Genomic DNA, 57,671 nt, shown 5'->3' with positions numbered 1-57,671 from the left:
CGTCTTGCTCGATGAAAAGGTGATCGTGCCGGCCTGCACCACCGCCCGTGGCGAGTATGGTTTCGATGGCGATGTGGCGTTCTCCATGCCCACCCTGCTGGGTCGAGGCGGCGCCGAGCGACGCTTCGCTGTCTCGCTCAACGATTGGGAAGAGGCCGCATTGGAGCGCTCGGTGGCGGCGATTCGCACCGCCATCACCGCCGCCCAGGCCACCTAGGACTTGCCCCACGAGGGGCGTGTCCTCCCCCCCCCCCCATCCAGACACACGACAAGGGGCGCTGCGTGATCGCAGCGCCCCTTGATTGTGTGCTCATCGCTGCCCGCTAGGCGGGCTGAGGCGAGAGGAGCGAAGCTTTAAGCCTGAGGCTTATTTATCTTCCACGTCGAGGAAGATGGTGCCGTGGGTAATGGTGCCATAATCGGCAACGACGTTGATAGCGCCCTGCTTCTTGTGGTTGGTCACCAGCACCGGGGTGATCGGCGAGTAGCCGGCGGCCTCGATAGCGGCGCGGTCAAACTTCAGCAGCGGAGTGCCAGCCTCGACCACATCGCCCTTGTTTACGAGAACCTCAAAGCCCTCGCCCTTCATATTCACGGTGTCCAGGCCCACGTGGATGAGCATCTGCAGCCCATTGTCCAGCTTCAGGCCCACGGCGTGACCGGTGGGGAAGGTCATAACGACCTTGCCGTCGCCCGGGGCGTATACGGTGTCGCCGGACGGATCGATGGACGCACCCTTGCCTACAGCCCCCATGGCGAAAGCCTCATCGGGAGTGTCGGCCAGCGGCACCAGCGTGCCGTCCAAGGGAGCCTCGACCTTCTTCTCGGTCTTGACTGCGGTGGCAGTGCCAGCAGCAGCTGCACCAGCGGCAGGAGCGGCGGCAGCCGGAGCGGTCTCCGCTGCACCAGCGGTCGGAGCGGAGGCCTCGGCGGACTCATCGGCCTCGTCCTCGGCGATGCGGGCGCGCACCTCATCCTTTTCTTCCTTAGACCGGTAGTCGAAGAAGACCACGAGGAAGAAGGAGGTGAAGAAGGCGACAGCCAAACCGATGGCGTAACCCAAGGTGGGGGTCATGGCCGGGATGGTCAGCAGCGAGGTGAACACGAAGGCCTGAGCCTTAATGCCGAACAGGCCCATCACGATACCGCCGGCGAAACAGCCAGGAAGTAGTCGCAGGTAGGTCTTCTTGAAGCGCAGCACGATGCCGTACAGGCTGGGCTCGGAGATACCACCAAGCAGGCCGGCGGCAAGACCACCGGTGGCAACCTGACGCATCTGGCGGTTGCGCTCACGCACAGAGACCACCAGCACACCAGCGACGAGGCCGAAGCAGGCGAAGTTCCATGCGCCCATGGGGCCCTGGATGACGTCGAAGCCGAAGGTGGCAATGTTCTGCAGCATGACGGCGTTGAGCGGCCAGTGCAGCCCCAGCGGCACTAGGAAGGGGTACAGCAGCGGGATGATGATAGCGAGGATGAACGGCGAGAACTCGTAGGTGTTCATGAACAGTCGAGCGATGCCGTCACCGATGAAGATACCGAAGGGGCCCACCACGAAGGCGGTCAGCGGAATCATGACCAACAGGGAGACGAAGGGCACAAACACCATTTGCACGGCTTCGGGAATGACCTTCTTCAGGCCCTTCTCCACCCAGAACAGGCCGATAGCGGCCAGCAACGGCGGGAAGACTTGTCCACCGTAGTTGTTGAGCACCAAGGTCAGGCCGGCGACATCGATCTTGTAGATATCGATGCCCTCGGTCGCACCTTGCTCCACGACGGTGTGGATATTGTCCTTCAGTCCGATGAACTCGGGAGTGAGCAAGGCGGCTGGAATTGCGGCGCCCACCCATTCGTTTGCGCCGAGCTTCTTCGCTGCGGAGGCACCCACCATGATCGGCAGGAAGTAGAATACCGAGCGCCACATAGCGTGCATGAGCACATAGACGCCGGACTGCTCCGTCAGCGGTTCATCGAATGCCTGGATGCCTGCGGTGTCGAGCAGCACCAAGATGGTGATGATCAGCGAGGCGCCAAGCAGGGCCCACAGGATGGGCCGGAAGGTATCGGAGAGGAATTCAAAGGCGAAGTCCACCCAGCCGAACTTGCCGCGAACACCGGAGTACTCCTTCTTCGCGGACTTCTTGGAGGCGCCGCCTTCGCCGCCGGCGATGTGTTCCATGCCGGGCAGCTTGACGATGTCGTTGTAGTAGTTAGCTACGCCGCCACCCATGATCACTTGCAGACCATTGGATCCCTGCGGCACAACGCCCATCACTTCGGGAATATTGTCGAGAGCGTCTTGATCCGCCAATGAGCGGTCGCCTAGTTGCATACGCAGGCGAGTAGCACAGTGCGTAAACGAATCAATGTTTTCAGGTCCGCCGAGATTGGCCAGTATGGCCTCAGCGGCTGACGCATTCTTAGTCGCCATTGCGTCTACCTTTCGTAGAGAGTTTGTGAGAAAAGACTTAGGCCCACCCTACTTGGTAATCCGAAAAAGACTCGCGCCGCAGTTCGTCGCACCAGGAGCATCAGTGGGCATATATGAGCCACCGATAGAAATTGTGGGTTTCTGTCCGTTTTGCCACTATCGTGTGTGGCATCACGATAATTATAGGACACAAATCCACTCACACCTAGCGCCAGTACTATGCCGTAGATCACATTTACTTAGTACACCCTAATGACAATGAGAATAATAAACACGCAGTTAAAACGCCCTAGTGCTGGTTTTCACGGCTCCCACCGCCCCGTACTGCGCCGTCTCTCATGCCACAGCAATGCCCTGTGTACGGGTGTTTTATTAATGTCCGAATCAACATTTTTATCCACATCGACCCCACACGAAGTCACACTCCTTGGGTGTGCTACGGGGCTGTAGAAAAAGTGCACACTCTCCTGCGTAGTGACACAAAAAAGTGCCCTACCCCTGGGGGTAGGGCACTTCTTCTCAGTGACGCGTGCAGCGGTCACCGAGTGGAGGCTTAGTTGCCTTCCAGCTTCTCCTTCAGGGCAGCGAGCTGCTCGTCGGAAGCGAGGGAACCACCGGTGGTGGCTGCGGCCTCGGCTACGCCAGCGTCAGCGCTGGAGTAGTTGGAAGCTGCACCCTGCTGCTCGCCGGCCTCGGCAGCAGCCTCGGCTGCGGCGCGGTGACGCTCGATCTGCTGGGTGTGCAGCTGGAAGCGACGCTCGGACTCTGCGTAGCGAGCCTCCCATTCTTGGCGCTGCTCGTCGAAGCCCTCGAGCCACTCGTTGGTCTCCGGGTCGAAGCCCTCCGGGAAGATGTAGTTGCCGTTCTCGTCGTAGGAGTCGGCCATACCGTACTTGGAGGGATCGAACTCCTCGGAGTAGTCGTCGTCAGCCTGCTTCAGGGACAGGGAGATGCGGCGACGCTCGAGGTCGATGTCGATGACCTTGACCATGAGGTCTTCGCCAACGTTGACAACCTGATCCGGCACCTCGACGTGGCGCTGAGCCAGCTCGGAGATGTGGACGAGGCCCTCGATGCCCTCTTCGACGCGCACGAATGCACCGAAGGGAACCAGCTTGGTGACCTTGCCGGGCACGATCTGGCCCACAGCGTGGGTGCGGGCGAAGACGCGCCACGGATCTTCCTGGGTGGCCTTCAGGGACAGGGACACGCGCTCGCGGTCGAGATCGACGTCGAGAACCTCAACGGTGACCTCGTCGCCCACGGTGACAACCTCAGACGGGTGGTCGATGTGCTTCCAGGACAGCTCGGAAACGTGAACCAGGCCGTCGACACCGCCGAGATCGACGAAGGCGCCGAAGTTGACGATGGAGGAGACGACACCCTTGCGCACCTGACCCTTTTGGAGCTGGTGCAGGAACTCGGAGCGAAGCTCGGACTGGGACTGCTCGAGCCATGCGCGGCGGGACAGGACCACGTTGTTGCGGTTCTTGTCCAGCTCGATGATCTTGGCCTCGATCTCCTGGCCGATGTACGGCTCGAGATCGCGGACGCGACGCATCTCAACGAGGGATGCGGGCAGGAAGCCGCGCAGCCCGATGTCAAGGATCAGGCCACCCTTGACAACCTCGATAACGGTACCGGTGACGGGCTCGTCGTTGGCCTGGAGCTGCTCGATGGCGCTCCATGCACGCTCGTACTGAGCGCGCTTCTTGGACAGGATCAGACGGCCTTCCTTGTCCTCCTTGGTGAGAACAAGTGCGTCGATCTCGTCTCCGACCTCGACAACCTCTTCCGGATCGACATCGTGCTTGATAGACAGCTCACGAGAGGGGATAACGCCCTCGGTCTTGTATCCGATGTCGAGCAGAACCTCGTCGCGATCGACCTTGACCACGGTTCCCTCAACGATGTCACCATCGTTGAAGTACTTGATGGTGGCGTCGACGGCTGCGAGGAAGTCCTCAGCGGAGCCGATATCGTTGACGGCTACCTGAGGGGTGTTGTTGGTGGGCATATGTTAGTTGCTCCGAAAAATGTTGAAATAGGAATCTCGAATGGACAGGAAACGTATCTCTTGACGAGTAGATCGTGCGCCCTATTCGACGCTCTGACCAGCTTGTTCAATCTCACGCGCCCCATTTTCAGCCGTCCTATTACACCTGAAAACCGTGGACGCGTTGCGACACGCCTCCAACACTCTACTGCACGTTTTCGCTTCCGGCAAATAGAGTAACCTGCATGAACTCTCGTTTCACACCCGCCACATTTTCCGCAGCGAACCGCTCGTGGTGGGACCACGACGCCGCCAATTATCACGCCCAACATCCCGAGTATCTTTCCTCTTTCTACTGGTGCCCAGAGATGCTGCACGAAGAGCAGGCGCAGCTGTTGGGCGATGTCTCCGACACCACGGTGTTAGAGCTCGGCTGCGGCTCCGCCCCCTGCAGCCGCTGGCTCGCCCAGCGCTTCCCCACCGCCCGCATCATCGGCGTAGATATCTCCGAGCAGATGTTGCAGCACGCAGCTAGTAACGACGTCCCCCTCCACCTGCTCCACGCCGATGCCTTAGCCCTACCCCTGCGCCCTGGCAGCGTGGACACCGTCTTTTCTGTCTTCGGCGCGCTGCCTTTCATCGAGGATCTCTCCGCCGCCTTCGCCGAGGTCTCCCGTGTGCTGCGCCCCGGCGGGCGTTTCGTATTTTCCGTCAATCACCCCATGCGCTGGATTTTCGCCGACGATCCCAGCGCCGAGGGCCTTACGGTGGCGTATTCCTATTTTGACGACGACTATACGGAGGCGGATGATCAGGGCGTGCTTTCTTATGCTGAAGGCCACCACACGGTCTCCGACTACGCTAATGGTCTGGTAGCCGCCGGCCTCAGTATCCGTCACATGATCGAACCGGAGTGGCCAGAGGATCTCGAGACCACCTGGGGGCAATGGTCGCCGCTGCGGGGACGCATCTTCCCAGGCACGCTCATTATTTCCGCGCGCAAAGACTAAGAACGCACTCCCGACCGGCCACCTCCTAGAGAAAGGACCCTCGCGGCGTCATGGGCGGCATCCTCACCAGCTACGGCATCATTCTCGGCCTGATTGCCGTGGGTTTCCTCGTGGGTTCTACACGAGTCATTGCCTCTGAGGAGCAGCGCACAGTACTCGACCGGCTCGCCTTCTATGCCGCGCTGCCTGCCCTTTTGTTCACGGTGTTCGCCCGCTCCGAGCCGCAGCAGATGCTCTCTCCCGTGGTGGTGGCGACCTCGGCGGCGGCGGTGATTACCGCGGGTGCATTCGTCGCTATCGCCTGGGCAGGTGGTTGCCGGCATCGGGCGGATCTGACGATCGGGGCGGCGTCGTCAAGCTATATGAACTCCAATAACATCGGCCTGCCGGTGAGTCTCTACGTGCTCGGTAGCGCGGCCTATGCGGCGCCGGTGGTGTTATTTCAGGTGCTGATCTACGCCCCGATCATTTTGGCGCTGATCGATCGCTCCTCCTCATTATTGGTCGCGGTGCGCCACGCGCTGCTTAGCCCTGTGGTGCTGGGCGCAGCCGCGGGGCTGGTGGTGGCGTGGAGCCATCAGACAGTGCCCGATGTGCTCTTTCGCCCCGTCGAGGTGCTGGGCGGGGCGGCCATTCCGCTGATGCTCATGAGTTTCGGCGCCTCGCTCACCACCGCCACCCCACTGCGGGATCCGCAGGCGCGGACGCTGACCTTCTGGGCGGTGGGGCTGAAACAGCTGGGCATGCCGCTGGCCGCGCTCGGTGTGGGCATGCTGCTGGGGCTGGATCGCCAGCAGCTCTTTGCGGCCATGATTCTCGCGGCACTACCGACCGCTCAGAATGTGTATAACTACGCATCGAACTATGGCCGCGATACCCGCGTGCCGCGCGATACCGGGCTGATCACCACCTTCACCGCATTACCGGCGATGATGGTGATAGCCGCATTCTTCGGTTAAACGCTGCTGCGTAGTAGCAGCGTCTAGTGCGCAGCGGCATCCCAGTTCACGCCGGCCCCTACGGAGATCTCCAGCGGTACAGACAAGCGCACAGCCTTGTCCATCTCTTCTTGCAGGATCTCCACGACGGTGTCTTTTTCCCCTGGGGCGACCTCCACCACGAGTTCATCGTGCACCTGCAAAAGCAGCCGCGAGCGGAGCTTTTTATCCTGCATCACTTGGTACACGCGCAGCATGGCGATCTTGATGATGTCGGCGGCTGTGCCCTGGATGGGCGCATTCAGCGCGGCGCGCTCGGCGTTCTCGCGGGCGACACGATTGGTGGAGCTCAGCTCCGGCAGGTAGCGGCGCCGGCCGAAGAGGGTGGCCGTGTAGCTATCATTGCGGGCCTGTGCGACGACGTCGTCGAGATAACGCTTCACCCCGCCGAAGCGCTCGAAGTAGGTGGACATGATCTCTTTGGCCTCCCCAGGCGAGATGTCCAGCTGCTGGGAGAGCCCATAGGCGGAAAGCCCATAGACCAGGCCATAGGACATGGCCTTGACGCGGCGGCGGATTTCTGGGGTGACCTCATCGACGGGGACACCGAACACGCGGGAGCCGACGAAGTTGTGCAGGTCCTCGCCGCGGCGATAGGCCTCGATGAGCCCAGGATCCTCCGATAGATGCGCCATCACGCGCATCTCGATTTGGGAATAGTCGGCGGTGATGAGGCATTCGTGGTCTTGGTCGACTACGAAGGCGGAACGGATATGGCGGCCCACCACGGTGCGCACGGGGATATTCTGCAGGTTCGGCTCGGTAGAGGACAAACGCCCCGTCGAGGTCACCGTTTGGTTGAAGGTGGTGTGGATGCGCCCATCCGGCTGCACGGACTTGATCAGCCCGTCCAGGGTGGTCTTCATCTTCTGATATTCGCGATGGGCCAAGAGATGATCGAGGAAAGGATGCGGATGGGTGTGGGCGAGGTTCTCGATTTCCTTGGCTGCAGTGGAATAGCCCGTCTTGGTTTTCTTCGTCTTGGGCATCTCGAGGGTCTCAAACAGCACCACCTGCAGCTGCTTCGGGCTGGAGAGATTCAGGCTCTCGTCGCCGGCGATCTCGCGGGCGGCCTGCACTTCCGCGGCAACGTGCTCGATGAAGGAATCGCGCTGCCGCTCTAAACTGTCGATATCCACGGCGATACCGGTGTGCTCTACCTCGCCGAGCACGCTCACCAGGGGGAGCTCGAGATCCCGATAGAGCTCGAAGCTGTCGATCTGTTGCAGCTGCGTAGTAAGTTCCTCGGCCAGCTCGATAATCGCCACGCCCTCCGCTGCCAGCAGCTCGGATTGCGCATCGTCGAGCAGGCTCATCTGGCCGCTGTCCTCGGTCTGCTCGAGCTGCCGCTGCAGATGGCGCTGGTAGATATCGTTGAGCGCATAGGTGCGCTGGCCAGGCCGCAGCAGGTAGGCGGCGATAGCCACATCGTGGGCGATGCCGCCCAGGATCAGGCCGCGCCCACGCACCATGTGATAGACGGCCTTGGCGTCGTGCAGCAGCTTGGGGCTGTCCGATTCGAGCCACGCGGCGAGCGCCTGCTCGTCCTCCGGATCCAGCTCGGCCACCTCAGCGATGACCGCGCTGCCCGTCGCATCCACCAGCGCAATACTCTGCAGATCCCCGCGGCCGGCGGCTGCCGTGCCGCGCGCCGCCAGAGCGAGCGGTTGCTGCCGACGCTCCTGCAGCCACTGCGCCAGCGAGCTGGGCTTATCGACGCTCACCTCTAGGCGCTGCTCCTCTTCTACTACAGCCGCATCGCCATCGCTGGGCAGCGCGCTCAGCACCCGCTCGCGCAGATTCGAGCCGAATTCCAGCTCATCGAAGCGCTCGGCCACATCGGCGGCGTCGGCCGGGCGCAGTTTCAGATGCTCGGGGGTGATATCGAGAGAGAGGTCGGTGACCATCCCGGTGAGTTCACGGTTGAGCTGCACCTGGTCTAAGCGGGCGCGCAGGTTATCCCCGCGCTTTCCGCCGATATCATCAGCGTGTTCCACCACGCCCTTGAGGCTGCCGTATTTCACGATCCACTGGGCGGCGGTCTTTTCTCCCACCAGCGGAATATTGGGCAGATTATCGGAAGGATCGCCACGCAGGGCCGCGAAGTCGGGATATTGGGTGGGGGTGAGACCGTATTTCTCTTCCACCGCCGCAGGCGTGAAGCGCTTGAGGTCGCTCACGCCCTTCATGGGATAGAGCACCGTGGTCTGCTCGTTCACCAATTGCAGATAGTCGCGGTCGCCGGTGACGAGCAGAATCTCGTAGCCCTCGGGCTCGGCCGCCTTGGTGAGGGTGCCCACGATGTCATCGGCCTCGTAGTTCTCCATCTCCACGGTGACGATATTGCAGGCCTCGAGCACCTGCTTGATAAGCCCCACTTGCCCCTTGAACTCCTCCGGGGTGGCCTCACGCTGGGCCTTGTACTCGGGAAAGAGCTCGGTACGGAAGGTGGTGCGGCCCACATCAAAGGCCACGCCCACGTGGGTGGGCTGCTCCTCTTTCAGCAGAGAGGAGAACATGGACATAAATCCGTACACCGCGTTCGTGTGCTGGCCGCCGGAGGTGGAGAAATTCTCCGTTGGAAGGGCATAGAAAGCGCGAAAGGCCATGGAGTGGCCGTCGATAAGCATCAGGCGTGGCGTCGGATCAGTCATAGTGTCTCAGTGTAGACAGCTCGCGGGATGCCGATGTAGCGCGGTCATGACTAGCCGCGGCGGCCAGAGAAAAAACCAGCGGAGGCCCCTGAGTGGGTTGCTGCCTCCGCTGGTCACTGTGCCCCAGGTGAGACTCGAACTCACACTGGACGGGTTTTGAATCCGTTGCCTCTGCCAATTGGGCTACTGGGGCGCGAGACATCATTATAGAGCACCCCATGAAGGAAGGATAAATCACCTGCCTAGGGCTTAACTATGGCCGTTCCCACACCTTCGCGGCGGCCACGAGTGTCGTTTCGTTGCGCCCATTGCTGCTGTCGTATAGTCGCTACAGCACAGCACCGCGGCGGCAATGGGCCCGTGCCCCAGCCCCGCAGCCAAGACGAGAAAAGAGAGTCGCTGCACACACCATGAGAATCAATCCTGTCGAAATCCTCAACAATGCCTTCCGCGGTGCACTCATTGCGCTGGCGGAGCTGGTCCCCGGGGTCTCTGGCGGCACGATCGCCCTCGTCGTCGGCGTCTACGAGCGCGCCATCTCCGCCGGTGATGGAATCTTGGCCGCCTGCAAGGCGCTTCTGAGCGACCGCAAAGAGGCCGCGAACCGCTTTAAAAACCTCGACTGGGCGCTGCTCATCCCGCTGGTCGGGGCCATGGCGATCACCATTTTGCTCATGGCTGGGGTGATGGCCAGCTTCGTGGAGAACCAGCCGGAAATCGCCCGTGGCCTCTTCCTCGGCATGGTTGCCGCCTCCATCGTGGTGCCGCTGCGCATGGTGGACGCCGCTGCTCTGCGCCGTAAGCGCATCCCGGCGATCATCGCTTTTACTCTTGCCGCGATCGTCACCTTCATCGCCACCGGTGCCTCCTCGGCGCCGCAGAGCAACCCAGCGCTTCCGGTGTACTTCTTTGCCGCCATGGTCGCAGTGTGCGCCCTCGTGCTGCCGGGTGTCTCCGGCTCCTTCCTGCTGCTCGCGCTCGGGCTCTACCAGCCTGTTCTCAACGCGGTGCATGAGCGCGACCTCACGGTCATGGGCGTGTTCTTCCTCGGCGCCGTCACCGGTATCGCCCTGTTTATCAAGCTGCTCAACTACCTGCTCACCACCCACCGCACCCTCACCCTCATCACCATGAGCGGACTCTTGCTGGGCTCCCTGCGGGCCCTGTGGCCGTGGCAGAATGACGCCGCCGAGGCCATGGCACCGGACGGCAATATGCTCATCGTTTTTGCCTTCACCCTCCTCGGGGTAGTGATCGTTCTCGGCTTGGTATGGATGGAAACATTCACCGCACGCAAGGCTCCCGCCGCCATCTAGACTGCGATCACCGCGCCGCGACGTCGTGAAGCTGCTGCTCACTACGCAGCACACGGCCTCAGGCGCGGTTTTTTCCTGTCTCCACAAGTATGCGCTAGGGTGAATATCATGCATAAGTTTTCAGCGCAGCTTCTTCGTCGCCTCACCGCCGGCATCCTCGCGGTGAGTGTGGCCTGCAGCGCGAGTGCGTGCGTGGTCAATGAAGAAAATGGGCACCCGGAAGGCTGGCAGGACATTCAACCCGAGCCCAATCCGGATGTGGTTGCTCTCGTTCCCCCAGAGATCGCCGAGGCCGGCGTGATCACCATGGCCACCAATCCGCCCTTCGCCCCCGCGGAGTTCAAGGACTCCCACGGCACCATCATTGGTTTCGATATTGACCTCGCGCGTGCCGCGGCCGCCACGATGGGGCTAAAGCTTGACGTTCGCCAGCAGGACTTCAACATGATTTTGCCCGCAATCTCCTCGGGCACTATCGACTTCGGAGCCTCGGGAATGACCGATAACGAGGAACGCCGCCGCAAATACGACTTCGTGGACTATCTCACCGCCGGCATTCAATGGGCCGCGCCGCCGGATAGCGGGGTGGATCCCGATAACGCCTGCGGACTCACGGTGGCAGTGCAGCGCGGCACCGTATCGGAATCGGATGATGTTCCCGCCCGCTCCGAGGCCTGCGTCGCAGCCGGCAAGGAACCGATCACGATACTGGCCTATGATGACTCCGACTCGGCGGCGCTCGCTGCGGTGCTGGGCCGCGCCGATGCCTACTCGGCGGACTCCCCCATCAGCGCCTGGGCGGTGGAACGCTCCGAAGGAAAGATCGAATTGATCGGAGACATCACCGACGCCGCACACTATGGCTGGCCCGTAGACAAGGGCTCTCCCCTCGCCCCGGCCCTCGCCGCCGCCTTGCAATCGCTCATCGATTCCGGCGACTACGAGGCCATCATGACCCAGTGGGGCATCTCCTCCGGGCTGGCCGATAGCGCCGCCATCAATGGCGAGGACATCTAATCCCGTGGGCCGCCGCCTGCCACCTCTTGAACTCTTCGAGCACGCTAGACATTAGGACTATCTCATGACTCATCCCTCCACCGGCGCGAGCTCTGCTGCCGCCGACGCCGCCCCCATCGTGGCCAAGCCGCTGCGCCACCCCGGGCGGTGGGTGTTCGCCGCCATCTTGTTGCTGCTGACCGTGTGGTTCTTTATCTCTGCGGCGCGCAACGAGGCCTATGGCTGGGACACCTACGCCCAGTACATTCTCGATCGCCGCATCGCTATCGCCGCCCTGCATACCCTCGCCATCACCGTGCTCGCGATGATCATTGGCGTGGTGCTTGGCGCCCTCTTAGCGGTCCTGCGCATGTCGCCCAACCCGATTATGCGTGGTGTCTCCTCGATCTATTTGTGGATCTTCCGCGGCACTCCCGTCTACGTGCAGCTGGTGTTCTGGGGGTTGCTGAGCTCGATCTACTCCTCGATCGGGGTGGCGGGCTTTGAGCTCAGTTTGGAAGAAGCCCTGCGTAACACATTTTTCCTCGCCGTGATTGGGCTGGGGCTCAACGAGTCCGCCTATATGGCCGAGATCGTGCGCGCTGGTATTCAATCCGTTCCCGAGGGCCAAACCGAGGCCTCGAAGGCGCTGGGCATGAGCTGGTGGCAAACAATGCGCCGCACCGTGCTCCCCCAGGCGATGCGCATCATCATTCCCCCGACGGGCAATGAGCTGATCTCCATGCTCAAAACCACCTCGCTGGTGGTGGCCATTCCCTACGCCGGGGAGCTCTATGGCCGCGCCACCGACATCGCCAACGCGATCTTCGAACCCGTCCCACTGCTGCTGGTAGCCGCCACCTGGTATCTGCTGGTCACCTCCGTGCTCATGGTGATCCAGCACTATGTGGAACAGCACTTTGATAAGGGCTCCAGCCGCGAACTCACTGCCCGCCAACTGGCAGCGCTGGCCGACGCCGAGGGCGTTCCGCCGAACAATGTCACCATCAGTCACTCGACCACCCCGAAAAGGAAGTAATTACTCATGACACTCATGGTTGACGCCCAGAAGGTTGTGAAGAACTTCGGGCAGCTGAAGGTTCTCAAAGGCATCGACATGCAGGTGGAGAAAGGCAGTGTCACCTGCCTGATCGGCCCCTCTGGTTCCGGTAAGTCCACCATGCTGCGCTGCCTCAACCACTTGGAGCGCATCACCGCGGGGCGGCTCTACGTCGATGGCGAGCTCATCGGCTACAAGCAGCGCGGCAACACGCTCTATGAAATCTCGGAGAAGGAAGCCGCCCAGCAGCGCGCCGATATCGGCATGGTCTTCCAGAACTTCAACCTCTTCCCCCACCGCACCGCCCTGGAAAACATCATGGAGGCACCCATGGTGGTCAAGGGCGTCTCGGCCGCCGCAGCGAAGAAGCGCGCCCAGCAGCTACTCGAGGAAGTCGGTCTCGGGCACAAAGCCGAGGCCTATCCCCTGCAGCTTTCCGGTGGTCAGCAGCAGCGCGTGGCCATCGCCCGCGCCGTGGCCATGGATCCGAAGCTCATGCTCTTCGACGAACCCACCTCCGCCCTCGACCCCGAGCTGGTGGGCGAGGTCCTCGGCGTGATGCGCCGCCTCGCCGAACAAGGCATGACCATGGTCGTAGTCACCCACGAGATCAACTTCGCCCGCGAAGTCGCCGATCAAGTGGTGTTCATGGCCGATGGTGTGGTGGTGGAATCCGGCACGCCCGAGCAGGTGATTGATCACCCCACCCAAGAACGCACCAAGGAGTTCCTCTCCTCCATCCTCTAGTCCTGCTACTACGCAGTAGCGTCGGCACGCGACGCGCAGCCCCTATGCGAGGCTGAGCACCCCGCGAATCAGTGCAGACAGTCCACCGGCCGTGGCCAGAATGAGTGCCAGCCGGTGGGCTTTATCGCGCGGAATCAGTGTGGCACAGCGCACCCCGAGATAAATACCGAGCAGCATTGCCACTACTCCCACCGGCCAGATCTGTACCGGGGTGCCCGACACGCTGCCGGCTCCGAGCACGAGCTTCATAATGAGCGAGACCAGGCCGGAGACAATAAAGATCGGCTGCAAGGTGGCAGCATAGCTGCGCTGCTCCCAGCGGCTGGCTGCGGCATAGACGGTGATGGCCGGCCCCGCAACACCCGCGATGGTGTTCATAAAACCGCCCACCACCCCGGAGATCGCGGCGGGCAGCGCGCCGGAAAACTGCGGCACCCAGCGTTTGCCATAGGTCACTACGCACAACGCCACCAACAGCAGCGCCCCGACCAGAATCATCAGCCACGCCGCGGAGACGGCCCGAATCAGTAGCGCCGCAGGTATAGAGCCGAGCACCAAAACCGAGCTGATGATGCTAAACATGCGCCAATCCACCCACTGGCGTACCGTGCCGGTGGTGATCGCCGCGTTGACCACGGCCAGCACATTGAGCACCATGATGCCTTCGATCGGCCCGAGCAATACGCTCAGCACCGGCGCGGCAATCAGCCCCAGCCCCATGCCGGACACGCGCTGCAGCAAAGAGCCGAGCACCACAATGAAGAAAACTATGAACGCACTGAGCATTCATTTAACGTAGCGGAGCCGAGCCGTGCGCTCTGCCATGAGGTGCGTGATGCAGGCGCTTATCGACGTCGCCCCGCCGCCACAAGCGCCACAGCCGCCACAGGGACCTACTCTTGGGCGAGTTTCTCCGCCATGGCTGCCGCCACCGGTTGCGGCAGCATGCTGGACACATCGCCGCCATAGCGGGCCACTTCCTTGCACAGCGTGGAGGAGATGTGGCCATAGTGCTGCTCGGTGAGCAGGAAGAAGGTGTCGATGCCGCTGAGCCGTTTATTCATCTGCGCCATGGGCAGCTCGTATTCATAGTCGAGGGAGCTACGCAGCCCCTTGACGATGACGTCGATGCCTTCTTTCTGGGTGTAATCCACCAGCAGTCCCGTCCAGGTGTCCACTCGAACATTGGGCAGATGCGTAGTAGCTTCGTGCACCAACTGGGCGCGCTCCTCGACGCTAAACATGCCCTGCTTGTGTGGGTTGTGGGTGATGAGCACGACCACCTCATCGAAGGTGGCGGCGCTGCGGGTGATGATATCGAGGTGCCCCAAGGTGACTGGGTCGAAGGAGCCGGGGCACACACTGCGGGTGGGGGTGGGCATGGAGGCGTGGTCTTTCTAGGTGGTGCTGGTTACAGCAGGATCTGCCGCATCGGCGCTGGCATCCTCGCTGGCATTGACGGCGCTGGCGTCAAAGACGGCCATGTCCATCCGAGCGATGCCATAGGTGCGCTTTTTCAGTTTCTGCCCGGTCGGGGTGAAACAGGCCGGCCACGCGGTCTCGGGAGAGTCAATATGGCGCTCCACCACCACGGCGGCGCCATCGCGCAGCGTCGGAATGAGGGCGCGCACCATCTCGGCCACGGCCTCATCGGCGAGATCATAGGGCGGGTCGGCGAGCACCATGTCGAAGTAGTCGCGCGGGGCCGAGGCCAGATAGCTGGAGGCGGCGCGCTCCTCGATGTGAATATCGGCGTGCGGGATCAATTCCGCGTTGCGCCGAATCACAGCGGCCGCCGGCGGGTGATTCTCCACGAAGACGGCGCCGCGGGCGCCGCGGGAGACGGCCTCGAGGCCAAGGGCACCGGACCCGGCGAAGAGATCCAGCACCATTTTGTTCTCAAACCCGAAGCGCACCTGGAGGGAGGAGAACAATCCTTCCTTGGCGCGGTCGCTGGTGGGGCGTGTGCCCTTGGCGGGCACCGCGAGCTTTCGGCCGCGAGCCCAGCCGGAGATGATACGAGGGGAACCCATGTTGTCGTTAAGCCTCCTTGGTGGCGGGGTCAGATGCGGTGGAGGTGGCGTCGAGAAGCTCGAGTAATTCATCGCCACCGAGACAATCACCGAAATTCTCGATAGCGAGTGCGCCCACTACCCCAGGGCCTGGGGCGTGCACCGCCGTTTCGAGCTTCACGGCCTCGATGATGGCGAGCTCATCACCGGTGCGGACCTGCTGGCCCAGCTCCACCGTGAAACGCACGATGCCAGCAAAGGGGGCGAAAATCTTCATGCCCCACAGCTTAACAACGCTAGGACTTCTCGATGAATTCTTGCGTATCCTCTTCGACCTCACTCGCGAGCTCGCGGGCCCAGTCGGGATCGGTGCGCACATAGTCCATGGCATCAGCATAGGCCTGCTCGATAATGTCCCCATCGTCGATCAAGCTCAAAAGCTTGACTCTCCGGTGTCCGCCGGACTGGTCGGTGCCGAGTACATCGCCTTCTTGGCGGGTGCGTAGATCCAGCTCTGCGAGCGCAAAACCATCAGTGGTCTCTGCGACGCGACGCAGACGTTCAGCGGAGGGACTCTCGGCAGGCTGCGCGGTATGGAACAGGCACAGCGCAGCGTGAGCGCCACGGCCGACGCGACCGCGCAGCTGGTGCAGCTGGGAAACACCGAATCTATCGGCTTCACGCACATACATCACCGTGGCATTGGGCACGTCGATACCCACCTCGATAACTGTGGTGGAGACCAGCACATCGATACCGCCGGCGGCGAAGTCGCGCATCACATGATCCTTGGTGGCCGACTCCATCTTTCCGTGCAGCATGCCCACCTCGAGTTCGGGGAAGATCTGCGTCGCGAGCTGCTCGTGCATCTCATAGACCCCGCCCTCGCCGTCGATGCGCGGACACACCACGAAGCATTGCCGGCCTTGCTGCGCCTCCTCGCGGATGCGCTCCCACGCCCGTTTCACCCAGGCGGGCTTGGACTCGGGCACCACCGAGGAGGTGATCGGGCGGCGACCGCCTGGGAGTTCCCGCAGCATGGAGATCGCGAGATCGCCGAAGCTCGTCATGGCGATGGTGCGTGGGATAGGCGTGGCCGTCATCACCAGCATGTGCGCCTGCAGGCCATCGCCGCGGGCCAGCCGCAGCTTATCGCGTTGCTCCACACCGAAACGATGCTGCTCATCAACCACCACGAGCCCAAGATCGAAGAACTCCACGCCTTCTTGAAGAAGCGCATGCGTGCCGACCACAATATCGGCCTCGCCCGAGACGATATCGAGCAGCGCTTGGCGCTTGCTGGCCGTCGGCGCCGACCCAGTAAGGCAGGTGATGTGGACCCCGCCTACCCCGCCCATGCCGGCCGCATCCAGCAGCGCCTGCAAAGAGCGGGTGTGCTGCACCGCCAGTACCTCCGTGGGGGCGAGCAAGACCGCCTGGCGGCCGGCATCGACCACCTGCAGCATGCCGAGCAGGGCCAGCACTGTTTTACCGGAGCCCACCTCGCCGAGCAGCAACCTACTCATCGGCTGGGTGCGGCCGAGATCCTCGCTGATCTCGCGGTGAACCGCACGCTGGCCGGAGGTGAGACTAAAGGGGAGGCGAGCCACAAGCTGGGCGGCGCGCGACCCAGCGGCATCGGCGGCGCCGGCGCTATCTGCGGCAGGACAACTCGGGGCTACTTTCTCCGCATTGTCCACGGTGCGTAGTGCCATCACCAGCGCTAGGGTGAGCGCCTCGTTGTATTTCAGCCGCTGGATGAACGGCAGCGGCCCCCGGCTATCGGGTTGGTGAATTCCGCGCAGGGCCGCATCGAGGCTGGGCAGCCCGTGGGGGGCAGGCTCGCCGAGGGGATCGGGGATGTGCTCAAGTGCGCCCAGCACGCGATCGACAGCGGCCATGAACCGCCACGAGGTGACGCCTTTGCGCATGGGATAGACCGGTAGGTAGTCCATGGTGGCGAAAAGCTGCTGAATGGCCTCGCCATCGCCATAGGATTTCAAGTCATTCATGTTGCTCACCGGCACCTCGCCGGAGTCCGGGTCCGGCAGCGTGTGGAAGCTGGGATGGCTCAGCTGCGGCCGGCCGCGGTAATACTTCACTTTGCCGGTGAATATCGCGCGGGTGCCCACCTCGAGTGTGCGGTCGAGCCAGTGGGAGTTAAAGAAGCTGATACCGATGAGTGTGCGTCCATCGGAGACAGTGATGCGGGTCAGCCGCTTCGGCTTTTTCCCCTGCTCGGATGCTAGGTAGCGGGAATTGGCCTGCACCACGGTGCCGACGCAGGTCACCACATCGCCTTCTTCCACCGATTCCGCCAGCACATCCGAGCCATAGCGCGACCATGCGCGCGGATAATGCTCCAGCAGATCGGTGACGGTATAAAGCCCCAGTTTCTCCCGAATGACGCGGGCTTCTTTCGCCGGCAGCAGCGTAGATAAGCGCCGCTCGTCCTTCCAGCCCAGCACGGTCTATTCCACCCCGATCTCCGCTGCGTAGTTCATCCCCCGCGCCGGATAGACGCTGAGCTCAATATCGCGCTCCGCCAGTACCTCCTCCTGCAGCAGCGCACTCAGCTGCTCTACCCCACTGGCATCACTGAGCAGCACGGTCACGAGTTCGGACTCCGGCCGCAGCAGCCGCTCGCAGGCTGCAGCCACCGCCTCATCCAGGGTGCTGGCGCAGGCGAGTTCCTCGCTTGTCGACGCCGCCCCCGAGCCACTATGCGCCACGTACTGGTTCTGCTCTGCACTGATATAGCTGGTACGCATCGCGGAGGCGGCCTCGGACATCGCATAGCAGTCCACCACGAGCGGTTGGCGGGGATCGTGCACGGCGATAGCCGCCAGCCCCGCCACCAGCTGGCTGGTGGACACCAATTGGATAAACACCCCGCTGGCGTGGGCGGCTAGTTCGGTAGAGACCAATTCCCGCTTGGAGAGCATCCCATTGGGCAGCACCGAGACTTCTTTCGCGCCGACTGTAGAGATGGCCTCGCCGATCTTTTTCACCGTGTCCTCCCCCGCGCTCGCTGGCGCCACCACGGTGGCCCCAGACGCCTCGTAGAGCTCCGCGAGTTCCCCGTGCGGGCACAGGGCGATGATGATGCGCCGCTGCTGATTCACGCGAGCAGATTCTGGCTCCGGCTCGGGCAGGGCCTCGAGATGCAGCTGGGAGACCTCGCCGGCATAGCTATAGGCGGTCTCGATGACGGTGCCGGGCTGCTCGGAGTGAATGTGTATCCGGCCCTGATAGTCCCCAGCGCGGGCGAGCACCAAGCTATCGCCGAGCGGCTGCAGGGCGGTGTAGAGCTCGTCAATGTCCTCGCCCTTGTAGTAGAACATCACCTCGAGGTAGGTACTACTACGCATCTGCGTAGCAGTGCCGCGGTGCGGGGTGATGGCGGAGAGATCCCGCACCGGCACCGTGGGGTCGATCTGTTGGGCGAGCGTCTCGAGTAGCACCACGAGCCCGGCTCCCCCAGCGTCGACAACCCCCGCCTCGCGGAGGACATCGAGCTGCGAGGGGGTGGCATCGAGGGCTCGCTGGGCGGCGGCGGTGGCAGCCAGCACGACCTCTGCCAGATCATTCGAGCCGGTGGCGTCGGCGGCCACGGCGGCCGCCCGCAGCACGGTCAGTACTGTTCCTTCTACCGGCTCGTTGATGGCCTCATTGACCATGGCCAGCGCCGTGTTGAGGGAGGTGCGCACCATGGTGCCGTCAATGCCGCCCCCGGCGGCGGCCAATGCCACCGCTCGGAGCACTTGGCTGAGTACCATTCCGGAGTTTCCCCGCGCCCCGCGCACGGAACCCTGGGCGAGGGCAGTGGCGACGTCGTTGACGTCGAGTGGCTGCGGGGCGGCGTCGATAAGCGTCTCGAGATGCGCCAGTGCAGCTTCCATCGTGTGCGCCATATTGGAGCCGGTGTCCGAGTCCGGCACGGGGAACACGTTCAGCGCATTGATTTCCGCCCGGCGCGCCGCGAGCTGCGTGGCGGCGGCGCGTGCCCACGAGTGGAGTTCTTTGGGACCGAGCGTGGTGGGGGCTGCTGAAGTCATAGTGACACTACAGTCTAGTGTTTCGGCTGGGATGCGTGGGTGGGGTGTGTATCGAGTCGCCAGTCTATGGGCGTGGCGCCGAGGGTGCTGAGGATTTCATTGGTGCGGGAGAACGGGCGGGAGCCGAAGAAGCCACGGGAGGCGGACAGGGGCGAGGGGTGCGGCGAGCAGATGCAGGGAGTGTCGCCGAGGAAGCGTTGGGTGTTTTGGGCGTCGCGTCCCCACAAGATGGCCACCAGCGGGGTGTCGCGTTCGGCGAGGGCGGTGATGGCGCATTCGGTGACGTCTTCCCAGCCGTGGCCGCGGTGGGAGCCGGCGCGCCCCGGGCTGACGGTGAGTACGCGGTTAAAGAGTGCGACTCCTTGCTCGCACCAGGCGCTCAAATCGCCGTGTTCTGGCGGGGTGATGCCGAGATCGGAGTGGAGTTCGGTGTAGATGTTGTTCAGGCTGCGCGGCAGGGGGCGCACATCGGGTTGGACGGAAAAGGACAATCCCATGGCATGACCGGGGGTGGGATAAGGGTCTTGGCCGACGATGAGCACCTTGATCTCGTCGAAGGGATAGTTGAAGGCGCGCAGCACGTCGCTGCCGGCGGGCAGATAGCCGCGCCCAGCGGCGTTTTCGGCGCGGAGAAACTCTCCCAGCCGGTGGATGGTCTCGGCGACGGGGGCGAGTACGGGCGCCCAACTGTCGTGTACGGGCAAGTCGGTGGTGGTCATGGCGGTGCCTTTAACGTCGTGGTGGATGCGGTGTGGATGGGCCGGGATGGCTTAGGGGCTGTGCCGGTCTGCGGGTCTGCTGGAAAAGGTACTCCAGCCATCGGCAAAGCGGGCAGGCTCGCCATCGACGGTGACGGGATAGGGAGCGCGGCCGCGCACGACTTCGCCGATCACGCGGAATCCACTCGGGGCTTCGCCGGCGGTGGTGGCGATGATGGCGTGGTCTTCTCCCCCGCCGAGTACCCATTCCCAGGGGTCGCGGTCGAGGAGTTTTGCGGCGCGGCGCATGGTGGCGCTCGGCGCGATGGCGGCGCCGAAGAGGTTGATGCCGACGCCCGAGTGATAGGCGATGGCGTGGCAGTCGGTGTAGAGGCTATCGGAGGTATCGGTCATCGCGGTGGCCCCGGTGGCGCGGGCGATCACCCCGCGTTTGGGCTGCAGTTCTGGGGCGCAGTGGGAGCGCACTAGGTGGCGAAACTCATCCGGGATCCCAGCGGGGCCGAGCTCGGAGAGGAGGGCGAGCCCGGCGGCGGATTCCCCGAGGGCTCCCGAGGCCACTACTTTCTGCCCGACGCGCGCCTTGGATAGCGTGGTGGCGGGCAGATTGCCGCCGAGCTGCCCAGTGGCGGTGATGGAGATAATCAGTTCCTCGGATTCCACGAGATCGCCGCCGACGAGTTCGGCGTTGTGCTTGGCGGCTTCCTCGGCGATGCCGTGGGCGAGTTCTTCCACGAAGCTCACCGGGGTGACGGCGGGGGCGCCGAGTGCCAGCAGTGCGGCGACGGGACGCGCCCCCATGGCTTCGATATCGGCGAAGTTCGCCACGATCGCTTTGCGGCCAATATCGTGGGCGCTGGACCAGTCGAGCCGAAAATGCCGGTTGCCCACCAGCATGTCGGTGGTGACTACGGTGCGGGTATTGGGTACGGGGTGGCCGAGCACTGCGGCGTCATCGCCATTGCGGGCCGAGGGCGCGGCGCGCAGGATCGCCGCGATCGCGCCTTTTTCTCCTAGGTCGGCGAGTGTTGGCCCGCCGTAGCGGGTGGGAAAGGTCACGGGCATCGTGTTATGCCACCGTCCTCGTTGTGTGGGTGTTCATCCGTGGCGCCGCCGCTGCACGCTGCGCGACTCGTCGGTGTCCCGCCCCGCGGGCGTAAGGGCGCCGCATTTGATGCTATCCGATGCTCAGCCGCGACGGGCTGCGGGTAGAGTTTGTGGCTATGAGCAGCTCCCGTACCGAGACTCCCGCCTCTGATATTCCTCGGCGTCCCATCATTATCGCGCTAATGCTTTCGATTCTTCTCACCATTGCGGTGCTCGTCGGCACTAAGTGGCTTTTCGGCGATGGCCGCGATCCCGTAGCGCTGTCTGAATTGCCCTCTGATCAGGCCGATTCAGCGGAGTGCTCGGCGGTTATCGACGCTCTCCCGGAGTCACTCAACGGCCTGAAAAAGGCGCGCCTCGTGGAACCGGTACCGGCCGGGGCCTTCGCGTGGTCGGGCACCGATAATCAGCGCATCACCTTGCGCTGCGGTGTGCAGCCCCCAGCCCAGTACACCACCCTAGCCCGCACCGAGGATATTGCCGGCCGCGAGTGGTTGCGAGTCAAAGACGCCACCACCGGCTCGACCATGCAAACCTGGTATCTCGTGGGTGCTACCCCCACGGTGGCGGTGACCGCCGATGCTCAATCCTTGGGGGATGCCCCCAACCCGGTGGCGGATCTCGACGCCGCCCTAGCACCGATTCAGGGCGAGCGCTTGTCCCCTGCTGCCGCCCCCTTGGCGCAGCTGGACTCCCCCGATGCCGACAATCCGCGCTGTGCGGCCTATGAGCAGGCGCTGCCGAGCGTGCTGGAGACTTCCTCGGGCACCTACCGTCTGGTTAAGGGCTCGGAGCTGATCGCCGCCGGCTATCCACAGGATCCGCAGAACACGGTGGCGTGGATGCCGGACGACGATGGCCTAGAGCCGATTGTCACCCGCTGCGGCCTGGCGGAGCCGGCCGGCTATGAGCCCGGCGAGCAGCTGCAGCAGATCAATGACATCCCGTGGTTCAATGACACCCAGTTGGCCAATGGAACGACCCAAGGCGTGTGGTACGCCCTGGGCCGTGATGTAGCTATTGCGGTGGCCATGCCCCAAGCTGTGGGTCAGACCGTGTTTGTGGATATCGGAGACGTCATCACCGACACCACCGCCACGGTCGCCCGCTAGGCCGGCACCTGTTTTAGGAATCGATACGGACGTTGAGGCTGGGCTGGATATCGGATTCCGGTACCAGCCCATACTCCTCTAGCCCCTTGCGTACGAGCTCGGCGCCGTCGATATTGAGCGGCCCGGAGGTCCACAGCGCATAGGGCAGATTAATGAAGCGTTCCTGCTGCACCGCCTCGAGATCCTTGGTGGCGGGGTTCTTCTTCAGCTGCTCTACCTTTTGCTCGAAGCTCTGGCCGGGATAGTCGACGAAGACAAACACATCGGGCTGGGCGTCGGCGAGGGTTTCCCAGCCAACCTCCACCCAGGTGTCATCGAGATCGTCTGTTGCGTAGTCCGCACCGGCAGCGGCCACCATTTCTGCGGGAGCGCCCTTCGCGCCGGAGGTAAACACCGCATCGGTGCCGGAGTCGTAGAGGAAGACCACCGGCTTGTTCTCTGCCTGCGGGGCGTTATTCAGCGCCTCGATACGCGCATCCATATCGGCGATCACGTCTTCCGCCTTATCCTCACGGCCGGTGATCGCACCGACGTTGCGCAGATCGCTGCGCACCGCATCCCACGGGTTTTCCACGCCGCGGGCCGTCGATCCTTCCTGGCGGCAGGCCTCGGTGAGGATATAGGTGGAGATATCGTGCGTGGCCAGGGAGTCGGGGGTGATGTTTTTATCCTCCCCCAGCCCATAGCCCCAGCCGCCGTAAAACACCTGCGGGGAGGCGGCCACGATTTGTTCCAGGGAGGGATACTCCTCGCTGATCTCCTTTAAGTTATTGACCTTCTCGCCATACTTTTCGACAAGCACGTCGCGGTCTCGGTTCAGGCTGGACACCGCCACCAGCTCATCTTGGGCATCGAGAGCCAGGTTGAGCGCGATGAGGTTGCCGTCATTGGCCAGGCCGGCGGCCTTTTTCGGAAAGCTCACCTCCTCGCCGCAGTTGGTGACGGTGACCGTCTCGCCGGAGTGGTCGGTGGCATCGTTGGGTGCTGCGGGGTTCTCGGCGCTGCCGCCGCCGGAGCAGGCGCTCAGAAGAACAGTGGCGCTGCTCAGGGCGGCGACAAGCGCGACGCGATAAGGCTGTGACATGTGTTTGTACGCATCCTATGGGTTGGAGGAATCAGGACGGGTGTGTACCCCATCGACAACGAGGTGCGGGTGGCGCAGCCCCTGCCGCACAATCACCGAATCCACGCCAAATACCGTGCGCACCCGCGCCGCGTTAAGCACCTCGGTGGGGCTGCCGCAGGCAAGAACCTCGCCGTTGTGCAACACCAGGCAGATATCGAAATGCGTGAGCGCCAGGTCGAGGTTGTGGATCGTGGAGATGATTGTTGCGCGAGTCGCGCGCATGAGTTCCAAGACGCTGAGCTGGTGCTCCACGTCGAGGTGATTGGTGGGTTCATCGAGCAGGATCAAACCGGTGTCTTGGGCGAGGGCGCGAGCGATAAACACGCGCTTGCGCTGCCCTCCCGAGAGCTGATTGCAGGTGCGTTCGGCCAGATCGGTCACGCCCACCCGCTGCATCGCTTTCTCGGTGGCCTCGCGGTCTACAGCCGACGGCGGCCGCCACACCGATTGGTGCGGCAGACGCCCCAGCGCCACCGTTTGGCGCACGGTGAGCCCCTCCGGCACGGTCTCTTCCTGGCCGACATAGGCCAGCATCTGGCCCCTGTGCTTCGCGCTCAACGACGCCAGCGGCGTGTCATCGATGCGCACCTGGCCGCGGGAAGGGAGAAAACCCGCGATGCTGCGCAGCAATGTCGTTTTGCCGGCGCCATTAGGGCCAACAATGGCGACCATGGCGCCAGGCTCCACGCTGAGGGTGACGTTGCTGAGAATAGGGGTGGCGTCGATAAGACAATCCAGCTGCTCGAGATGGAGACTACGCATCAGAGTTCTAGGCCTCCTTAGCGAAGCTATACGAGCTCGACCTGCCCATGATGAACAGGAACAAGGGCGCACCAATAATGCCGGTGACTACTCCGAGGGGAATTTCCTGCGCGCCTGCGACAACGCGCGAAGCCATATCCACCCAGAGCAAAAACAGCCCGCCACCGAGCATGGCGATGGGCACCAACCTGCGATGCGTTGGACCCACTAGCATGCGTGCCAAGTGCGGCACCACGAGACCGACAAAACCGATCCCGCCGGACACCGCGACGAGCACGCCCACGAGCACCGCTTGGAGAAGGAACAGAGATGCTCGGAGCTTATCGACGTCCACTCCTACGCTTGCGGCCACATCCTCCCCCGATGCCAAGGCATCGAGACGAGGACCGAGGACGAAGAGAATGACAGCGGCCAGAAACGTCGCCACCACCGGGATGCCTAGTTTGATCCACTGCGCCCCTGCGACAGAGCCCAGCATCCAAAACATCACCGATTGCGCGGCGCGCGGATCGGGACCGATGAACACGAGAAAACTGGCGAGGGCTGAAAAGGCGCTCGCGAGCACGACACCGGTGAGAATCAGCCGCAAGGGGGTGATGCCGCCCTGCGCATAGGTGATCCCATACACCGCCATAGTGGCCACGAGCGCACCAATCAGCGCCCCGCCAGAAAGTGCCCACACCCCTAATGAGGAGAAAATGCCTAGAGTAATAACGGCTGTCGCGCCGACGCTAGCGCCGGAGGACACGCCCAACAGATAGGGATCAGCCAGAGGGTTACGCACCAGAGTCTGCATGGCCACACCGGCCAGCGCGAGCCCAGCGCCGACGATGAGAGCAAGCAGGCCTCGCGGCGTCCGCAGCTGCCACACAATGGTCTCCACCGACTGCTCCGGCACCGTGGCCGAAGACAGGCCCAGCTTCGACTGCATCACAGCAGCCACATCACCGAGCGGGATGGTGACCGATCCCACCGCCACCGAAGCGACGGCTGAGACCGCAATGAGCAGCATCAGCACGGCCACTAGGGCCGTGTAGCTGCGTCGAAAAATCGACACGCCAGCAACAATCCTTCACTGCTAGGCGACCTAAGGAATACGAGATACTCGCTTCCCCACGCGAGGCCGAAAACCTAGCCATCAAGTGGTTCACACACTTTCTTTCAGCTGCCTTTAACGTTGGCCGAGGGCAGGCATTCGGACTTGTCCACATATCCTCGCCGTAAGAGCGAAGCGCGGCTTACCGTTGCGCGTCAGTTCTGGAGTTGCACCAGATTCCCCTGCGGGCTCGACCCAGCAGCGACTTGTATCTTACACCGCGGATGAGTGGCTGCGAATAAGCGTCGATAAGCGCCGCAGCTAGCGGCGAGAAAGCGCCTGCTGAATCACAATATCCAGCAGCTCAGCGTAGGGCACGCCAGAGGCTTCGAAAACCTTGGGATACATCGAGATCGGCGTAAAACCGGGCATGGTGTTGATCTCGTTGAGCACCGGGCCGGAGTCGGTGACGAAGAAATCGACGCGCGCCAAGCCCGTGCAATTCAGGGCGTGGAAGGTTTCCACAGCCAGCGACTGGATCAGCTCCGTGGTCTCCTCCCCGAGCGGCGCCGGGATCGCGGCAGAGACCACATTGTCGAGGTATTTGGTGTCGAAGTCGTAGAAGCCCTCATCGCCGTCCTCGGTGCCGATGAGCTGCGCCGGAACCGAAGCCACCACCTCGCCCGAGGGGTACTGCAGCACGCCGCACTCCACCTCTGCGCCGCGGATCTCGGCCTCCACGATCACCTTTTCGTCATAGTCCACCGCCGCCTGATAGGCCGCGGGGAACTCCTCCCAAGACTCCACCTTGGAGATACCGATCGAGGAACCGCCGCGAGCCGGCTTGACGAACACCGGCAGCCCCAGTAGCTCCTTTTCTGCCACGCTGAGCTCGCCGCGCTGCCGCAGCACCACCTCGCGCCCCACGGGCAGCCCCGAGGCGCTCATGAGTTTCTTCGTGTATTCCTTATCCATCCCGGCCGCCGAGGCCAGCACCCCAGCGCCCACATAGGGCACCCCAGAGAGCTCAAAGAGACCCTGGATGGTGCCATCTTCACCAAACTTGCCGTGCAGTACCGGCACGATCACATCCACGCGATCATAGAGCTGCCCGGCGCGCTCGCCGCTGCTATAGCGGAACTCGCCGCGCCGGTTGGGATCCACCGAGAGCTGAACCTCCTCGGTGTGTTCCACCACGGGTAACTCGCGACCGGCGGCGCGGAGCTTTTTAGGATCGGATTGCCCCACCACCCAGGTGCCTTCGAGGGTGATGCCCACCGGCACGACGCGATAGGTTTCGGCGTTGAGGTGGCTCATCACCGCCGAGGCCGAGATACAGGAAATCGAGTGCTCGGAGCTGCGGCCGCCATAGACGACGGCAACAGAGGTACGGGTGTCAGTGGCATCGCTGGCAAAAGAGGTAGGAGCAGTCATCTCGGTCTTTCATATCTCGGCTGTAGTGACGGGCTGTGGGTACGGGCTGTGTTGCGGGGCTGTCCGCCTGCTGCGGCGCAGGCACGCAGCACTGCATCGCACACCGGTGAACGGGGTGGGTGCCGAACCGCTGCGATTGTACTACTCGGACTTCTTCGAACGTCCCATCAGCGCACCCACCATGGTGTCCACATCCATTCCCTCGTGGCACACCATGTAGACGGCGTGAGTGATGGGCATGTCCACCCCATGCCGCTCGGCGAGGCGGAACACCGACTCCGAGGAGGTCACGCCCTCGGCAACCTGCCCCGAGGTGGCGTGGGTGGCCTGCTCAAGCGAATCGCCTCGGCCGAGGCGGGCGCCGAAGCTGCGGTTGCGAGACAACGGCGAGCTACAGGTGGCGACCAAATCGCCCAATCCTGCCAGCCCGGCAAAGGTGCGACTATCGGCCCCAACCGCCACGCCCAGTCGGGCGATCTCGGCGAGGCCGCGCGTGATCAAGCTCGCGGTGGTGTTCTCCCCTAGCCCTTTGCCATTGGCCATGCCGCAGGCCAAGGCAATGACGTTCTTGCACGCCCCGCCGAGCTCGGTGCCGATCACATCGGTATTGGTATAGGGCCGGAAGTAGGGCGCCGAGCAGGCCGCCTGGGCGTATTTGGCGTTGTCCTCGTTGGTGCAGGCGATCACGGTGGCAGCGGGCTGTTCCATGGCCACCTCGCGGGCCAGGTTTGGCCCCGAGAGCACGGCGATGCGCTCCGGCTCGATGCGTCCAGCCTCGGCGATCACCTCGCTCATCCGCATCAAGCTGCCGTGTTCCACCCCCTTGGCGAGGCTGATGACGATCGCCTCCCGCGGGATGAGCTCGACCCACTGCTCCACATTGGCGCGCAGTGTTTGGGAGGGAACGCCCAAGACCACGATATCGGCGCCGGCGAGGGCGCGGGCGGCATCGGCTGTGGCGGTCACGGACTGGGGCACGCTGAGCCCAGGCAGGTAGTCGAGGTTCTCACGCATGATCTGTATGGATTTCGCCACCGATTCCCGGCGCGCCCAGAGGCGCACGGTGGCTCCGGCATCGGCGAATACCTTGGCTAGGGTGGTGCCCCAGCTTCCTGCGCCCATCACTGTCACGTTGACCATGAACCCTGTTGTGTCCTTCCCGAGGTATCTGCTCGTTGCGGTGGTAGCTGCACCGTGCCGAAGCGGGCGCGCAGTGGCGTCGCCGCAGACAGTGCTGCATCTGCGTGCGAGTCTACCGAGCATTGCCGTGCAGCCGTGCACAGTACACTGGGGCGGTATGTCTAGTCCTGTCTTGCGCGCCGAGTTTGCCAAGAACTTCCCCGATCTCTGCCTTGAGTGGCAGGCAGCTGAATATCCCGATGCCTCGCTGCTGCAACTCAACGAACCCCTCGCGGCGGAACTGGGATTGGATCCGCAGTGGCTGCGCACGGATGCGGGGCTGGATTTTCTGTGCGGGCGGGCCAGCGGCTGCTATACCCAACCGGTGGCCCAGGGCTATGCGGGCCACCAGTTTGGCCAGTTCAATCCGCAGTTGGGCGATGGTCGCGCACTGCTGCTCGGCGAGCTTGACACGCCCAGTGGGCTGGTGGATCTTCACCTCAAGGGCTCTGGGCCCACCCCGTTTTCGCGGGGCGCGGATGGCTATGGGGCGCGCGGGCCGATGCTGCGAGAGTATCTGATCTCCGAGGCGATGCACGCTCTCGGCATCCCAACCACACGGGTGCTCGCGGTGATTGATACCGGCCGCAGCGTGCTGCGTAGTGGCCCTGAGCGCGGGGCGATGATTGTGCGGGCAGCCAGCTCCCATATTCGCGTGGGCACCTTCCAGATGGCGACGGTACTCGGCGCCGAGGATGTCTTAGCCCAGCTGGTCGAGTATTGCCTCCAGCGGCACTATCCCGAACATGCCGGCGGCGGGGCGCTGGCTTTGCTGGAGCAGGTGATGAACACCCAGATGCACACCGTGGCGCAGTGGATGGGCGTGGGTTTTATCCACGGGGTGATGAACACCGATAACACCACGATCAGCGGCGAGACCGTCGACTACGGCCCCTGTGCTTTCCTCGACGCCCACGCCACGGACGCGTGTTTCTCCAGCATCGACACCACCGGTCGCTACCGCTACGGCCAGCAGCCGGCGATCCTCGGCTGGAACATGGCCCGCTTCGGCGAGGTGCTGCTGCCGCTTATCGACGCCGACCCGCAGGCCGCCATCGCCCGAGCCCAAGAAGTCCTCAGCAGCCAAGGCAGCCGCTTCGAGGCCATCGCCACCGAGATGTGGGCCGCCAAACTCGGCATCAATGGCCGGCCGCAGGCGCCGCAGGTGGTCGCTCTCGCCCTGGATTATCTGCGCCGCGAACAGCCGGATCACACCACGTTTTTCGCCACCCTCGATGAGGACTACGCAGCAGAGCAGACGGATCCTCTGTGGCAGGCGTGGCGGGACTCTCAGCCGGATCCGCAGCGGCGTAATCCGGTGGTCATTCCCCGCAACCACGAGGTGGAACGCGCCCTCAGCGCGGCCGCCCAAGATCACTGGGAGCTGTGGGAGGCGCTGCTGAACGCGCTGCGCCACCCCTTCGATGCAGATGCCGCTTACCCGGAGCTGCTCGGGCCGGCACCTGCGGAGTGGACGGAGAACTTCACCACCTACTGCGGTACCTAATAGAGCCGTCCTACAATTGCAGCTATGGCTTCTCACGCGCAGGAAACTGATAAAGACCGCAAGAACAACGTGCTCGTCACGGGTCGACTGCAAAAAATTCCTTCCAATCCCTGCAAGGACATCACCCGCCCGACCCTCGCCGCGGGCGCGGTGCTGTGGCGCGGCGATCGTTCCCGCCCCGAGGAGATCGAGGTGGCGGTGATTCACCGCCCGCGCTATGACGACTGGTCTTTGGCGAAGGGCAAGCTGGACCCGGGCGAGTCCCTGCCGGTGACTGCCGCCCGTGAGATCGAGGAAGAAACCGGCTACGAGGTGCGCCTGGACAAGCTCATCGGCAAGGTCAGCTATCCGGTACACAAGCGCACCAAGGTGGTCTATTACTGGCTGGCCGAGGTCATCGGCGGCGAGTTCAGCGCCAACGATGAGGTGGACACGCTGCGCTGGCTGTCCATTGACGACGCCGCCTCGCTGCTGTCCTACCAGCTGGATGTAGATGTCTTGCGCAAGGCCGAGAAACGGCTTCGCCTTGCCCCGGATACCCGCGTCATTCTGCTGCGCCACGCCAAGGCCTATCAGCGGAAGAATTGGCAGGGCGATGACTCTATCCGGCCTTTGGATAAGAAAGGGCGTCGACAAGCGGAAATGCTGGTGCCTTTGCTCAGCGCTTTCCGCCCAGAGCAGCTGTATTCCGCCGAGCCTGATCGCTGCCAGGACACTATTGCCCCGCTGGCCGATGAGCTGGGCATGGATGTCACCGTCAATGAGCTCTTCGGCGACAATGCCTGGCTCTCGCAGATGACGAACTGCCACAGCGCCATCTCGGAGCTTTCCCGCAGCGGCACGATCTCTGTGGTCTGCTCCCAGGGCATCTGGATCCCCGATGTGGTGGCTTGGGCCGCGGCCCGTGGCCAGCTGCCGATCGATGAGATTAAGGCGAAGAAGGGCTCGATGTGGATGCTGGACTTCCGAGACGGGCAATTGGTGGGCGCGGACTATCTCGCCAGCGCCCTGCCGGTGAAATAACTGCCGCTTCGCCCGCATACACGACAAGGCCCCGCCGAGGTGGTATCCACCTGGCGGGGTCCTATGCTGCGTCGGGGCGATGGCCCGCAACGGGGCGGGCTTAGAAGACCCGCGGCATGAAGGGCTTGCGCTGGGCTTCGAAACGCTCGATGGCTTCCTCATCGCGCAGGGTGAGGCTGATATCGTCGAGCCCCTCGATCAGCCGCCAGCGGGTGTAGTCATCCACCTCGAAAGGCAGGATGTGCTCACCGGCGGTGACGGTGCGGTCTACGAGATTGACCGTCAGCTTCAGGCCTGGGGTCTGCTCCATCAGCTTCCACAACAGCTCGATATCGCTGTGCTCCATCTGGGCGGCCAGCAGCCCAGCCTTACCGGCGTTGCCGCGGAAAATATCGGCGAAACGCGGGGAAAACACCACTCGGAAGCCATAGTCCATCAGCGCCCACACGGCGTGCTCACGCGAGGATCCGGTACCGAAGTCCTCGCCGGCGACCAGTACCGAGCCTGCTGCGTAGTCCTCTTGATTGAGCACGAACTCGGGGTCGCGTCGCCACGCGGCGAACAGCCCGTCCTCGAAGCCGGTGCGGCTAACCCGCTTGAGGTAGACGGCGGGGATGATCTGATCGGTGTCCACGTTCGACCGCTTCAGCGGCACGCCGACACCAGTGTGAGTGTGAAACTTCTCCATTGTTGTTCTCTTCTCCTAATGCGACGGTGCTTAGAGGTCAGCGGGCGATGCCAGGGTGCCGGCCACCGCGGAGGCGGCGGCCACTGCGGGTGAGACCAAGTGGGTGCGGCCGCCCTTGCCTTGGCGTCCCTCGAAGTTGCGGTTCGAGGTAGAGGCGCAGCGCTGGCCGGGCGAGAGCTGATCGGGGTTCATACCCAAACACATCGAGCAGCCGGGCTGGCGCCACTCGGCGCCGGCGGCGGTGATGATCTTGTCCAGGCCCTCGGCCTCGGCCTGTTCCCGCACCCGCTGGGAGCCGGGCACCGTGAGCATACGAACATTATCGGCCACGCGGCGGCCCTTGAGCACCTGAGCGACCGCCCGCAAATCCTCGATGCGGCCATTGGTGCAGGAGCCCACGAAGACCGTATCGATTGTCACCTCACGCAGCGGCTGGCCGGGAATCAAGCCCATATAGTCGATGGCCTTCTCCGCGGCCGAGCGCTCGTTTTCGTCGCTGATCTCCTCTGGGTTCGGCACACACTCTGCCAGCGGCAAACCCTGGCCCGGGTTGGTGCCCCACGTGACGAAGGGGGTGAGGGCGTCGCCGTCGATGGTGACGACCTTGTCATAGCTCGCGCCCTCATCGGTGCGCAGGCTGGACCAGTATTCGACGGCCTGATCCCACAGCTCGCCCTCGGGCGCGTACTGCCGGCCCTTGATGTAGTCGAAGGTGGTCTGGTCGGGGGCGATCATGCCGGCACGGGCGCCCGCCTCAATCGACATATTGCAGATGGTCATGCGCTCTTCCATCGACAGCTTCTCGATGGCCTCGCCGCAATATTCAATAATGTGACCCTGGCCACCGCCGGTGCCGATCTGCGCGATGATCGCGAGAATCAGGTCCTTGGCGGTCACGCCCTCGCCGAGAGTGCCAGTGACATTAACGGCCATGGTCTTAAAAGGCTTCAGCGGCAGCGTCTGGGTGGCCATCACATGCTCCACCTCAGAGGTGCCGATGCCGAAGGCGATCGCACCGAACGCACCGTGGGTGGAGGTGTGCGAATCGCCGCACACCACCGTCATACCGGGCTGGGTGAGACCGAGCTGCGGCCCCACCACGTGCACGATGCCCTGTTCTTTATCCGCCATAGGGTGCAGCCGCACCCCGAACTCCTCGGCATTGGTGCGTAGTGTCTCCACCTGAGTGCGCGAGATTTCGTCCTTGATCTCCAGGATGGAACCGGTAGTGATGCCCTCCGTCGGAACGTTGTGGTCCTCGGTGGCCAGGGTGAGCTCGGGGCGGCGCAAGGATCGCCCCGCCAGCCGCAAACCATCGAACGCCTGCGGGGAGGTGACCTCGTGAAGAAGCTGCAGATCGATGTAGATGAGATCGGGTTTTCCTTCTTCACCGTGGGTCACGATGTGGTCGTGCCACACCTTTTCCGCCAGCGTTTTGGGGCTGGTCATATGATCACCGTTACCTTTCACTATGGTGCCTGCCGCAGCAGAACTGTCGTGTCTGCGTGTGCCGCGGCGCGACTGAATGCACGGACGAGGGTTGTCCTCGGCATGTTCTGGCTGCGCATCTCATGCTCAACGTGGGGCTGGCACGCTGGGTCTGGGCGGTGGTCAGGACACCCCGCCCAGCTCCAACCAGAAACTAGCCTCTCACGATATGGGATGATAATATCGTGTCATGGGAAAGTTTAACTCACTTGATGGGCAACAGTCCAGCGGAATCAAAGTACTGGACCGCACAGTACTTATCCTGAACACCGTCGCGAATTCGCCCCAATCCCTCAGCGAGCTGTGCGAACGCACCCAGCTTCCCCGCGCCACGGCACACCGGCTTGCCACGGCCCTAGAAATGCACGATCTCCTGAGCCGCACCTCCGATGGCAAATGGTCCATCGGGTCCGCATTGCGCGCGCTCGGCGCCTCGAGCTCCGACAAGCTTATCGACGCCGCCGCGCCCATCATGGCCAACCTGATGGAGACTACGCAGGAGTCCGTGCAACTATATCGCCTCAACGGAACGATGCGTACCTGCGTGGCCGCCCAGGAACCCTCCTCGGGACTACAAAACACCGTGCCCGTGGGCTTTCGCATGCCACTGACCGCGGGCTCGGCCGCGCGCGTCTTCGTGGCCTATGCTCCACCGCATCTGCGCGACACCATTCTGCGCGATGCCCACTTCACCACCACCGACCTCGAGCAGGTGCGCGCCCAAGGCTACGCAGACTCCGTCTCCGAGCGCGAGGTCGGACTTGCCAGCGTCTCCGCGCCCATCTTCGACGGCAATGGCGAACTCCTTGCCGTCCTATCGGTCTCCGGCCCCGCCGAGCGGCTTGGCCCCAACCCTGGGGCACGGCACGGGCAGGCTCTACTCGAGGCCTCCCGCCAGCTCAGCGGCACCGCCTAAACGCCGGCGAACGGCACAGCCGACATAAGAAAACACCTCCTCCCTTCTATCTTTCGGAAAAGACAGGTCAGGGAGGAGGTGTGCGCTTTGTACCCCGTACGGGATTTGAACCCGTGTTACCGGCGTGAGAGGCCGGCGTCCTAGGCCGCTAGACGAACGGGGCCTTGGATCGCTTCGAACTGCTCGTTCGTTGCTTGCATAAAGTTACACGACGGGTACAAAGAAATAGAAATCGCCCCCTTCAGCTGCGAAAATAAGCACTGGGGGCGGCGTCGATAAGGCGTGGGGTGCACGCGCACGCGCGGGGCGTCTTCGGCGGTAAGTAAAGACGCCCCGCGCGGACATTAGTGTGAAAACCGATCCATGAACGCTCGGAGCCTGCGCGACTGCGAGTTCACGATAACGACAGGGTGCGGAAGTGTCGTGACCCCAGTGTGGTGCTCTCACCGTGGGCCCGTCCGCTATCTCTGCATCAGAGTCAGGTGTCGAGGTGATCTATGCGCAATCCGTAGACCATCGAGGAGGTCTCGGTGAACAGAGTCACGATAAACATTCACCTTCGCTTAGCTCTACCCTCGCACATCTCTAGCGCGGAGAGGGATTAGATTATGGCAATGCTCGCTACGAAGGGGACGTGCGACGCTGTTACTAGAAAAGACGCTGCTTCAGCCATCCACTCTCCTTTGCTGACATTAAATTCCTCTGAACAGGTATGCGATATATCGCCGAGAATCTCACCCGATGCGCGCCGTAGCGGTGGCGACCCGCTGCGACTCCGACAACCCCGTCCTAGGCGCTGGTGGTTATCCTAAAAACCCGTGTGAACTTCTCACCCCTCACTCTAGACCTCCGGCCGCGGCGGGGGAAGAGATTCGAGATTTTTCCCCATCGACCTTCTGCTTTTACCCCATGGCGCCACCCCCGCGCTGGGGCAGGCAAATGGGCGCGCCGGCACCCGTTTTAAGGAGCACCTCAATTTTCCCACGCGCTGAGCTGGGGTAGCGTGAGGATCATGAGTGGTTTTGATACGTCCCGCTTCCCCTGTTCGCGGCGCAGCTTCCTCAAAGGCATCGCCGCCGCCACTGCCGCGACCGCCTCGGGCGCCCTCCTCGCTGCCTGCGGCAGCCCTGAGATCGCCGCGCAGGTGGATTCCGCATCGATTCCAGTGGGAGGTGCCGTATTCATCGACGGCTGGGTTGTTGCACAGCCAGAAGAGGGTGTGTTCACCGCCTATTCCGCCACCTGCCCACACGCCCAGGGCCCCATCGATCATCTCGAGGACGTCAACGGCGAACACGTCGCGGTCTGCTCCAAGCACATGTCCAAATTCAGCCTGACCGATGGTTCGGTAATCGAAGGTCCCTCGAGAGATCCGATGGTGCCCGCCACCATCGACAAAGCCGGCAACGAGTTGAACGTCTCCTAAAGATCGAGTGTAGGTTGGGCACCAGATACGCAACCTTTCGCGGTAAGTCGTTTGGTTGTCCGCACTACCCTCTATGGGGGATAGAACAGGCACCATATCGGAGTCTGGTTTAGGCTCCCTCTATGCACCACGCCGATATCGACTCCACGTCATCTGCTACTACGCATCAGCCCGCACCCTCGCGCACGGAGCGCCTAGATTCTCTTCCCGTGACCAGAAAACACGCTCAAATCTTAGGCGGCTCTGGAATTGGATGGGCGCTCGACGCGATGGACGTCGGGCTTATTTCTTTTATCATGGCGGCCCTCACCGCCCACTGGGGCTTGAGCCATACCGAAACATCGCTATTGGGATCCATCGGCTTTGTGGGGATGGCGATCGGTGCCACCTTCGGTGGTCTGCTCGCCGATAAATTTGGTCGCCGCTCCGTGTTCACCCTCACCTTGCTGGTATATGGCATCGCCACCGGCGCCTCCGCGCTTGCTGGCAGCCTCGCGGTCCTGCTTGTGTTCCGCTTCATCGTCGGCCTGGGGCTCGGCGCCGAGCTACCTGTGGCCTCCACCTTTGTTTCTGAGTTCGCTCCGCGCCGCATCCGTGGCCGCATGGTGGTCATCCTCGAGGCCTTCTGGGCGCTGGGTTGGATTCTCGCTGCCTGTATTGGCGCATTCGTGGTGGCCGCCGACGATAACGGCTGGCGTTGGGCTCTCGCATTGGGCTGTATCCCCACCGTTTATGCGCTCGTCGTTCGTTTTGGCATGCCGGAATCCGTCCGCTACCTCGAGGCCACGAACCGCCACGAGGACGCCGAGAAGGTCGTGCGCTCTTTTGAAGAGTCCCCCGCTCTCGGACGCCAGCCGCAGCACGACCGCGCAGTGGCAGCAATGGAACCCGAGGTGGCGAACGCCCACTCTATTTGGGCATCGCCGCTGCGACGTCGCACCGCAGCCCTGTGGACGGTCTGGCTCTGCATCAACCTCGCCTACTACGGGGCATTCATCTGGATTCCCTCGATTTTGCACGAGCAGGGTTTCACCCTCGTGAAATCCTTCACGTTCACCCTCATCATCACTCTGGCGCAGCTGCCCGGCTACGCCGCGGCCGCCTATCTGATTGAGCGTTGGGGCCGCCGCCTGACCCTAGCGGTCTTTCTTGCCGGTAGCGCCACCGCGGCGCTGAGCTATGGCTTGAGCTCGGCGGAATGGCAGATTATTGCCTCCGGCTGCTTCCTCAGCTTCTTCAACCTCGGCGCATGGGGCGCCCTCTATGCCATTGGGCCGGAGCTCTACCCCACTGCCCTGCGCGGCACCGGCACTGGGGCGGCCGCTGGTTTCGGCCGCATTGCGTCTATCGCCGCCCCGCTGATCGTTCCGCCTCTGCTCGCCTTCGGCGGGCAAGTCATGCTCTTTACCGTCTTCGGCATGGCGTTCGCGATCGCCGCAGCCGCGGCCTTAACGTTGCCGGAAAATACCAACGTGGCACTGGATTAGCCGCAGCACCGCCGCTGTCACAACGCGTGAGATGGCGGGGTATACAAACGACAAGAAGGGGCGCCGAGTGCGCCCCTTCTTCCTGTCATGCGCTATAGAGAGCTCAGGACAAAGCAACGACCTCCCCTTCGCTTCCACCGAAATGAAAGTAAAGAGGAGGTCGTACGTTGTACCCCGTACGGGATTTGAACCCGTGTTACCGGCGTGAGAGGCCGGCGTCCTAGGCCGCTAGACGAACGGGGCATAGGAACCAGCATGAAGCGCACTTCATACTGAAGCTGGCCTACCAGGACTCGAACCTAGAATGACGGTACCAGAAACCGTTGTGTTGCCAATTACACCATAGGCCATCGCGCTCAGCTGCTGATTGCTATCAGCTCCTGCTGTGCAACGAGGAATACTATAACCATGACGGCTCTCATTGCACAAACCAGCAGCTCACGCGGGATTTTAGAGCCTTAGCGAGGCCCCGATTGCGTTAGTTGGCGCTCTCCTCGCTCCACGGGGTGCGCGCCCGGGCAGCCCGCAGGCGAGCCAAGGTGGAGTCCTTGCCCACCAATTCCATGGACTCAAACAGCGGTGGCGACACCTGGGCGCCGGTGAGCGCCACGCGCAGGGCACCATAGGCCTTACGCGGCTTGAGCTCCAGCTCTTCAATCAGACGAGAGCTCAAGGCCGACTCGATCTGGACGGTCTTCCACTCCTCGAGCGGCTCGAGCACGGCGATCGCCTCGTCGAGGGCCTGGACAGCATCCTCCTTGAGGTTCTTGCGCGCTGCCTTCGGCTCCAACTCGAGTTCCTCATCGGCGACAACGAGGAAGCGCAGCAGCCCCCACGCATCGCCCAAGGTCTTGATGCGGGTCTGTACCTGCTCGGCAGCGAAACGGAAGGCGTCGTCGGGATACTCCGCCGGGAAGTCGTGGTACTCGCTGAGATAGGTGCGCAGGCGGGAGGCGAAATCGTCGAGCTCCAGCAGGCGGATGTGATCCGCGTTGATGGCCAGCATCTTCTTCTCATCGAAGCGAGCCGGGTTGGACAACACATCAGTGATGTCAAAATTCTCGATCAGTTGGGAGGTGGTGAAGATATCTTCATCCTTGCTCAGCGACCAGCCGAGCAGGGCAAGATAGTTGAGCATGCCCTCCGGGATGATGCCAGCATCGCGGTGGTTAAACAGATTCGACTGCGGATCGCGCTTCGAGAGCTTCTTATTGCCCTGCCCCATCACGAAGGGCATGTGACCGAACTCCGGCACGCGCTGGGCCACGCCAATCTGCATGAGCGCCTCATACAGCGCGATCTGGCGCGGCGTAGAGGGCAGGAGATCCTCGCCACGCAGGACGTGAGTGACACCCATGATGGCATCGTCCACCGGATTCACCAGGGTGTAGAGCGGCTGGCCATTGGAGCGGGCCACGACATAGTCCGGCTGGGTCTGGGACTTGAAGGAGATCTCGCCTCGCACCAAGTCATTCCACGCCCAGTCCTTATCCGGCATGCGCAGACGCCACACGGGCTTGCGACCCTCAGCCTCAAACGCGGCCTTTTGTTCCTCGCTGAGATCGCGGTCGAAGTTATCGTAGCCCAGCTTGGGATCGCGCCCTGCGGCCTTGTGGCGCTCCTCCACCTCCTCTGCGGTGGAGTACGCGGGATAGACCAATCCGGCGTCGATAAGCTTCGACAACACCCCCTTATAAATGTCGCCGCGCTGCGACTGACGATAAGGCTCGTGGGGGCCACCCTTTTCCACGCCCTCGTCCCAGTCGATTCCCAACCAGTTCAAGGAATCGATAATGGCCTGGTAGGACTCTTCGGAGTCGCGGGCAGCATCCGTATCTTCAATGCGGAAGATCATCTTGCCGCCCGTGTGGCGGGCGTAGGCCCAGTTGAACAGGGCGGTGCGCACCATTCCGACGTGCGGAGTGCCGGTGGGCGATGGGGAAAAACGAACGACGACTTCTGAAGTATGAGACATGGTTGTCTAGTCTAGTAGCTTTCCCGTGGCCTGCATGAACTAGCATTACATGCCATGGCCCGATTCGCTCACCGTCCCTCTTCTGCACCGGATTTCCTGCTCTCTCGTGCCCATGGATCAGTGCGCACCCAAGGATCGCGCGCTACCTATAGCGACCCATGGGAAGCCGTGGCTGCGCTGCGCGAGGGGCGGGTGACGATGGTGGTCGGCGCCCTTCCTTTCTTGCGCGATGATCCCGCAGCACTGACCGTGCCCGAACGAATCATTAGCGAACAAGGCCCCCTGGAGCCGCACGCGCACTACCGCATCGGCCCCGGCTCGCGGCTGCACTCCGAGCTTGTTGGCGTCGACCCCGACGAGGACGAGCATCGGGCGCGGGTAGAGGCGGCCGTCGCCACCATCGCACGCACCCGCTTGGAAAAGGTGGTGCTTGCCCGCGCTGTAGACGTGCGCTTCGACCCACCGGCCGATCCGCTGCTGGTGGCCGCCAAGCTCATTGATCGCTCCCCCCACTGCGATGGCTTCATCGCCGACCTCTCCCCCGCTGGCGGCGCCCACGCCCACACCATGTTGGTGGGCTCCTCCCCAGAGGTTTTGGTGCGCAAACGTGGCACCACGCTCAGCGCCTATCCACTGGCTGGTTCGGCACCTCGCGGCGTCGATAAGCGCAGTGATGAGGAAAATGGGCAACAGCTATACAACAGCGCCAAGGACCTTGCCGAGCATGCCCATGTGGTGCAGCACTTGGAACGCACATTGCGGCCGCTGTGCGAGACGCTGAGCATTCCCGAGCGCCCCGAGCTGACCAAAACCGCCGAGATGTGGCACCTCGCCACCCCGATCACAGGAACGGTCAAGGAAGCAGAGATGACTGCCCTCGAGTTGGCCTTGCAGACACACCCCACCCCAGCGATTTGCGGCACCCCCACCGACGCCGCAGAGGCGATCATCACCGCCACCGAGACGCCGCGGGGGTTCTATGCAGGCGCCGTGGGCTGGTCCAATCGGCGCGGAGACGGCGAATACATGGTGGCGATCCGCTGCGCCGAAGTCGATGCCTATGGCACTCACGCGCGCACCTGGGCCGGCGGCGGGATCGTCGCCGATTCCGATCCACAAGCCGAGCTCGATGAAACCACCGCCAAGCTGCGGACCATCATGTCGGCGCTGGGGTTGTAGGAGCTCAATCGGGCTCAGAACGAGCGCGGACGGTAAACGAAACCACCCGCCGTCGAGTGCGTTCTCAGCAGCGGGTGGACATGCGCGCTAGGCCGCGACGAGCGGCCCGGGGCACGTGAGGCATAAGGCGCAGAAGATTAGGCGCGCTCGACGGGGTTGGCCAGACGGCCCAAACCGGGGATCTCGATCTCGATGTGATCGCCGGGGAACATTTCCGCCGTTCCTGCCGGGGAGCCGGTGGAGATAACATCTCCCGGCAGCAGCGTCATGGACGCGGTAATGAACTCCACGATCTCTCCCACGGACATGATCATCTGCGAGGAATTGGAATCCTGCTTAGTCTCGGTCACACCATTTTGGGTCAGGTGCGCCTTAATGGGCAGATCCTCAAGATCGAGGGCGTCGAGGTCCGTTTCGATCCACGGGCCCAGCGGGCAGAAGGTGTCAATGCCCTTCGCCCGCGACCACTGGCCATCGGAGAACTGCAGATCGCGGGAGGAGACATCGTTGATGACGGTGTAGCCGAGGATCACGTCCTTCCAATTCTCGGCCTTGACATTCTTGCACGGGCGACCGACGATGAGCGCCAACTCGCCCTCGAACTCCACTCGAGTGGCGAAATCGGGGATCTTGATGGCAGCGCCCGGGCCCACCACAGCCGTCGGCGGCTTCAGAAACAGCGTTGGGGGCAACGCATCCGCAGACTTCTTAAACACCTCCGCCACATGGTCCGCGTAGTTGCGCCCGATCGCGCAAATCTTCGACGGCAGCATCGGTGCCAGCAATTTCACCTCAGCGATCGGCCAGCTACGGCCCGTGAATTCCGGCTTAGTGAAAGGAGTCTCTTTGATCTCCTTCGCTACCTGGTCTTCACCTTCCCCCTCGATGACGGCGAAACACATTCCTTCTGGGTGGGCAATTCGTCCAAAACGCATGCCGACCATCTTAACCAGCCCGTACTTCAACGCGCCGCTAATCGGGCATAAAACCTGCTACAGCACGGCGGCTCTCCCACCAGATGGGGTTAGTTTCCGCGCTGCTACTACGCATCAGCGCTACCCATCCCCCATCGCGCTCGCGAGCAGGGAAAATCAGGGCTGCCTAAGCGACACCACTCTGATGCGTAGTCACAACTGAATATCACGCACGGTGGAGTACCCAAGATGGGCTCTCATGGCTAGGTAGAGCTCGGCGCAGGCGATGGCGTCGATAAGCGCATTGTGATTGGGATAGCGCGGCAAGCTATAGCGAGCACGCACCCGTGGCAGGCGAAGGTCCTCACCGCGCGGATAGGTCGACATCTTTTCCATGTGCGTGCGTTCGAGTTGAAAAGTGTCGGCGGTGGGCACTGTCAGGGACGCGCCGAATTCCTGCTCGCAGAGCGTAGAGAGGAAGCGCTGCTCGATCGGGGCGAAATGCACCAGCATGGTGGTGCCCGCGAGCCGCGGAAGGAACGCCTCCAAGGCCTCGCGGGGGCTGTAGCCAGTGGCAAGTTGGGTGTCGGTGAGATGGTGAAGAGTCGCGGAGGTACCGACCGAGCGGTCCTGTTTGATGAGCATATAGCCGGCCTCGCCGAGATGGATTCTGCGGCCACGCACCGGCACCCACCCGATCGAGAGCATGGCGTCTTTTTTCGGATCCAGGCCCGTGGTCTCAATATCGACGGCGAGCAGCTCCGCCTCGTCGAGGGGCGTGCGCGGGTTCTGAGCGGCGACGGCCTCGAACTCGGCGAGCGCGCCGGTGGCCTTCTTTTTTCCCCAGCCGAACATCAGATGCTCCGCACGGGGTATTTGGTGCTCAGGGCTGATTGCATCGAGCGGATGATGGAAAAGGCATCACGGAGGCCTTCGCGTTCGATGGTGCTGAGCTGTTTGGGGTCGATGTGGTAGTCCACGGCTTCTGGGGCGGCGCCACTACGCAGCTGCGCCGCCTGGTGGCGCTGCACCACGGTGTTAAGAAAATGGAAACTATCGAGCAGATCAGCCCCGCCCTTGGCGGAGACCCAATTGCTGGCAATGGCATATTCCAAGCGCTCGGAGGTGCCGAGAGGCCGCGTGCTGATATCGGCGGGCGCGGATAGGGCAAAGAGGCGAGCCATTTGCACGATCGTGGCAGTGCCGCCCTTTTTCACGTTGAGGGTATTGGCGTAGTCTCCGCTGCGTTCCACCACGAGCCCGCGGAAGAACCCCAACGGGGCATCGCGTCGCGCCGCGAGAGCAGCCAAGTGGGCGTGCATCCTGCGCGCGCCGTGGGCTTGATCATTCGCGGATTCGATGACCTCCTCGGCGAGCGCCAAGGTGCCGGCTATACCGCGCATATCGAAGAACACCTGCGTGTGCAGCACCGCCTCCGGCTCTGGGGCGGATACCCACGTGTGAAAGGTGCGCTTCCACTGGCTCACCGTCATGCGCCATTCGGGGTTGGAGGCCATCATCTCGCCCGGGCAGAGCACTTGGCCGGCGGCGGCGAGCCGAGTGCACACGCGCTCATAAAACGTGGCGAAATAGTCTCCATGCGCGCCGGGGTCGAAGTCATCGGCGAGAATGAGCGCGTTGTCCTGATCGGAGGCGAAGCCCATTTCGCGGCGCCCGTGCGAGCCGAGCACCACGAAGCAATAGTCCACAGGTGGCGGCCCCATCTCCTCTTCCGTGAGCGCGATCAGCCGCTGCGCCAGGGCATCGGCAGCGAGGGTGAGCAGGCCAGAGACCTCCGCAGGATCGGCGCCGCGCTCGATGAAGCGGGCGGCCACCTCCTTCGCGGAGCTATAGACCTCTGCGAGCTCCGCATCGGTTTCGGCCCGCTCCATATCGGCGTGCACGAAAATCGGATCATTGCGCAGCAGGCGCATGATATCGCCCGAGGCGACGATGCCGACGAGATTGTGATCATCAATCACCGGCAGGTGGTGGATGCGGTATTGCGCCAGCAGCAGCATCGCTTCGAAGCCGCGCATCGAGCTGCTCACCGTCACCGGATCCGGGGTCATCACCGCAGAAATCGGCAGCGAGGAATCGATCGCCTCCGCCACCACTTTCTTGGTCATGTCCCTATCGGTGACGATGCCGAGCAGGCGTACCGTATCCTGTGCCGCATCGACGAGCACCCCCTCCTCCAGCGCGCTCTCCTCGCCTTCGACCACCAGCAGGCTGGACACGCGCTGGGAGGCCATGCGCGCCGCCGCCTCTCTAATGGAGGTATCGGGGCTACAGCAGGCGGGCCGGCGCACCATGCACTCGCCCACCAAGCTGCGCAGCGCATCAGAGGCCGATTCCTCCCGCATCTGGGAGGCCGTCGCTCGAATCCGCTGCGACTGCGAGGAGAAAAAGCGATGCACCTGCGGCTGGTTTTCGCAGAGCTCAAGAAATGCCTCACACGGCAGTCGCAACAGAAGGCTATCCTCCACCGCGACCATCGTGTACAGCGACGGGGAACTATCGTCGAGCGTCGAATAGCCGAAAGAACGCCCAGCGTCGCGACGATCGAGCAGCAGCCCATCCTCGCCGAGCACATCCACCGCGCCCGAACGAATGATATTGAGATAGCTATTGGGCTGTCCCGCACTAAAAATGACCTCGCCGGCGCGCACATATTCCACCACCACATGCTGGGGCAGCTGACTCAGCGCTTCCGCCGAGAGATGACTAAAGGGCTCATGCGCCGACAAAAAATCGCGGATCTCTTCCAGTTCTACGTTCATGCCCCGTAGTGTAATCCACTTCACTTTTGACACGACGTGTTTTAGACCAAAATGATCCGCGATTGTGACCTAGATCCCCAGCGGGCCATCATTGCTTGACGACGTCACCCTCCTGCTACTACGCAGTAGGACACCGACAGCAACGCCCCAGGCGCCCCGAAGCCGCGCGAGACCCGTGAAGCCGCGCGAAGCACAGGGCGACTCGAGGAGCGCGCAGCTAGCTCAAGCGAGCGACGATATCGTCTCCCACCGCCGTGGTGGAGATAGCGGCATCGACATCGCGTGCCGATAGATGATTCTGCACAGCCCCCTCGATGCGCTGGGCATTAGCCTCATCATCCAGATGACGCAGCAAGAGCGCCATCGAGAGAATGGCGGCCACCGGATCGGCCACACCAGTACCGGCGATATCGGGGGCGGAGCCATGGACAGGCTCAAACATCGAGGGATTCATGCCGCTGGCGTCGATATTGCCGGAGGCAGCTAGACCAATGCCGCCGGTGATCGCGCCGGCCTCATCGGTGAGAATGTCGCCGAAGAGGTTGTCGGTGACAATCACATCGAAACGGGAGGGGTCGGTGACCAGGTAAATCGTGGCGGCGTCGATATGGCAGTAATCCACGGAGACCTCGGGATAGTCCTTAGCCACCGCATCCACGGTGCGCTGCCACAAGGAGCCGGCGTGAACGAGCACATTAGTCTTGTGGACCAGCGTGAGCTTCTGACGCCGCGACTGCGCCAGATCGAAGGCATAACGCACCACGCGCTCGACACCGAAACGGGTGTTCTGGCTCACCTCGCTGGCCACCTCGTGCGAAGTGTTCTCCCGCAGGGTGCCGCCATTGCCGGCATAGAGCCCCTCGGTACCCTCGCGCACGACCACGAAGTCCACATCGCCGGGATCGCGCAGCGGCGAGGTGGTGCCCGGATAGATCTTGGATGGACGCAGATTCACGTGGTGATCAAGGGCAAAACGCATCTTGAGCAACAGGCCTCGCTCCAGCACGCCCGGGGGAACCTCCCCTGGCGCACCGATAGCGCCGAGCACAATGGCGTCGTGGCGCTTCAGCTCCGCCAGATCATCCTCGGTGAGCAGCTCGCCATTGCGGAGATAGCGGCGCGCCCCGAGGTCGAACTCGGTCGTGGCAACGTCGTCACGCACTGCATGGAGCACCTTCAGCGCTTCGGCCGTGACCTCCGGCCCGATACCGTCGCCGCCGATGACTGCAAGTTTCAACCCAGATTTCATAGAGTGATACACCTTTCCCATATAGTGAACAGCGCTAGTGTAGCACGTTAGCCCTGCCCCGCGAGCACAATAACCGTGCGCTGCAACTGCAGCACCGCCGCCACCGCGCTACGCAGCGCCGCGTCGAAACCAGTCTCGTCACAGCCGGCCACCTCCACTGCGGTGTGCACCGCACACCACCAGCCCTGCTCCCCTTTCACCGGGAATGCCGCCGCATCATCGACCTTGCTGGTCGCGAAATTGCACACATGCGCTAACTCTCCAGGTTCGCCGTCCACCTGCGACATCGCGACCACCTGCAGATGCCCGCCACGAGTTGAGCCAAAGTCCACTGGCAGGCCATCGATAGCAAACTCAATACGCCCAGTCTCAGCCGAGGGATGCACCTCACTGACCCCATGAGCCGTGAACCACGCAGCCAAGGACTGCATCACTGCCGCACGGGCGGCATCGTCGGACTCTTCCGCCGCAAGGTTCGGAGCGGGCTCAGCAGAGTCCGCGGCGGAGACCATCCCGCAGGCTGCCATGGCCCGGTCCCGGTACGCCGGTTCCGAGATGCTACTACGCAATAGAACTGTGCCGCTTTCGGCATCAGCGACAAGTTGGGCGCCGGGATTGGCGGAATTATAGGCCGCAACTGCGAGAAGAGCGCGGGGATAGTCGTCGACGGTGAAGCTCACGGGCAAAGTCTCAGAGTGCATAACTCTGTAGCGTAGTAGCCCCTAAAAATAACCCGCGTGACTACCCGAGTATCGCTACTCGGAAGCCACGCGGGTATCAGCTCATCCCCCGCTGCCCTGCCGCAGCGATCAGGCGACGACAGCGAGGGGGCGACGTGATTAGTCCAGGGAGAGCTGGAAGACGAGGGAGGCGTCGAGCTTCTCGCCGATGCTCTCCACGACCTCTTCGGGAATTTCCTGATCGATGCGCAGGATCAGCGTCGCGCCGGAGCCGGTGGCGTCCTGAGACAAGGCGGCGGCGTTGATATTGACCCCGCACTCGCCCAGCACGGAGCCGACGATGCCCACCGCGCCCGGGGCGTCGGTGTACTGCAGGAAGAGGTTGTGGCCTTCGGCGCGCAGATCGAGTCCGCGGCCATTGATGCGCACAACCTTCTCCACGCTGTTCAACCCGGTGAGGGCGCCGAAGACCTCGACGGCGCTGCCGTCGCTGGCGATGACCTTCACCCCAAGAACGGAGCGGTGGGTCTGGGCCTCGGTGGCGGTGGAGACATCCAGCTCCACGCCTCGGGACTCGGCGATCTGCGGGGCGTTAACGAAGGTCACGGGCTGATCGACGGTGGTGGCGAATACGCCGCGCAGCGCCGACAGGCCCAGCGCCTCAATGTTCTCGGAGGACAGCTCGCCGCGGCCTTGGACCTCGACGCGCACGGCAGCGCCGTCGAGCAGGTGTACTGCCACGAGGCCCAGTTTGCGGGCCAGCTCCAGCCATAGGGCCACTTCCTCGCCCACGGCGCCGCCGGAGACGTTGACCGCATCGGGAACGAACTCGCCGGCCAGGGCCTTGAGCACGGAATCGGCCACATCGGTACCGGCACGGTCTTGGGCCTCAACAGTGGAGGCGCCCAAGTGCGGGGTGACGACTACCTCGGGGCAAGCGAATAGTGGGGAGTCCGTGCAGGGCTCGGTGGCATAGACGTCGAAACCGGCGCCGCGGATGGTGCCGGCCTGAATGGCGTCGACAAGCGCCTGCTCATCGACGAGACCACCGCGTGCGGCATTGATGATGATCTGCCCCTTCTTGGCCTTGGCGAGCAGCTCGGCGTCGAACATGCCGGCAGTCTCCGGGGTCTTGGGCAGGTGGATCGTGACAAAATCGGAGCGCTGCATGAGCTCCTCGAGCTCCACGAGCTCCACGCCCAACTGGCCGGCGCGGGCCGGATTGGCGTAGGGGTCATAGGCGATGATGTCGGTTTCGAAGGCGCGCAGTCGTTGGGCAAACAGCTGGCCGATGTGGCCGAAACCGACGATACCCACAGTTTTTCCGTAGATTTCCACGCCCTTGAAGGACGAGCGCTTCCACTCGCCTGCGCGCAGGGTGGCATCGGCGGCGGGGATCTGGCGCGCGGTCGAGAGCAGCAGCGAGATGGCGTGCTCGCAGGCGGAATGGATATTGGAAGTGGGGGCGTTGGCCACCATCACTCCCTGCTCGGTTGCGGCATCGATATCTACATTGTCGAGTCCCACGCCGGCACGACCCACAATCTTCAACTTCGGCGCCGCGTCGAGCACCTCCTTGTCCACGGTGGTGGCAGAACGCACCAGCAGCGCGTCGGCGTCAGCGACCGCAGCGAGCAATTCGGGACGGTTGGGACCGTCAACCCAACGCACTTCCACGGCATCTCCGAGCGCATCGACGGTGGACTGGGCGAGCTTATCTGCGATGAGAACGACTGGACGGGTTGTCTCGGTCACGAGGAATCTCCTGGGGATTGGGGTGTTGGGCGGCTTCCGGCTGATGCGTGACGACGCCGCCACGACTCCATAGAAAGTCTGCTATTCCAGACTTGCGGTGAGGCCAGAAACAGGCCCACCCTCTGCTGCGTAGCACAGCGTGGGTGGGGCCTTTTAAATCTTAATGGTTACGAGGCCAAACCTTGATGAATCGGCCTCAATTGGGGGGATTTATTGATAGGACACAAACCACGGACGCGGCGTGATGTCCATCGTCTGTTCCGGAGTGAAGGTGGGAGCGTCCTCATCGTAGAAGTTCTTCCACGCCAAGAAGATGCGCGGGTCGAGGCCTTCCTTGAGTACGTCCCAGGTTTGGAACTTCAGATCCGGAGTGCCATGGCCATCAGCGTGCAGCACAATGGCGAGCTCGGGGTAATCCACATTCAGCTGCTCGCGGTTACGGATCATCTGGAGCTGGAACTGGTGCAGCACCAAAGGCTTCTGCGGCAGGTTGTTTTCGTCGACCAACTCGGCGAGCCAATCGGAGACCTCGTTCACTTCGGCAGCGTCAACATGACCCACATTCTGCAGGGGCAGCTCACCCGGCCCGATCTTCCATTCCGGGTCGAGCGCCAGGCCCACGTTGGGGCGCTTCAGCAACTCTTCGTAGAGCTTGGCCTGGTCGAGCAGGCGAGCCCGGCCAGGCTGCAGATCGAGCACAGCATAGCCGCCGATCTCGGTGATGGCGTCGAGATAGTCGAGCAGCTCCTCGCTCGTGGCCTCATTGGAGTAGTCATTATCATCACCCGGATCCGAGGAGGCCACGGTGGCCATCATCTCGAAGGCGGGGATGACCGGATCGTCCACGTACTGCTGGTACTGCTCGGCGATGTTGACCACGCGCTCCGCGGCAGCCGCAGAATCCTGCTCACCCATCGCACCCAAGGCAGGTCCGGTGTGGTGGCCGTAGAGGGCAACCACGTGGCGCCCTGGGAAGACCAACTGGCCGCCACCGGGCTGTTCCTCGGTGACTTCTTGGCTGCGCACAATGCGCTTCTTCAGGTTCTCCTTTGAGCCAAAAAGACGACCCAAGGCGATCACCGGCTTATCTTCCATGCCGGCCACAGCCTTGATGCCCTCTTCCGAGGCGCGCGGGTCGGGCCACGGCAGCGCAACGAGGTCGGCGCCCCACGCCTTAGCGGTGGCCGTCGCCGGGATACCGCTCATCGGGGAGGTCAGAACCACCGGAGAGTTGCCGTCGTCAAGCGCGGACTGCGCAGGGAAACTCTCCTGCTCCTGCGCCTTGCCCTCGGCCGGGGTGGAATAGCCCTCCGGAACCAGCAGGGTTGGCTGCTTGGGATCCAGATTCACAATGTCCGTGATGGCCTGTCCGGTATCGTCGGTGGTCTTCTCAGTGAAGCTCTGCGAGGTGGCGGCCTCCAAGGATGCGATGGTGCCTTCGTCCTTGATGAAGGTGATATCGGCATCATCGGTTGCCTCTGCCGCAGCGAAGTCAGTATCGCCGACCAGCAGCACCTTGGTGGCCTTGAGACGCTTGAGCTCCTCGAGGATCGCGGCGCGGTTATCGGGAGTATTCATCAGCATCGGGGCGTGGGCCACGGCCGCGATCGATGCGCCACGCAGCTGCGAGGCCATAGCCTTGCCAGAGACCACCGCTGTCTCGGAGTGGTCATAGAAGAGCTTGGAGGCGTCAATACCGGAGAAATCGTTATCGCCTACCACGAAAGGGGCCTCGCCGAAACGGGGGTCCACGTCGCGGGCTGCCGCAGCATTCGACGCCGCCGGTTTATTATCGGCGCCGCCATTGTTATTCGAGCACCCCACTCCCACGCTGGAGAGCATGAGCACACTCGCGGCGATCGCGATAGCCTTGTTCTTCTTCACTAAATAATCCTCTCGCCCGGACGGGTTCGATTACTGGTTTGCCTAGGTCCTAAACGTATCTGCCCACCCAGAGGACGCGGTCGCTGCTGTGGGCTTGGCGCGCACTACGCAGCAGCCCGGCACTACTCGGTGCGCCACTGTGCCGAGGTCACATGAGCGCACGCCGAAACGCACCCCGGTGGGCAGTATCGACAGCTTAGCCTAGCGCATCTTATTACTCTCCCGTGCTTTCTTCGGGGCATTGGAAGGCGTCGGGACCCTCGTGGCCACCACGCAGATCGTTTTCATCCACGTCGTGAATCGCCTCGTTGCCCATGGCTTCCTCAATGGCCTGCACCACGCGACGGCGGCGATCGGAGAAGAATTCCTCTGCCTTAGCCGCGTGCAGATACTCGGGGGTGAGCATGGAGGTGGCGAGCACTGCGTCGAACTCGGCATCTTCCATAATGGACTTCGACTGCACCCGCGGCAGATAGCGCGAGGGCGGGGTTCCCGAAATCACCACCTGGGTGCGCCGCCCCATGGGGGCACGGTTGAGCACCGAGTTATACAGCACGGGGTCCACGCCCTGCTCTGCGCACCACCGCGGCGGGAAGATGTAGTGGAATCCGGCGTCAAGATCCTCGATATTTTCGCCGGTAAACTCCAGCCCGGTGCGCCAGTCCTTGGCGCCGCGGCCCATCATAAGCGCGAAGATTCCCTTATAGGCGGTGGAATCGGCGTCGATACTGAGCAGACGCGATTCGGCGAAGCGCGCCTTCGCCACGCTCGCGGGAAGCTCCACATCCGCAGCAGCGTCAGACTCCCCTGCTGCACCGGACTCCCCCGCTGCACCAGCCTTCTCAGCGCGGGCGGCGGCGAGCACCCAGCGCGGCACCTCATTGACGTCTCGGGCGGCCCGGTTAGCCACCGCGGCGGTGCCGTAAAGCTCGCCCAGAATAACGCACCAGAACCACCGGTAGAGCCGGTCCCATGCTTTGCGGGACTGCCATACTTCCGGTTCCTCCTCCAGAATCGCAAGGATGACGGCCAGCGCCACCAGCTGGGAGGTATAGGGCACCTGGTCGCGGGTGAAGATGCGGCGATCGCGGAGGAATTTCGCGGTATGCGCGAAGGCCACCCGCATCGACTCGGCGGCCGGCTTGTACTCCTCCAAGGTGAGCTGGAGAATATCCTCGCGCTGGCCTGAGGCGCGGCCGCGCCGGTAGGTCACCAGCAGCGTCACGGCTTTGAGGAAGTCGGTGGTGCCGACATCGCCCAAGACCTCGAAATTGGAGAGCACATCCTTGGTCTTCTTCCAATCGTCTCCCAGCTTGTACTCGCTGTCCTCGGTGGCAAAGACCGAGGTGAGAAGATCGAAAACGCCCATGCGTAGTCCCCCGGAGTTGGCGTGGGCAAAAATGGAGCCGATGCCGCCGGTGTGGGTGTCGCGATCCAGCCGGATCATCGGCACGCTGTAGCGAGATAGCGGGCGCACGACGCGGTTCATGATGGTCTTCGTGCGGTCGCGCGTATCGGCGTCGCCCCGGGCGGCGAGATCGAAGAGCATATTGGCGCCCTTGTCATTCAACAGGTCAGCAATGGGAATGACCTCATTGCTCAGCTCCGCCTCATGGTCGGTGACCCCACCCTCGATGAAGGGGCCGAAATGGGTGTGCACGATGCCGTTCTCGTCCACGGAAAACACGGCTTCATCGGGCAGGATATCGCCCTCGAGCGCCTTGTTGATGTCCAGATAGAACTTGCGGCGCACCCGCTTCCGGCGAAAGTCCACGGTGTCGATGTCGCCATCGCCGCTCAAGGTATGAAACAGCGTGGTCAGCCGCTGCTGGCCGTCGAGAAGCAACCATCCCGGATCGGAGCCTTCATTCGGCGCGCCCTGCAGCGGTCGCGGCTTGAAGCGTACCGGCTCGCCGCGCACATCCAGCGTCATCAGCGTGCCGATCGGATAGCCGCGCAGCACCGTCAGGATAAGGGCACGTACCCGATCCACATCCCAGCGGAAGGAGCGCTGGAAATCCGGTAGCTGCAGATCACCGCGATTGATGCGGGCAAACAGGTCAGTCAAAACATAGCTTGGCGTACTAAAACCCATACCCTTAAACCTAGCGCCTCATCCCCGTCGCGGCGCGATAGCGCTTATCGACGCCGCCCCGCGACACCTACTCGCTTTGGCATTCGACTTCCTCATGCCCTGCATGCTCCTCGGATTCAATCTGAATGGTGGCATGCCCTAAGCCCATATCCTTCAACGCGGCAGTGGCGGTGTCGAGGACTACGCAGTGGCGCGAGGAGTCCAAGGAATCGTCGACCACAAGGTGGCAAGAACACAGATGCGTAGTGCCATCGAGACTCCAGATGTGAATGTCGTGTACCTGCCTGACCTGATCGATCTCGATGAGACGCTGCTCCACCTGCTCGACGGTGACCCCGGCCGGAGCGTGCTCGAGAAGCACTTGGCCGGCATCGAACACCAGCCGCAGGGAGCGCGGCAGAATCATCGCGGCGATAATGACACTTGCAATGGTATCGGCTGCCACGAAGCCGGTGTAGCGGATAATCAAACCGGCAATAATGACAGCTACCGAACCCAACAGGTCGGTAAGCACATGCAAATAGGCCCCACGCAGGTTCATACTGTCGTGCTGCCGCCGCACCAAAACCACCGCCGCGATGGTATTCACGACCAAACCGATAATGGCGACGATGAGCATCATGCCGGTGTCCACGCTGTGGTCATGGCCAAAACGCCCAATTGCCTCAATGAAAATATAAATTGCAATACCTGTGACGGTGAGGGCATTGATGAGGGCGGCGAAGACTTCCATGCGCTTATAGCCAAAGGTTGCGCCTGCGGAATGCGCGGAGCGCCCCACCACCATTGCGATGAGGGCGATAAAAAGCCCCGCCGAATCGGAGAGCATGTGCGCCGCGTCGGACAATAGAGCCAAAGATCCGGAAATGAGGCCAACGATGAGCTCGGCGAAAAAGACCGCAGCTGTCAGGCCGATAACGATTAGCAGCGCCCGCAGCGAGTCGGTGGGCACATGCACATGCGCATGGTCGTGGCCATGGGCGTGACCGTGGTTATGGTCGTGGTTGTGGTCGTGACCGGAGTCGTGCGCATGCTCCTCGTGGGAGGAGTGGGAGCCGTGGGAATGAGGGGAGGAGGTAGTCATGCCTGACAGCCTATCCCCTATTTTCATTAAATGCCAGTATTGAAAATATTATGGGTAGCCTATACACACAAAAGCCCCACCACAGGGTGGGGCTTTTGGCTATATGGGGCTACTACGCAGTGGCATCCAACGGGTTCTTCACCCAGGACATCATGTCGCGCAACTTCGCACCGGTCTTCTCGATCGGGTGATTGGCGATCTGCTCGCGGTAGTCCTTCATCTTCGGCTGGCCGGCCTCAACGTCGGCAACCATGTCGCGCACGAACTTGCCCGACTGGATATCAGCGAGCACCTCTTCCATGCGCTTCTTGGCCTCGGCATCGATAATGCGCGGGCCGGCGACATAGCCGCCGAGCTCAGCGGTCTCGGAGATGGAGTAGTTCATGTTCTCCAGGCCACCCTCCCAGATGAGGTCCACGATGAGCTTCATCTCGTGCAGCACCTCGAAGTAGGCCATCTCGGGGGCGTAGCCCGCCTCGGTGAGCACCTCGAACCCGGTCATCATCAGCGACTCGAGACCACCGCAGAGCACAGCCTGCTCGCCGAAGAGGTCGGTCTCGGTCTCCTCGCGGAAGGAGGTGACGATCACGCCGGCGCGGGCGCCACCGATAGCGGCAGCATAGGACAGCGTGAGGTCCTGGGTGTCGCCGGAGGGGTCCTGGTCGACGGCGATCAGGCAGGGCACGCCCTTGCCGTCAACGAACTGACGACGAACCAGGTGACCGGGGCCCTTGGGGGCCACCATGCCCACGGCGATGTCCTCGGCGGGGGTGATCAGGTCGAAGTGGATGTTCAGGCCGTGGCCGAAGAGCAGCACATCGCCGGGCTTCAGGTGCGGCTCGATCTGCTCGGTGAAGATCGTTGCCTGGGAGGTATCCGGGGCCAGGATCATGATGACATCTGCCCACTCGGACACCTCAGCGACGGATCCAACCTCGAAGCCAGCCTCTTCGGCCTTGGCGGCGGACTTGGAGCCCTCGCGCAGACCGATCTTGACCTCGACACCAGAGTCGCGCAGACACTGAGCGTGAGCGTGCCCTTGGGAGCCATAGCCCACAACCGCAACCTTGCGGCCTTGGATGATGGACAGGTCGGCATCGGCGTCGTAGAACACTTCAATAGCCATGTTGGAGAGATCAACCTTTCATTGATGGAAATACTAGGGGTAGCGTATCACTTACTGGGACTCGAAGTCCACTATTTGAGACGCCTTCTTGTGGTTGGGCGTGAGAATACGAGGACCACGGTGCATCGCGATCTGGCCGGACTTGGCCATCTCCCGAATCCCGAAGGGCTCGAGCACCTCGAGCAGCGCGTCCAATTTATCGGGCGCACCGGTGGCCTCGATCACCATGGAATCGGGAGAGACATCCACGACGCGGGCGCGGAAGAGATTCGCCGCATCCACCACCAGGGGGCGATGGGCGGCATCGGCGTTCACCTTCACCATGAGCAACGCCCGCGCGATCGTCTTCTCTGGCTCGAGGCGCACCACCTTGAGGACGTGGATCAACTTGTTCAGCTGCTTGGTGATCTGCTCGATCGAGTCATCATCGGTGTGGACCACGATGGTGATGCGGTTGACGCCGCGCGTTTCGGTACGTGCCGAGGTGATCGCGCTCATGGTGTACGCCCGACGGCTGAATAGCCCAGCAACGCGGGAGATGATGCCGTCGACATCCTGAACGAGCACGCTGAGAGTGTGACGATGGATTTCTTCAGACATTGATTCTTATCCTTCTCTCTTAGCCGCGCGATGCGGAGTCGGTATCGGCAGCATTCGCTGCGGTGTTCTCTGCGTAGTCGCTCTCTGCCTTCGAGGCGTGCGCCGCGTAGCCGGAGGCATTGCCATCGGAATAGTCCGAGGCGGACGCGGCCGAGGACTCTTCGTCGAAAAGCGGACGCAGATCACGGGCATATTGAATATCCGTGTTCGAGGCACCGGCCGAAACCATCGGCCACACCTGGGCGTCTTGACCCACGATGAAGTCGATCAGCACGGGCCGGTCGTTGATCTCGCGCGCCTTTTGAATGGTGGGCACGATGTCTTCTTCTTTGGTCACGCGGAAAGCGACACAGCCGAGCCCCTCAGCGAGAGAGACGAAGTCCGGCACATACTCGCCTTGCTCGCGCAGCTTGGTGTTGGAGTAGCGACTCTCATAAAACAGGGTCTGCCACTGGCGCACCATGCCGAGGTTGCCGTTATTGATCACGGCCACCTTGATGGGCATATTCTCAATCGCGGAGGTCGTGAGCTCTTGATTGGTCATCTGGAAACAGCCATCGCCATCGATGGCCCAAACTTCCTTATCTGGGCAGCCCGCCTTGGCGCCGAGGGCAGCTGGCACGGAGTAGCCCATGGTGCCCAATCCGCCGGAGTTCAACCATGTGCGCGGATGCTCGAAGTCAATGAACTGCGCCGACCACATCTGGTGCTGCCCCACGCCAGCACAGTAGATAGCGTCTGGGCCCACTGTTTTAGAGAGCTCGCGAATCACGTGCTGCGGGGTGAGCAGGCCATCATCCACATCGTCCCAGCCGCGCGGGAAGCGCTCCTTGAGTGAGTTGAGATAGCTGTGCCACGCGCTGAGGTCCTGGGTATGAACAGACTCGGAGTCGAATGCGCGATTGAAGGCGCTCAGCACCTCGCGGGCGTCGCCGACGATCGGCACATCAGCCACCCGGATCTTGCCGATCTCGGCGGGGTCAATATCGGCGTGAATCACCTTGGCTTCAGGGGCGAAAGAATCAACATCACCGGTGACGCGGTCATCGAAGCGCGCGCCGATGGTGATGAGCAGATCCGCGCGTTGGATCGCCCCCACTGCCGAGACGGTGCCGTGCATGCCCGGCATGCCCATGTTCAGTTCATGATGAGAGGGCACAGTGCCCAGCGCCATGAGCGTAGTCGCCACCGGAATACCGGTTTTGTCGATGAATTCCTGCAACTCCTTGGACGCATTGGCCTTGATGATGCCACCGCCGGCGTAGATCACCGGCTTGGAGGCTTGGGAGATGAGCTTGACGGCCTCATCGATCTGTCGGCTGTGCGGAGTCACCGTCGGGCGATAGCCGGGGATCTTGATCTTCGGCGGCCACTCGAAGGTCATCTCGGCGTTTTGCACGTCCTTGGGGATGTCCAGCAGCACCGGTCCGGGGCGTCCTGTGGTGGCAATGTGATAGGCCTCGGCGAAGACCCGCGGGATGTCATTGGGGTCGGTGATCATGTAGTTGTGCTTGGTCACCGGCATGGTGATACCGCGGATATCCGCCTCTTGGAAGGCATCCGTGCCCAGCAGGGAGTGCCCCACCTGGCCGGTAATGGCCAGCATCGGAACGGAGTCCAGCATGGCGTCGGCGATCGGGGTGACCAAGTTAGTCGCGCCCGGACCAGAGGTGGCGACGCACACTCCGATACGGCCGGTGGCCTGGGCATAGCCGGTGGCAGCATGGCCCGCGCCCTGCTCGTGGCGTACGAGTACGTGGCGCACCTTGGTGGAGGAATAGAGGGGATCATATAGCGGCAATACGGCGCCGCCAGGAATACCGAAAATGGTATCGATTCCGATGAGTTCCAAGGTCGTTACGATTGCCTGCGCACCAGTCATGCGCTGACCATTCACGGCATCCGCCTGTGAGGTCTGGCTGTGGTGCGCTGCAGCCTGCGATGAGGGCTGTTGCTTCTCGGCCACGGTGGATTGGCTCCTTGTTCGTTGCTGTCACTTGCTATGTACTACGCAGCAGAGTTGTCCCACCAGCACACCGAAAGATAGAGGCGCGGGTGGGCATATCCTGCCGGCGGGGAGTGAAACATCAGCTGTGTAATTATGTCGTAGCACTCAACGGCGCCTCGAGGGGTGGTGGAGGGACACAGACCGCTGATAAACCAAAACCCTCGGCGGGAACTCGTCTGGTGTTCGAGTCCGTCGAGGGCGCGTGCTGTATGGGACGACTAGTACCGACCGCTACGGCGCGCGCCGCTCGGTAATTACGAGTACAAGTCGAATGTTGGTCATGCGGCAATAATACACAGCAGCCCTCGGAACTCACACACAATTCACAGAAACTACCCCCATCAGACGGCAGCGCCGTCGAACCGGTCGCGCTACGACCGACACACCACTTCCACACCGCGGCCGCATGCTGCGGCAATAGCGAGCACACTGCCGGCAACCGCGGACGGCACCAGCGCCACGCCGGCGGCGGAACTAAAAAATGCGGCTGAGAGTTAGATGAGAGCGGGTCAGGAAGGCTGCGGGTGGGCGTCGATAAGCGCTGATAACTCGTTGGCCACACTGCGGGAAACGACTATTTTAGAAACCACCATGCTCACTCAAGCTCAGTACATCTTCTACCAAACGCTCGACTGGATCGTCAGCCAAGGTCTCACCCTTATCCTTCTCATTCTCTTGGGCCTACTCGTACCCCGAGTCGGCAGGCTCATCAACCGCTACGTGCAATCCAAATGGGAGGACTCCGAGGAAGACCGCAAGGCCAGTCTCGCGCTCGTCGGCGCGGCCGTCTACATCGGCCAAGGTATCGCCTATTTCCTCCTCATCCTCGTCTTCTTCAAAACCTTAGGGCTCTCGCTGGTGGGCGCCGCCGTGCCGGCGACCGTCATTTCTGCTGCCCTCGGTTTTGGCGCCCAGGCCCTCATCGGCGACTTCCTCGCGGGCTTTTTCATCATCACCGAGAAACAATTTGGTGTCGGTGACTGGGTGCAGTTCGAAGGCAATGGCATCAGCGTCGAGGGTGACGTCATGCAGATCACCATGCGCGCCACCAAAATCCGCACCCTCAACGGCGAAAACGTCACTGTCCCGAACGGCACCGCCCGCGTGTGCATCAACTATTCCAACTACTGGGCCCGAGCTGTCGCAGTCCTTCCGGTGCCGCTGCTGGGATCCGACTCTGTTGAATCCGCCATCAGCCGCTCCACGAGCGCCGCCGAGCGCGCCCTCAATGACCCCATGGTCAAGCGCGATATCATCGGCGAACTCGAAGTGCACCCCGCCGTCGATGTCGTCCCGCCCACCATCGTCGGTATGCCGTGGATGATGACCATGCGCTTTATCGTCCAGGTCAATCCCGCCCGCCAATGGGCCGTCGAACGCGCCATCCGCACCGAAGTACTCAAAGAATTCTGGGACGAATACGGCTCCGCCACCACCGTCGATGGCATGCGCGTCGCCGAGCTTCGCGACGCTACCACACGCCCGCTCGATGCACCCCACTCCCTCGCAGCCCGCTATTCGCTTGACGACGCCGCCCGCGCCGAGAACAACCCCGCCGACAAGGCGGCACGCGCCGCTGGCGGGGCTGGCGCTGCGGGCGCTGCCGCTGGTGCTACTGCCGCGTCGACCCCCGCAGAGGCGCCGACCCAGCAGGCTGCCGCTGTAGCCGATGAACGCACCCGTGGCTTCCCTGCCACCGACGCGCCGGTGACGGAGGAGCCTGGCGTCGACAAGCGCGATGACGAGGAAGACCAGGGCCCCACGCACATCTTCCGCACAGACGTCTACGAGCAGCGCTGGAAGCAGGCGCTCTCGCTCGGCGGGCGGACGCGCGTCTCCACCACGCTGATGATGATCGCGGCGCTGATATTGCTGATCACCAAGCTACTGACGGTGCAACCAGCCGAGGACTGGCGGGCCACGACCCGCTTCGTGGACCCAACCACCTCCAGCAGCCAGCCCTCCACTCCAACCTCCACCATGCCGGAGACCACGCAATCGCCCGAAACAAGCGAGCCGCAAGTAACACGCGAGCCCACCGCCACCAACCC

Annotated in this window: 46 protein-coding genes, 4 tRNA genes and 1 riboswitch (1 of these 51 running past the window's edge); of the genes, 15 read left to right on the top strand and 35 right to left on the bottom strand. The window is 62.7% G+C overall.

What is annotated here, in order from left to right:
* A protein-coding gene (locus GBB11_RS10540) for an L-lactate dehydrogenase (RefSeq protein WP_151550147.1) crosses the window boundary here: on the top strand, positions 1-217 show its 3' portion. The gene continues 749 nt to the left of window position 1, outside the view; only the last 217 of its 966 coding nucleotides appear in the window; its start codon lies beyond the left edge, outside the window; it ends in the stop codon at positions 215-217.
* Between the two features lie 150 nt (positions 218-367).
* Here the strand turns inward: GBB11_RS10540 and GBB11_RS10535 are convergent, their stop codons facing one another.
* Together GBB11_RS10535 and rpsA are read right to left on the bottom strand one after the other, a co-directional pair.
* Complete coding sequence (locus GBB11_RS10535; RefSeq protein ID WP_151550146.1) at positions 368-2,434, bottom strand: glucose PTS transporter subunit IIA; 2,067 nt, start codon at positions 2,432-2,434, stop codon at positions 368-370.
* Between the two features lie 553 nt (positions 2,435-2,987).
* The gene (gene rpsA, locus GBB11_RS10530) at positions 2,988-4,451 is read right to left on the bottom strand and encodes a 30S ribosomal protein S1 (protein ID WP_151550145.1); all 1,464 of its coding nucleotides are present in this window, start codon (positions 4,449-4,451) and stop codon (positions 2,988-2,990) included.
* Positions 4,452-4,675: 224 nt separating this feature from the next.
* Between rpsA and GBB11_RS10525 the strand changes: the two genes are divergently transcribed.
* Both GBB11_RS10525 and GBB11_RS10520 read left to right on the top strand, forming a co-directional pair.
* Complete coding sequence (locus GBB11_RS10525) at positions 4,676-5,440, top strand: class I SAM-dependent methyltransferase (protein WP_151550144.1); 765 nt, start codon at positions 4,676-4,678, stop codon at positions 5,438-5,440.
* 50 nt (positions 5,441-5,490) lie between these two features.
* A complete protein-coding gene (locus tag GBB11_RS10520) occupies positions 5,491-6,399 on the top strand; it encodes an AEC family transporter (RefSeq protein WP_151550143.1) in 909 nt (302 codons plus the stop codon).
* Between the two features lie 23 nt (positions 6,400-6,422).
* Here GBB11_RS10520 and polA read toward each other — a convergent pair whose 3' ends face one another.
* Positions 6,423-9,092: a DNA polymerase I gene (gene polA / locus GBB11_RS10515; RefSeq protein ID WP_151550142.1), complete on the bottom strand. Its 2,670-nt coding sequence runs from the start codon at positions 9,090-9,092 to the stop codon at positions 6,423-6,425.
* 119 nt (positions 9,093-9,211) lie between these two features.
* Positions 9,212-9,285 (bottom strand) — tRNA-Leu (locus GBB11_RS10510).
* A gap of 217 nt (positions 9,286-9,502) precedes the next feature.
* On the opposite strand from GBB11_RS10510, the gene GBB11_RS10505 reads away from it, so the two are divergent.
* The 4 genes from GBB11_RS10505 to GBB11_RS10490 all read left to right on the top strand — a co-directional run bounded on the left by GBB11_RS10505 (position 9,503) and on the right by GBB11_RS10490 (position 13,211).
* Entirely contained in the window at positions 9,503-10,408 is a 906-nt protein-coding gene (locus GBB11_RS10505) for a DUF368 domain-containing protein (protein ID WP_151550141.1), read from the top strand.
* Positions 10,409-10,516: 108 nt separating this feature from the next.
* Entirely contained in the window at positions 10,517-11,425 is a 909-nt protein-coding gene (locus GBB11_RS10500; RefSeq protein WP_151550140.1) for an ABC transporter substrate-binding protein, read from the top strand.
* 64 nt (positions 11,426-11,489) lie between these two features.
* Complete coding sequence (locus tag GBB11_RS10495; protein ID WP_151550139.1) at positions 11,490-12,443, top strand: amino acid ABC transporter permease; 954 nt, start codon at positions 11,490-11,492, stop codon at positions 12,441-12,443.
* A 6-nt stretch (positions 12,444-12,449) separates the two neighbouring features.
* Positions 12,450-13,211 carry an amino acid ABC transporter ATP-binding protein gene (locus GBB11_RS10490; protein WP_151550138.1) on the top strand — a complete coding sequence of 254 codons (762 nt, stop codon included), beginning with the start codon at positions 12,450-12,452 and terminating at the stop codon, positions 13,209-13,211.
* A 42-nt stretch (positions 13,212-13,253) separates the two neighbouring features.
* Here GBB11_RS10490 and GBB11_RS10485 read toward each other — a convergent pair whose 3' ends face one another.
* The 8 genes from GBB11_RS10485 to GBB11_RS10450 all read right to left on the bottom strand — a co-directional run bounded on the left by GBB11_RS10485 (position 13,254) and on the right by GBB11_RS10450 (position 21,062).
* Positions 13,254-13,997, bottom strand: a complete 744-nt coding sequence (locus tag GBB11_RS10485; RefSeq protein ID WP_151550137.1) for a sulfite exporter TauE/SafE family protein — start codon at positions 13,995-13,997, stop codon at positions 13,254-13,256.
* A 107-nt stretch (positions 13,998-14,104) separates the two neighbouring features.
* Positions 14,105-14,593: a pantetheine-phosphate adenylyltransferase gene (gene coaD, locus GBB11_RS10480; RefSeq protein WP_151550136.1), complete on the bottom strand. Its 489-nt coding sequence runs from the start codon at positions 14,591-14,593 to the stop codon at positions 14,105-14,107.
* Between the two features lie 15 nt (positions 14,594-14,608).
* Positions 14,609-15,244: an RsmD family RNA methyltransferase gene (locus GBB11_RS10475; protein WP_151550135.1), complete on the bottom strand. Its 636-nt coding sequence runs from the start codon at positions 15,242-15,244 to the stop codon at positions 14,609-14,611.
* Between the two features lie 7 nt (positions 15,245-15,251).
* The gene (locus GBB11_RS10470; protein WP_151550134.1) at positions 15,252-15,500 is read right to left on the bottom strand and encodes a biotin/lipoyl-containing protein; all 249 of its coding nucleotides are present in this window, start codon (positions 15,498-15,500) and stop codon (positions 15,252-15,254) included.
* 19 nt (positions 15,501-15,519) lie between these two features.
* Positions 15,520-17,691 carry an ATP-dependent DNA helicase RecG gene (locus GBB11_RS10465; RefSeq protein ID WP_151550133.1) on the bottom strand — a complete coding sequence of 724 codons (2,172 nt, stop codon included), beginning with the start codon at positions 17,689-17,691 and terminating at the stop codon, positions 15,520-15,522.
* A 3-nt stretch (positions 17,692-17,694) separates the two neighbouring features.
* Positions 17,695-19,281 carry a DAK2 domain-containing protein gene (locus GBB11_RS10460; protein WP_151550132.1) on the bottom strand — a complete coding sequence of 529 codons (1,587 nt, stop codon included), beginning with the start codon at positions 19,279-19,281 and terminating at the stop codon, positions 17,695-17,697.
* A 14-nt stretch (positions 19,282-19,295) separates the two neighbouring features.
* Positions 19,296-20,000, bottom strand: a complete 705-nt coding sequence (locus GBB11_RS10455) for a uracil-DNA glycosylase (RefSeq protein ID WP_151550131.1) — start codon at positions 19,998-20,000, stop codon at positions 19,296-19,298.
* Positions 20,001-20,051: 51 nt separating this feature from the next.
* Positions 20,052-21,062 carry a thiamine-phosphate kinase gene (locus GBB11_RS10450; RefSeq protein ID WP_151550130.1) on the bottom strand — a complete coding sequence of 337 codons (1,011 nt, stop codon included), beginning with the start codon at positions 21,060-21,062 and terminating at the stop codon, positions 20,052-20,054.
* A 158-nt stretch (positions 21,063-21,220) separates the two neighbouring features.
* Between GBB11_RS10450 and GBB11_RS10445 the strand changes: the two genes are divergently transcribed.
* Positions 21,221-22,216, top strand: a complete 996-nt coding sequence (locus GBB11_RS10445; RefSeq protein WP_192796391.1) for a DUF3515 domain-containing protein — start codon at positions 21,221-21,223, stop codon at positions 22,214-22,216.
* 13 nt (positions 22,217-22,229) lie between these two features.
* Here the strand turns inward: GBB11_RS10445 and GBB11_RS10440 are convergent, their stop codons facing one another.
* The 5 genes from GBB11_RS10440 to GBB11_RS10420 all read right to left on the bottom strand — a co-directional run bounded on the left by GBB11_RS10440 (position 22,230) and on the right by GBB11_RS10420 (position 27,714).
* Entirely contained in the window at positions 22,230-23,300 is a 1,071-nt protein-coding gene (locus GBB11_RS10440) for an ABC transporter substrate-binding protein (RefSeq protein WP_151550128.1), read from the bottom strand.
* 15 nt (positions 23,301-23,315) lie between these two features.
* Positions 23,316-24,104, bottom strand: coding sequence for an ABC transporter ATP-binding protein (locus GBB11_RS10435; protein WP_151550127.1), 789 nt, complete (start codon positions 24,102-24,104; stop codon positions 23,316-23,318).
* 7 nt (positions 24,105-24,111) lie between these two features.
* The gene (locus tag GBB11_RS10430; protein WP_151550173.1) at positions 24,112-25,116 is read right to left on the bottom strand and encodes an iron ABC transporter permease; all 1,005 of its coding nucleotides are present in this window, start codon (positions 25,114-25,116) and stop codon (positions 24,112-24,114) included.
* Positions 25,117-25,272: 156 nt separating this feature from the next.
* Positions 25,273-25,414: riboswitch (cobalamin riboswitch) on the bottom strand.
* A gap of 47 nt (positions 25,415-25,461) precedes the next feature.
* Positions 25,462-26,574 carry a D-alanine--D-alanine ligase family protein gene (locus tag GBB11_RS10425; protein ID WP_151550126.1) on the bottom strand — a complete coding sequence of 371 codons (1,113 nt, stop codon included), beginning with the start codon at positions 26,572-26,574 and terminating at the stop codon, positions 25,462-25,464.
* Between the two features lie 141 nt (positions 26,575-26,715).
* Entirely contained in the window at positions 26,716-27,714 is a 999-nt protein-coding gene (locus tag GBB11_RS10420) for an NAD(P)H-dependent glycerol-3-phosphate dehydrogenase (RefSeq protein WP_151550125.1), read from the bottom strand.
* A gap of 157 nt (positions 27,715-27,871) precedes the next feature.
* Here GBB11_RS10420 and GBB11_RS10415 point away from each other — a divergent pair, with 157 nt between their 5' ends.
* Both GBB11_RS10415 and GBB11_RS10410 read left to right on the top strand, forming a co-directional pair.
* On the top strand, positions 27,872-29,260 hold the full coding sequence (locus tag GBB11_RS10415; protein ID WP_151550124.1) for a YdiU family protein: 1,389 nt from the start codon (positions 27,872-27,874) through the stop codon (positions 29,258-29,260).
* A gap of 24 nt (positions 29,261-29,284) precedes the next feature.
* The gene (locus GBB11_RS10410; RefSeq protein ID WP_151530293.1) at positions 29,285-30,283 is read left to right on the top strand and encodes a bifunctional NUDIX hydrolase/histidine phosphatase family protein; all 999 of its coding nucleotides are present in this window, start codon (positions 29,285-29,287) and stop codon (positions 30,281-30,283) included.
* Positions 30,284-30,383: 100 nt separating this feature from the next.
* Here the strand turns inward: GBB11_RS10410 and leuD are convergent, their stop codons facing one another.
* Both leuD and leuC read right to left on the bottom strand, forming a co-directional pair.
* Positions 30,384-30,971 carry a 3-isopropylmalate dehydratase small subunit gene (gene leuD, locus GBB11_RS10405; RefSeq protein ID WP_151530294.1) on the bottom strand — a complete coding sequence of 196 codons (588 nt, stop codon included), beginning with the start codon at positions 30,969-30,971 and terminating at the stop codon, positions 30,384-30,386.
* Between the two features lie 30 nt (positions 30,972-31,001).
* Positions 31,002-32,420 carry a 3-isopropylmalate dehydratase large subunit gene (gene leuC, locus GBB11_RS10400; RefSeq protein WP_151550123.1) on the bottom strand — a complete coding sequence of 473 codons (1,419 nt, stop codon included), beginning with the start codon at positions 32,418-32,420 and terminating at the stop codon, positions 31,002-31,004.
* Positions 32,421-32,649: 229 nt separating this feature from the next.
* Between leuC and GBB11_RS10395 the strand changes: the two genes are divergently transcribed.
* Complete coding sequence (locus GBB11_RS10395; protein WP_151550122.1) at positions 32,650-33,375, top strand: IclR family transcriptional regulator; 726 nt, start codon at positions 32,650-32,652, stop codon at positions 33,373-33,375.
* A gap of 90 nt (positions 33,376-33,465) precedes the next feature.
* On the opposite strand, the gene GBB11_RS10390 is transcribed toward GBB11_RS10395, so the two are convergent.
* Positions 33,466-33,538 (bottom strand) — tRNA-Glu (locus GBB11_RS10390).
* 849 nt (positions 33,539-34,387) lie between these two features.
* On the opposite strand from GBB11_RS10390, the gene GBB11_RS10385 reads away from it, so the two are divergent.
* Both GBB11_RS10385 and GBB11_RS10380 read left to right on the top strand, forming a co-directional pair.
* Positions 34,388-34,801 (top strand): Rieske (2Fe-2S) protein, encoded by a 414-nt coding sequence (locus GBB11_RS10385; RefSeq protein WP_151550121.1) that lies wholly within the window; start codon positions 34,388-34,390, stop codon positions 34,799-34,801.
* A gap of 122 nt (positions 34,802-34,923) precedes the next feature.
* Positions 34,924-36,288, top strand: coding sequence for an MFS transporter (locus GBB11_RS10380; protein ID WP_192796390.1), 1,365 nt, complete (start codon positions 34,924-34,926; stop codon positions 36,286-36,288).
* Positions 36,289-36,458: 170 nt separating this feature from the next.
* On the opposite strand, the gene GBB11_RS10375 is transcribed toward GBB11_RS10380, so the two are convergent.
* The 3 genes from GBB11_RS10375 to gltX form a co-directional block, all read right to left on the bottom strand.
* Positions 36,459-36,531, bottom strand: a tRNA-Glu gene (locus tag GBB11_RS10375).
* Positions 36,532-36,566: 35 nt separating this feature from the next.
* Positions 36,567-36,638, bottom strand: a tRNA-Gln gene (locus GBB11_RS10370).
* A 128-nt stretch (positions 36,639-36,766) separates the two neighbouring features.
* Positions 36,767-38,263: a glutamate--tRNA ligase gene (gene gltX / locus GBB11_RS10365; protein ID WP_151550120.1), complete on the bottom strand. Its 1,497-nt coding sequence runs from the start codon at positions 38,261-38,263 to the stop codon at positions 36,767-36,769.
* A gap of 54 nt (positions 38,264-38,317) precedes the next feature.
* Between gltX and GBB11_RS10360 the strand changes: the two genes are divergently transcribed.
* The gene (locus tag GBB11_RS10360; protein WP_151550119.1) at positions 38,318-39,442 is read left to right on the top strand and encodes an isochorismate synthase MenF; all 1,125 of its coding nucleotides are present in this window, start codon (positions 38,318-38,320) and stop codon (positions 39,440-39,442) included.
* 137 nt (positions 39,443-39,579) lie between these two features.
* On the opposite strand, the gene GBB11_RS10355 is transcribed toward GBB11_RS10360, so the two are convergent.
* The 12 genes from GBB11_RS10355 to GBB11_RS10300 form a co-directional block, all read right to left on the bottom strand.
* Positions 39,580-40,377 carry a fumarylacetoacetate hydrolase family protein gene (locus GBB11_RS10355; protein WP_151550118.1) on the bottom strand — a complete coding sequence of 266 codons (798 nt, stop codon included), beginning with the start codon at positions 40,375-40,377 and terminating at the stop codon, positions 39,580-39,582.
* A gap of 192 nt (positions 40,378-40,569) precedes the next feature.
* Entirely contained in the window at positions 40,570-41,211 is a 642-nt protein-coding gene (locus GBB11_RS10350) for an exonuclease domain-containing protein (RefSeq protein ID WP_151550117.1), read from the bottom strand.
* Positions 41,211-43,139: a DUF294 nucleotidyltransferase-like domain-containing protein gene (locus GBB11_RS10345; protein ID WP_151550116.1), complete on the bottom strand. Its 1,929-nt coding sequence runs from the start codon at positions 43,137-43,139 to the stop codon at positions 41,211-41,213. Before GBB11_RS10345 ends, GBB11_RS10350 begins: the two co-directional genes overlap by 1 nt.
* Positions 43,140-43,356: 217 nt before the next feature.
* Complete coding sequence (locus GBB11_RS10340) at positions 43,357-44,376, bottom strand: 3-isopropylmalate dehydrogenase (protein ID WP_151550171.1); 1,020 nt, start codon at positions 44,374-44,376, stop codon at positions 43,357-43,359.
* Between the two features lie 59 nt (positions 44,377-44,435).
* Positions 44,436-45,089, bottom strand: a complete 654-nt coding sequence (locus GBB11_RS10335) for a hypothetical protein (RefSeq protein ID WP_151550115.1) — start codon at positions 45,087-45,089, stop codon at positions 44,436-44,438.
* 138 nt (positions 45,090-45,227) lie between these two features.
* Positions 45,228-46,823: a phosphoglycerate dehydrogenase gene (gene serA, locus GBB11_RS10330; protein WP_151550114.1), complete on the bottom strand. Its 1,596-nt coding sequence runs from the start codon at positions 46,821-46,823 to the stop codon at positions 45,228-45,230.
* A 210-nt stretch (positions 46,824-47,033) separates the two neighbouring features.
* A complete protein-coding gene (locus GBB11_RS10325) occupies positions 47,034-48,707 on the bottom strand; it encodes a cell wall-binding repeat-containing protein (protein ID WP_151550113.1) in 1,674 nt (557 codons plus the stop codon).
* 214 nt (positions 48,708-48,921) lie between these two features.
* Positions 48,922-50,802 carry a DUF262 domain-containing protein gene (locus GBB11_RS10320; RefSeq protein ID WP_151550112.1) on the bottom strand — a complete coding sequence of 627 codons (1,881 nt, stop codon included), beginning with the start codon at positions 50,800-50,802 and terminating at the stop codon, positions 48,922-48,924.
* Between the two features lie 67 nt (positions 50,803-50,869).
* Positions 50,870-51,886, bottom strand: coding sequence for a cation diffusion facilitator family transporter (locus GBB11_RS10315; protein ID WP_192796389.1), 1,017 nt, complete (start codon positions 51,884-51,886; stop codon positions 50,870-50,872).
* Positions 51,887-51,998: 112 nt separating this feature from the next.
* Entirely contained in the window at positions 51,999-53,012 is a 1,014-nt protein-coding gene (gene ilvC, locus GBB11_RS10310; protein ID WP_151550111.1) for a ketol-acid reductoisomerase, read from the bottom strand.
* 51 nt (positions 53,013-53,063) lie between these two features.
* Positions 53,064-53,612, bottom strand: a complete 549-nt coding sequence (gene ilvN / locus GBB11_RS10305; protein ID WP_151550110.1) for an acetolactate synthase small subunit — start codon at positions 53,610-53,612, stop codon at positions 53,064-53,066.
* 19 nt (positions 53,613-53,631) lie between these two features.
* Positions 53,632-55,578 (bottom strand): acetolactate synthase large subunit, encoded by a 1,947-nt coding sequence (locus GBB11_RS10300; RefSeq protein ID WP_151550109.1) that lies wholly within the window; start codon positions 55,576-55,578, stop codon positions 53,632-53,634.
* Between the two features lie 633 nt (positions 55,579-56,211).
* On the opposite strand from GBB11_RS10300, the gene GBB11_RS10295 reads away from it, so the two are divergent.
* Positions 56,212-57,671: mechanosensitive ion channel family protein (locus GBB11_RS10295; RefSeq protein ID WP_192796447.1), on the top strand; the 1,460-nt coding region annotated here is incomplete at its 3' end.

This window comes from Corynebacterium sp. 74A, from assembly GCF_008930665.1.
GTDB lineage: Bacteria > Actinomycetota > Actinomycetes > Mycobacteriales > Mycobacteriaceae > Corynebacterium > Corynebacterium megadyptis.
Note: the sequence above shows the minus strand (reverse complement) of the source record. Positions and strands in the feature narration are given on the sequence as shown.

Excerpts from the sequence above, each read along its gene's own strand:
- GBB11_RS10410 (WP_151530293.1), top strand. The coding sequence starts at position 29,285 with ATGGCTTCTCACGCGCAGGAAACTGATAAAGACCGCAAGAACAACGTG.
- ilvN (WP_151550110.1), bottom strand. The coding sequence starts at position 53,612 with ATGTCTGAAGAAATCCATCGTCACACTCTCAGCGTGCTCGTTCAGGAT.
- GBB11_RS10490 (WP_151550138.1), top strand. The coding sequence starts at position 12,450 with ATGACACTCATGGTTGACGCCCAGAAGGTTGTGAAGAACTTCGGGCAG.
- GBB11_RS10355 (WP_151550118.1), bottom strand. The coding sequence starts at position 40,377 with ATGCGTTTTGGACGAATTGCCCACCCAGAAGGAATGTGTTTCGCCGTC.
- GBB11_RS10335 (WP_151550115.1), bottom strand. The coding sequence starts at position 45,089 with ATGCACTCTGAGACTTTGCCCGTGAGCTTCACCGTCGACGACTATCCC.
- GBB11_RS10315 (WP_192796389.1), bottom strand. The coding sequence starts at position 51,886 with ATGACTACCTCCTCCCCTCATTCCCACGGCTCCCACTCCTCCCACGAG.
- GBB11_RS10380 (WP_192796390.1), top strand. The coding sequence starts at position 34,924 with ATGCACCACGCCGATATCGACTCCACGTCATCTGCTACTACGCATCAG.
- GBB11_RS10345 (WP_151550116.1), bottom strand. The coding sequence starts at position 43,139 with ATGAACGTAGAACTGGAAGAGATCCGCGATTTTTTGTCGGCGCATGAG.
- GBB11_RS10505 (WP_151550141.1), top strand. The coding sequence starts at position 9,503 with ATGAGAATCAATCCTGTCGAAATCCTCAACAATGCCTTCCGCGGTGCA.
- GBB11_RS10425 (WP_151550126.1), bottom strand. The coding sequence starts at position 26,574 with ATGACTGCTCCTACCTCTTTTGCCAGCGATGCCACTGACACCCGTACC.
- GBB11_RS10440 (WP_151550128.1), bottom strand. The coding sequence starts at position 23,300 with ATGTCACAGCCTTATCGCGTCGCGCTTGTCGCCGCCCTGAGCAGCGCC.
- leuD (WP_151530294.1), bottom strand. The coding sequence starts at position 30,971 with ATGGAGAAGTTTCACACTCACACTGGTGTCGGCGTGCCGCTGAAGCGG.
- GBB11_RS10320 (WP_151550112.1), bottom strand. The coding sequence starts at position 50,802 with ATGGGTTTTAGTACGCCAAGCTATGTTTTGACTGACCTGTTTGCCCGC.
- GBB11_RS10435 (WP_151550127.1), bottom strand. The coding sequence starts at position 24,104 with ATGCGTAGTCTCCATCTCGAGCAGCTGGATTGTCTTATCGACGCCACC.
- GBB11_RS10495 (WP_151550139.1), top strand. The coding sequence starts at position 11,490 with ATGACTCATCCCTCCACCGGCGCGAGCTCTGCTGCCGCCGACGCCGCC.
- GBB11_RS10350 (WP_151550117.1), bottom strand. The coding sequence starts at position 41,211 with ATGTTCGGCTGGGGAAAAAAGAAGGCCACCGGCGCGCTCGCCGAGTTC.
- GBB11_RS10525 (WP_151550144.1), top strand. The coding sequence starts at position 4,676 with ATGAACTCTCGTTTCACACCCGCCACATTTTCCGCAGCGAACCGCTCG.
- GBB11_RS10360 (WP_151550119.1), top strand. The coding sequence starts at position 38,318 with ATGGCCCGATTCGCTCACCGTCCCTCTTCTGCACCGGATTTCCTGCTC.
- GBB11_RS10455 (WP_151550131.1), bottom strand. The coding sequence starts at position 20,000 with ATGACCACCACCGACTTGCCCGTACACGACAGTTGGGCGCCCGTACTC.
- GBB11_RS10535 (WP_151550146.1), bottom strand. The coding sequence starts at position 2,434 with ATGGCGACTAAGAATGCGTCAGCCGCTGAGGCCATACTGGCCAATCTC.
- GBB11_RS10460 (WP_151550132.1), bottom strand. The coding sequence starts at position 19,281 with ATGACTTCAGCAGCCCCCACCACGCTCGGTCCCAAAGAACTCCACTCG.
- GBB11_RS10385 (WP_151550121.1), top strand. The coding sequence starts at position 34,388 with ATGAGTGGTTTTGATACGTCCCGCTTCCCCTGTTCGCGGCGCAGCTTC.
- GBB11_RS10470 (WP_151550134.1), bottom strand. The coding sequence starts at position 15,500 with ATGAAGATTTTCGCCCCCTTTGCTGGCATCGTGCGTTTCACGGTGGAG.
- GBB11_RS10485 (WP_151550137.1), bottom strand. The coding sequence starts at position 13,997 with ATGCTCAGTGCGTTCATAGTTTTCTTCATTGTGGTGCTCGGCTCTTTG.
- polA (WP_151550142.1), bottom strand. The coding sequence starts at position 9,092 with ATGACTGATCCGACGCCACGCCTGATGCTTATCGACGGCCACTCCATG.
- GBB11_RS10520 (WP_151550143.1), top strand. The coding sequence starts at position 5,491 with ATGGGCGGCATCCTCACCAGCTACGGCATCATTCTCGGCCTGATTGCC.
- GBB11_RS10395 (WP_151550122.1), top strand. The coding sequence starts at position 32,650 with ATGGGAAAGTTTAACTCACTTGATGGGCAACAGTCCAGCGGAATCAAA.
- ilvC (WP_151550111.1), bottom strand. The coding sequence starts at position 53,012 with ATGGCTATTGAAGTGTTCTACGACGCCGATGCCGACCTGTCCATCATC.
- GBB11_RS10450 (WP_151550130.1), bottom strand. The coding sequence starts at position 21,062 with ATGCCCGTGACCTTTCCCACCCGCTACGGCGGGCCAACACTCGCCGAC.
- leuC (WP_151550123.1), bottom strand. The coding sequence starts at position 32,420 with ATGACCAGCCCCAAAACGCTGGCGGAAAAGGTGTGGCACGACCACATC.
- GBB11_RS10430 (WP_151550173.1), bottom strand. The coding sequence starts at position 25,116 with ATGCTGCTCATTGCGGTCTCAGCCGTCGCTTCGGTGGCGGTGGGATCG.
- gltX (WP_151550120.1), bottom strand. The coding sequence starts at position 38,263 with ATGTCTCATACTTCAGAAGTCGTCGTTCGTTTTTCCCCATCGCCCACC.
- GBB11_RS10475 (WP_151550135.1), bottom strand. The coding sequence starts at position 15,244 with ATGGGTTCCCCTCGTATCATCTCCGGCTGGGCTCGCGGCCGAAAGCTC.
- GBB11_RS10420 (WP_151550125.1), bottom strand. The coding sequence starts at position 27,714 with ATGGTCAACGTGACAGTGATGGGCGCAGGAAGCTGGGGCACCACCCTA.
- GBB11_RS10415 (WP_151550124.1), top strand. The coding sequence starts at position 27,872 with ATGTCTAGTCCTGTCTTGCGCGCCGAGTTTGCCAAGAACTTCCCCGAT.
- rpsA (WP_151550145.1), bottom strand. The coding sequence starts at position 4,451 with ATGCCCACCAACAACACCCCTCAGGTAGCCGTCAACGATATCGGCTCC.
- GBB11_RS10500 (WP_151550140.1), top strand. The coding sequence starts at position 10,517 with ATGCATAAGTTTTCAGCGCAGCTTCTTCGTCGCCTCACCGCCGGCATC.
- coaD (WP_151550136.1), bottom strand. The coding sequence starts at position 14,593 with ATGCCCACCCCCACCCGCAGTGTGTGCCCCGGCTCCTTCGACCCAGTC.
- GBB11_RS10445 (WP_192796391.1), top strand. The coding sequence starts at position 21,221 with ATGAGCAGCTCCCGTACCGAGACTCCCGCCTCTGATATTCCTCGGCGT.